Here is a 56,658-nt window from a genome sequence, read left to right as displayed (position 1 = left end):
GGAGAGGGCGCGCACTTCGCGCGCCAGGCCAAGCTGCTGGCCGATCGCCTTTGCGGTTGCGGCGTGGTCGCCGGTGATCATCTTGACGTGGATGCCGGCGGCAAGGCAGCTGGCCACCGCCTTGACGGCCTCGTCGCGCGGCGGATCCGTGATGCCGAGCACCGCCAGCAGCACGAAATTGCCGCACTCGACGTCGTCGAAACCCAGGCTCGCGTTGCGACCGGATTCGCGCCGCTCGGCCACCGCCAGCAGCCGCATGCCTTCGCCCGCGGCTTCGTCCATCGCCTGCTGCCAGGCATCGGCATCGAAGGGCTGTGGCACGCCGTCCAGGCCAAGACAGGTCGAGCACAACTCCAGCACGCGCTCCGGCGCGCCCTTGAGCAGGACGTGCGCGTCGCCCGCATGGTCGTGGTGCAGCGTGGCCATGAAGCGGTGCTCGGACTCGAACGGAATCACGTCGTCGCGCGGCAGCTCATCCCGCTGCAGGCGCGGATCGATGCCGGCCTTGAGAGCAAGCGTCACCAACGCGCCCTCGGTCGGATCGCCTACCACGCGCCAGTCCTGGTGCTCCAGCGTCAGCTCCGCGTCGTTGCACAGCAGGGCCACACGCCCGATCTCGGTCAGCAGCGGCGCCCGGTCGGGCGACAGCTCGTGCCCCTCGCGCTCGAAGCCGCCCCGCGGAGCGTAGCCGGCGCCGCTGACATCCAGCCGGCCATCTCCGGTGATCACACGCTGCACCGTCATCTCGTTGCGGGTGAGCGTGCCGGTCTTGTCCGAACAGATCACGGTGACCGAGCCGAGCGCCTCCACCGCGGGCAGCCGGCGGATGATGGCGCGTCGCCGCGCCATGCGCTGCACGCCGATGGCGAGCGTGATGGTCATGATCGCCGGCAAGCCTTCGGGAATCGCTGCCACGGCCAAGCCGACCGCAGCAAGGAACATGTCGCCCGGCGCATACCCGCGCACCAGCGTGCCAAAGGCGAAGGCCGCGACCGCCACGGCAAGGATGACCCAGGTCAGCAGCGCACTGAAGCCGGCCATCTGGCGCAGCAGCGGCGTGGTCATCGATTCGACGGCCGTCAGCATTGCGCTGATGCGACCGATCTCGGTCTCAGCCCCGGTCGCCACCACCACCCCGCTGCCCTGGCCATACGTGACGAGCGTCCCGGAATAAGCCATCGAGCGCCGGTCGCCGAGGCTCGCGTCGTCGGCCACAGCGTCCGCCGACTTTTCCACCGCCAGCGACTCGCCGGTCAGCACCGCCTCCTCGATGCGCAGGCTGCGCACGTCGAGCAGGCGCAGGTCGGCGGGCACCTTGTCGCCGGAAGCGAGAAAGACGATGTCGCCCGGCACCAGCCCGACCGCCTCGATCTCCTGCCGGCGGCCGTCGCGCAGCACCTGCGCCCGCGGCGACAGCATGTCGCGGATGGCGTCCAGCGCGCGCTCGGCCTTGCCCTCCTGCAGGAAGCCGATGATAGCGTTGATCACCACCACGCCGAAGATCACGCCCGAATCGACATGATGGCCGAGCAGCAAGGTGATCACGCCGGCTGCCAGCAGCACGTAGATCAGGACGTTATGAAACTGCAGCAGGAAGCGCTTGAGCGGCCCGGTGCGTGGCGGCGCCGGGAGGGCGTTGGGGCCGTGGCGGACGAGACGCGAGGCGACCTCGTCGGCGGCCAGACCTTCATGGCGGCGGACATCGAGGTCCGCCAGGCAGTCCTGCGCACTGAGGGCGTGATGGCGGAAACGACCATCGGCGGCGGGGCGGGAAGACGCATTCGTCATGGTATGGAGGACGCGCACGACGGTCGCGGCGACCGCCCCACCACGCCGCTTCAGTGGTTGTACTCCCTGATGCTACCGCCCCGCCATGACAAAAGTTCCCCTGCGCGGCCGCTTTCGCGCCCCCGCCGAAGCGGCTGCGCTGCTCAGGCCTTGGCGGCAGGCGGCAGCAGCACGATGCAGGTGCCGCTCAGGCGGTCGTGCAGGAACTGCCGGTCGCGATCGACCAGGGCCCACAGCAGACCGATGCCGAACAGCAGCACGGAGGGCCAGCACAGTGCGTAGCGCAGCCAGCAGCGTGCCGCTGTGGGATGGCACCCCTCCTGCGCATCGACCAGCTTGAGCCGCCAGGTCTGCATGGCAAGCGTCTGGCCATGGCGGCGCCAGTACCAGACGAAATAGGCGCCGAGTACGGCGAAGATGTGGAGCCAGGCGAACCAGCCCGGCGGCGCGATCTCGAAGCCGACGCCCAGCATCAGGTAGGGGACGAGAAAGGTCAGCGCCAGCACGCCCAGCAGCAGCATCGATTCGTACAACATGCTCGCCAGGCGCCGCCTGAGCCCGGCAAGCTCGACGGGCGTGCGTTCGCCGCGCGGCGCCACAGGGTCGGCCGGGGCGGCGACCGCCGCTGCTTTCGGGGAGTTGCGCTTCATGAAGGGATCCGAACGTGTTGCACCTGCAAAGCCCTCCTCCGCAAACGGCGGACCGACTTCGAGGCAGGAGAAATGGAAAAGGAAGGAAGACCGGGCGATCGACGCAACCCCCGATCGAGGCCACCGGGCCCGGCACGCTGTGCCTCACCGGCCGGAACTCGGTCAAACCACGTGGCTGCACGATCCGGCAGATGCAAAAAGGATGCCGACCGCGACGTAAGCTGCCATTCCCAAGGCGGCACCGAATTCGCCACAAGCCGCATCAGCCTTGACCAAACCCGATGTGGCCGGTAACGTTTCGCGTTTCTTCAAACGACTTGTCGAGCGAGCTTGCGATGGTGCTTACCGGAGCCGAAATTGTAATCAGGTGCCTGCAGGAAGAAAAGGTCGAGTATGTCTTCGGCTATCCAGGCGGCGCCGTGCTGTACATCTATGACGCTCTGTTCCAGCAGGAGGCCGTTCGTCATGTCCTGGTGCGCCACGAACAGGCGGCCGTGCATGCTGCCGACGGTTACGCGCGCAGCACCGAGAAGGTCGGCGTCGCACTGGTGACGTCCGGCCCCGGCGCCACCAATGCCGTCACCGGCATCGCCACCGCATTCTGCGACTCGATCCCGATGGTGATCATTTCCGGCCAGGTGCCCACCGCCGCCATCGGCCAGGACGCCTTCCAGGAAGTCGACACCGTCGGCATCACCCGCCCCTGTGTGAAGCACAACTTCCTGGTCAAGGACGTGCGCGACATCGCCACGACGATCAAGAAGGCCTTCTACCTGGCGAAGACGGGCCGCCCGGGCCCGGTGCTGGTCGACATTCCCAAGGACGTGTCGATGCACAAGTGCGAGTTCGAGTATCCGAAGGAGATCTCGATGCGCTCGTACAACCCGGTGGTCAAGGGTCACTCGGGCCAGATCAAGAAGGCCGTCCAGCTGCTGCTCGAAGCCAAGCGCCCGATGATCTACACCGGCGGCGGCGTCGTGCTGGCCAATGCGGCCGAACAGCTCACCAAGCTCACCCGCCTGCTCGGCTTCCCGATCACCAACACGCTGATGGGCCTGGGCGGCTACCCGGCCAGCGACCGCCAGTTCCTCGGCATGCCCGGCATGCACGGCACCTACGAAGCCAACATGTCGATGCACTACTCCGACGTGCTGCTGGCTGTCGGCGCCCGTTTCGACGACCGCGTCATCGGCCTGCCCTCGCATTTCGCCGAAGAGCCGCGCAAGATCATCCACATCGACATCGACCCGTCGTCGATCTCGAAGCGCGTCAAGGTCGACGTCCCCATCGTCGGCGACGTGAAGGAAGTGCTGGAAGAGATGATCCGCCAGCTCGAGTCCGGCGAAGCCCGCCCCAACCCCGAGGCCGTGGCCGCGTGGTGGAAGCAGGTCGAAGAGTGGCGCGGCCGCAACTGCATGGCGTACAAGAATTCGGACGAGATCATCAAGCCGCAGTTCGTGGTGCAGAAGCTGTGGGAAGTGACCGGTGGCGAGGCCATCGTCACCTCCGACGTCGGCCAGCACCAGATGTGGGCCGCGCAGTACTACCGCTTCGACAAGCCGCGCCGCTGGCTCAACTCCGGCGGCCTGGGCACGATGGGCGTGGGCATGCCCTACGCCATGGGCGCCAAGCTCGCCAACCCGGACATGCAGGTCGCCTGCATCACCGGCGAAGCCTCGATCCAGATGAATATCCAGGAACTGTCGACGTGCAAGCAGTTCCGCCTGCCGATCAAGATCTGCAACCTGAACAACCGCTACCTGGGCATGGTGCGCCAGTGGCAGCAGCTGTTCCACGGCCAGCGCTACTCCGAGTCCTACATGGATTCGCTGCCCGACTTCGCCAAGCTGGCCGAATCCTATGGCCATGTCGGCATCCGGGTGGACAAGCCGGGCGATGTCGAGGGCGCGCTCCGCGAGGCCTTCACCACGCACAAGAACGATCTCGTGTTCCTGGACTTCCAGATCGACCAGACGGAGAACGTCTATCCGATGGTGCAGGGCGGCAAGGGTCTCACCGAGATGATCCTGTCTGCCGAAGACCTGTAATCGCCCTCCTCCCGAACTCCGGACCGAATCCATCATGCGTCACGTCATTTCCCTCCTGATCGAAAACGAATCCGGCGCCCTGTCGCGCGTCTCGGGACTGTTCTCGGCGCGCGGCTACAACATCGAGTCGCTCACCGTGGCCCCGACCGAAGACGCCTCGATGTCGCGGATGACCATCGTCACCACCGGCTCGGACGACATCATCGAGCAGATCACCAAGCAGCTGAACAAGCTGATCGAGGTGGTCAAGGTCGTCGACATCTCCGAGGCGGCCCACATCGAGCGCGAGCTGATGCTGGTGAAGATCCGCGCCACCGGCAAGGACCGCGAGGAGATCAAGCGCACCGCCGACATCTTCCGCGCCCGCATCATCGACGTCACCGACGCGTCCTACGTCGTCGAGCTGACGGGCAACCAGAGCAAGCTCGATGCCTTCATCGGCGCCATCGACCCTGCGCTGATCCTCGAGACCGTGCGTTCGGGCGTGTGCGGCATCGGCCGCGGCGACCGCGTACTGAAGCTGTAAGCGCGTTTTCCGTCCGGCGGGCGGGGCATCCGCGCGCGCGCCGGCAGCAACACCCGTTCCACATCCCGACCCAGAAAGCGAAAAGGAAAGACATGAAGGTTTATTACGACAAGGACGCCGACCTCTCCCTCATCAAGGGCAAGAAGGTCACCATCGTCGGCTACGGCTCGCAGGGCCATGCCCACGCCCAGAACCTGTCCGACTCCGGCGTCAAGGTCACCGTCGGCCTGCGCAAGGACGGCTCGTCCTGGGACAAGGCGAAGGCTGCCGGCCTCAAGGTCGAAGAGATCGCCAAGGCCGTCAAGGGCGCCGACGTCGTCATGATCCTGCTGCCGGACGAGAACATCCCGCAGGTCTACAAGGAAGAAGTCGAGCCGAACATCAAGAAGGGCGGCGTGCTGGCCTTCGCGCACGGCTTCAACGTGCATTACAACCAGGTCGTGCCGCGCGAAGACCTGGACGTGATCATGGTCGCCCCGAAGGGCCCCGGCCACACCGTGCGTTCCGAGTACCTGCGCGGGGGCGGCGTGCCGTCGCTGATCGCGGTGTACCAGGACAAGTCCGGCAAGGCGCGTGACATCGCCCTGTCCTACGCTGCTGCCAACGGCGGCACCAAGGGCGGCGTGATCGAGACCAACTTCCGCGAAGAGACCGAGACCGACCTGTTCGGCGAACAGGCCGTGCTGTGCGGCGGCGCCGTGGAGCTGGTGAAGATGGGCTTCGAGACCCTGACCGAAGCCGGCTACGCGCCGGAAATGGCCTACTTCGAGTGCCTGCACGAGCTCAAGCTGATCGTCGACCTGATGTACGAAGGCGGCATCGCGACGATGAACTACTCGATCTCGAACAACGCCGAATACGGCGAGTACGTGACCGGCCCGGAAGTCATCAACGAGGAATCCCGCAAGGCCATGCGCAACGCCCTCAAGCGCATCCAGACCGGTGAGTACGCCAAGATGTTCATCCAGGAAGGCAAGACCAACTACCCGAGCATGACCGCCCGCCGCCGTCTGAACGCCGCCCACCCGATCGAACAGGTCGGCGCCCAGCTGCGCGAGATGATGCCGTGGATCAAGGCCAAGGCCCTGGTCGACAAGTCGAAGAACTGATCTTCGCTGCGTCCCCGTGACGCACAGGGGCCGGTGCCGCGCAACGCGGCCCCGGCCCTTTTCCATTGTGGCAGGCAACATCCGGAAATCCGGATAGCACGCCGCATGCGCTAGAATCGAAGCTCCTGAGTAGAAGAACGAGACACAGTGGCCCACCCCGACCGTACGCCCCTGCTGCCGCTGGAAAAGCGACGCCGCGGCATCTACATCCTGCCGAACCTGTTCACCACGGCGGCGCTGTTCGCCGGCTTCTACGCCATCGTGCAGGCCATGAACCAGCGCTTCGAGGTCGCCGCGGTCGCGATCTTCGTCGCCATGGTGCTCGACGGACTCGATGGACGGATCGCCCGTCTCACCCACACCCAGAGCGAATTCGGCGCCGAGTACGACTCGCTGTCCGACATGGTTTCCTTCGGCGCCGCCCCTGCGCTGGTCATGTACGAATGGGCGCTGCAGGATCTCGGCAAGCTCGGCTGGATCGCGGCCTTCATCTACTGCGCCGGCGCGGCTTTGCGGCTGGCGCGCTTCAACACCAACATCGACGTGGTCGACAAGCGCTATTTCCAGGGCCTCCCCAGCCCCGCTGCCGCCGCGCTGATCGCGGGCATGGTGTGGGTCGGCATCGACAACGGCTTCAGCGGTAACGAGCTGCGCGGCTACGCCTGCGCGCTGACGATCTTCGCCGGCGTATCCATGGTCAGCAACGTGCTGTTCTGGAGCGGCAAGAGCATCAACCTGCGCAAGAGCGTGCCCTTCATCGTCGTCATCGCGCTGGTGCTGGTCTTCGCGCTGGTCTCCAGCTATCCGCCGGGCATCCTGTTCGGCCTGTTCCTGATTTACGCCGCCTCCGGCTACGTGATGTGGCTGCTGCGCTGGAAACGCAAGCACGACCGGAACGAGACGGGCACCGCCCCGCAACCCGACAACACGGCACCGCCCGCAGCCGGCGACGATGCCGAGCCCCCGCAGAGGAGCTGACCATGAAAGACGCCCTGATCATCTTCGATACCACCCTGCGCGACGGCGAACAGAGCCCCGGCGCCTCGATGACGCGCGAGGAGAAGCTGCGCATCGCCCGCCAGCTCGAGCGCATGCGCGTCGACGTCATCGAAGCGGGTTTCCCCGCAGCCTCACCCGGCGACTTCGACGCGGTCCGCTCGATCGCCGAGGCGATCAAGGAATCCACCGTCTGTGGCCTCGCCCGCGCCAACGAGAACGACATCCGGCGCGCGGGCGAAGCCATCCGCCCCGCCGCGCGCGGCCGTATCCACACCTTCATCGCCACCAGCCCGATCCACATGGAGAAGAAGCTGCGCATGACGCCCGACCAGGTCGTCGAGCAGGCGGTCAAGGCGATCGGCTGGGCGCGCGAGTACACCGATGACGTCGAGTTCTCGGCCGAGGACGCAGGGCGCTCGGAGATCGATTTCCTGGTGCGCATCTTCGACGCGGTGATCCAGGCCGGCGCGAAGACCATCAACGTGCCCGACACCGTCGGCTACAACGTGCCGGAGCAGTACGCCGCAACGCTGCGCACACTGATCGAGCGCGTACCGAATTCGGACAAGGTGGTCTGGTCCGTGCATTGCCACAACGACCTCGGCCTCGCCGTCGCGAACTCGCTCGCCGCGGTGCGCGCCGGCGCCCGCCAGGTCGAATGCACCATCAACGGCCTGGGCGAACGCGCGGGCAACGCTTCGCTCGAGGAGATCGTGATGGCCGTGCGCACCCGCGCCGACGTCTTCCCGGTCGAGACGCGGATCGACACCACCCAGATCGTCCCGGCGTCCAAGCTGGTGTCGCAGGTCACCGGCTACCCGGTGCAGCCGAACAAGGCCATCGTCGGCGCCAACGCCTTCGCCCACGAGTCAGGCATCCACCAGGACGGCGTGCTCAAGCACCGCGAAACCTACGAGATCATGCGTGCCGAGGACGTGGGCTGGGGCGCCAACAAGCTGGTGCTGGGCAAGCATTCGGGCCGCAACGCCTTCCGTGCCCGCCTGCAGGACCTGGGCATCGAGATCGAGGGAGAGGAGCACCTGAACCACGCCTTCTCGCGCTTCAAGGAGCTCGCCGACAAGAAGCACGAGATTTTCGACGAGGATCTGCACGCGCTGATGCGCGACGAAACGGTCACGCCGGAAACCGAGCACTTCCGCCTAGTCTCCAGCCGCTTCCATTCCGAAACCGGGGAAACGCCGCGCGCCGAACTGACGCTGGTCATCGGCGGCGCCGAGCATCGCGCCCAGGCCGAAGGCTCGGGTCCGGTCGACGCCGCCTTCAAGGCGATCGAGACCGTCGCGAGCAGCGGCAGCGAATTGCTGCTGTATTCGGTCAACGCGATCACCACCGGCACCGACGCCCAGGGCGAGGTCACCGTGCGCCTGTCCAAGAACGGGCGCGTGATGGATGGCCAGGGCGCCGACACCGACATCATCGTCGCATCGGCCAAGGCCTACCTCAACGCCCTGAACAAGCTGCAGAGCAGCGCCCAGCGCCTGAATCCGCAAGTCTGAACGGGCGCCCCACACAACAACGCCCCGCGTGCCAGACCGGCCGCGGGGCGTTGTTCATGGGCGTTCGCCAGCGCCGGGCGACAACCACCGGGCTGCCCTACTCCGCAGCCGCCTAGTCCACGACCTTTTGCTGGCGCGACGGCGCCGTGTTGCGCGCATAAAGCATGGTGCTGAAGAAAAGCAGCACCGACAGCAGGATCTCGATGCCGGCCAGCGTGGCCGTCAGGCCGGGGTCGCTGACGCGCAGCGCGCCTTCAGTCAGGTACAGCAGGGACAGCATCGAGAGCCACTGATAGGTGTAACGCTTGCCGCGCAGCACACCGAACACCGCGGGCAGCAGCGGCACCGCTTTCAGCATCATCCACGAGCCACCGGGCCGCAACGGCGCCAGCCAGGCTTCCCACAGCACGCACAGGCCGATCAGCGCCAGCAGGCTGGCGCAGGCGACGAAATACAGCAGGCGCGGGCTCATCAGCGCGCTCCCGCGAGGCGCAAGGCCGTTTCAGCCAGGCGACGCCCCTGGGCGCGCGCCAGCTCGACTTCCTCTGCGGTCAGCGCGGGCGCCCCATCCGCCCCGGCGACATGGGTCGCACCATAGGGCGTGCCGCCACTGCGCGTAGCGTTGAGCGCCGGCTCCGAATAGGGAATGCCGAGCAGCAGCATGCCGTGGTGCAGCAGCGGCACCATCATCGTCAGCAGGGTGCTTTCCTGGCCGCCGTGCAGACTGGCGGAAGACGAGAACACGCTCGCCGGCTTGCCCGCCAGCGTGCCATTGACCCAGGCACCGGCCAGGCCATCGAGGAAATACTTCATTGGCGCCGCCATGTTGCCGAAGCGGGTCGGACTCCCCAGCGCCAGCCCGGCGCACTCCTCGAGATCGCGCACCTCGACGTAGGGCGGGCCGTCGGCCGGAATCTCGTCCTCCACCGCCTCGCACACCGTCGATACCCGCGGCACGGTCCGTACCCGCGCCGCCGCACCGGGCACCTGATGTATACCGACGGCAATCTGTTCGGCCAGTGCGCGAACCGAACCGCGATGGCTGTAGTAAAGGACGAGGATTTCCTGCATGACGGACCGTAATCGCTAGAATGCGGGAATTATACCGTCCGCGCCGCCCCTGCCCGGCGTCGCCTCATGAACCTGCACGCCCTGCGCGATTTCTTCCTGCTGCTGGCCGAACGCTTCGCTTCCACCCGCGGCCCCCAGGTCGCAGGCAGCCTGGCATTCACCACCCTGCTCGCGCTGGTACCGCTGATCACCGTCACCCTCACCGTTTTCGGCAACCTGCCCGGCATGGACCAGATCGGCGACTCGGTCCGCAGCTTCCTGCTGCAGAACCTGCTGCCTGACCGCGCAGGCCAAATCATCGCCACCTATGCCCTGCAGTTTTCAGAGCAGGCCGGACGCCTGACCCTGATCGGCATCGGCCTGCTGGTGCTGACCTCGCTGATGCTGCTCGGCACCATCGAGCAGGCCTTCAACCACATCTGGGGCGTCCGCCGTCCGCGGCGCATGCTGACGCGCATCACGGTCGGCTGGTTCGTGCTGACGCTCGGCCCGATCCTCTTCGGCGCCTCGGTCATCGGCACCGGCTACGTCATCAGCACCTCGATGACCTGGTCGAACCACCTGCCCTGGATCGGCGAATTCACCGCACGCCTGCTGCCGCCCTTGCTGCTGTGCGCACTGTTCGGCTTCCTGTACTACGCGGTGCCCAACCATCCGGTGCGAATCCCGCATGCCATCGTCGGCGCCCTGGTCGCAGCACTGGTGTTTTTCCTGATGCAGCGCGCCTTCGGCCTGTTCATCGCGCACTTCCCCTCCTACACGCTGATCTTCGGCACCTTCGCCGCGCTGCCGATCTTCCTCGTGTGGCTCTACCTGTCGTGGTCCGTGATCCTGCTCGGCGCACTGATCACCGCCACCTTGCCCGCCTACCTCGAGCGCCGCCGGCTCGCCGCCCCCTTTGCCGGCGACGAAGCCTGGGCCGCCACCGAGATCCTATGCCGGCTTGCACGCGCACAGCGGCACGGACAGTGCGTGGATGCGCAAGCGCTTGTGGAGTGCAGCGCACTGCCGCCCCATCGTACCGACGGCATCCTCGAGCGCCTGCAGGAGGCCGGCTGGGTCACGCGTACCGAAGAGGAAGGCTGGGTGCTGCGTAAGGCGCCGGACTCGATCAGGATGCGGGACGTCGTGACCCGCTTCGCGCTCGACCTGAATGACTGGCGCCAGGCTGCGCCGACGACACACGCCCATGCGTTCGCGCGCCGCCTCGATCGCTCGCTCGACGCGGGCGACCTGAGCCTCGCAGAGCTGCTGCAGCTGGCCGACCGCCCGGCCGACGCTCAGATCGGATAGGGGTCGATCTCGTACTGGAACAGCTCGACGCTGGCAGTCTGCATGTCCAGACCCAACGCACGCCCCTGGGCAACGTACAGCGGCGGCCCATCGCGCACGAACACGAAGCGCCGCGACACATAGGTGCCCGCGGGCGCGACGAACGCCGGGTGGCGGCGCTCAGGTTCCATCGCCGGCAAGGCCAGCGCAGGCGCCACGCCATTGACCGACCCGCTGCGAAACCCCAACTGCACCGAGTAGTATGACTGCGCGATGGTCTGCAACCCGATCTCGACCTGCTCAGGCGACTCGCTCCTGACCCAGCGCACGATGCAGACGGTCCATGGCTCCGTAGCACTCGTGCGCAGCCCCAGGACGATGCCCGGCGCGACCTCGCCCTGCACACCAGACACGTTCATGATTGCGTAACCGCCCGGGCTCTCGTTGCGCACCTGCCAGCCAACCACCCGGCCCGACTCACGTCGCCCGCGTCCCAGCTCCCACATGGCACGCAAGCCCGCGCACACCTGCACCTCGTAGTGCTGCTCGCGCCTCACCCCGAGACGAAGCTGGGGTGCGACCCAGTGTTCGCGCATCCCCCGCAACAAGGCGAGAATCTCCGATGGCGTCAGCCCCGGCGGCAAGGTCTCGCCGCCGGCCTCGAGCGTATCGACCTCCGCCAGATGTCCTTCGGCCTCGGCCGCTGACATCCACGCTTCCAGACGTTCGATACGCTCATCCACCGCGCGCGCGAGCGGCCGCGGATTCAGGAACCTCAATCCGGCCCGATCCAGCGGCGGAGGCTTGCGCGCCGACGGCAGCGGTCCGCCATCCGCATCCGGATCGATCCACCAGGTCGAACTGCCTTGGGGCGGCGCATCGGGCGACATCTCGACGCCCGCCAGTTCCCCTTCGAGGTAGTCCGCCGCCCAGACGAGCTCCCGCGCGGTCAGTCGTTCGGGCTGCGCCGCCGCAATTGCGAGCATGCTGCGATACGCCCCATGCGCGGGCCTGAGTGCCGACAGGCGATGCGCAAGCTTCCACAGCCCTGCGGGCGGCTCCGTTGCGGACATCGCTGAAACCAGATACGCCTCGCGCAGTGCGGTCAAGGCAAGCGCTGCCGGCGCGCTTCCCTCGCCAGCGCCCTCAATACCTGCGGCCGCCCGCTCGCCGAGCCGATCCGCCAGCTGCAGCAGCGCACCGCAGAACTGCGTCGAAGCCACATGCAGGATCCGCGGCAACGGCAGCCCTGCAGCGAGCAAGCGCGCCCGGATCCGGCCACTGATGTCGAGCGCTCGCTCGACGAAGGCCAGGACCATGTCCTCATCCCGGGCCTCCGCGCGCGCAACGGGCAGCCAGGCGACGAGCGCCGCCAGCACGCCGAGATCCGCAAGGGGATCGTCGGCCGGTTCACAGGCGAGCCACTCCAGAATCCGGTCGGCTCCCTCGGCAGTATCGGCAGGTGCAGACTCGATCATGGACAGGCGCATCAGTTTGGGGAGGTCGTATTCTAGTCAATCTCGGGCGCCCCGGCATGCGCCCCGCCGATTCTCAGCGACTCAAGAACCGATGAAGAGGCGCCTTACGTCGGCCTGCCTTGCCATCGACAATAAATCTTGCCCTGCCGGAAGACTTCCCTTAAAATCCACGGCTTTTCGCATCTACCGATCAGGAACATTACAGATGGTCGTCATTCGCCTTGCCCGTGGTGGCGCCAAAAAGCGCCCGTTCTTCAACATCGTTGCCGCCGACTCGCGTAATCGTCGCGACGGCCGCTTCATCGAGCGCGTTGGCTACTACAACCCGGTCGCTTCCGGCGCCGAGAAGGGTCTGGTCGTGAACGCCGAGCGTCTGGCCTACTGGCAGCAGAACGGCGCCCAGCTGTCGCCGACCGTTGCCCGTCTGGCCAAGCAGGCCGCCAAGGCGGCTGCCTGATCAGCGTCGGTCTGCTGCGGCGGATCTGCGAATGATCGTATTGGGGCGCATTGTCGCCCCTTTTGGCGTTCAGGGCTGGCTCAAGATCCACCCCTTCGGCGATGACCCGACGTCGTGGCGCAAGATGCCCCAATGGTGGCTGTGCGCCGACGACAACGCCCCTGTCGAACAGTGGAAACCCTACACGCTCAAGGCGTGCAGGGCGCACGGCAAGGGACTGGTCGCCGCCCTTGGCGAGGTGCAGGACCGCAACGGGGCCGAGGCCGTCGACGGCTGGTACATCGGCGCACCGCGCGAAGCCTTGCCGACGACCGCCGAGGATGAGTTCTACTGGGGCGACCTCGTCGGTCTTGACGTTGTCAACGAGGCCGGAGAGCCCCTGGGATCAGTCAAGGGCCTGCTCTCGACCGGCGCGCACGATGTGCTGCAGGTCAGCGAGGGCGAAACCGAGCGCCTGATCCCTTTCGTCGCGGCCTACGTGCTCGACGTCGATCTTGCCGCACGACGCATCCGCGTCGCCTGGGGCAAGGACTGGTAAGGGCGACGGTGAAGGCCCAGGCTGAAACCGGCGCCGAACGGAAAGACACGACGATCGCAGTACCCGGCGGCCTCCGCCGCTACGACGTGATCACGCTCTTTCCGGAGATGTTCGCAGCCCTGACGGGTAGCGGCATCACACGCAGGGCGATGGATCGCGGGCTGTATGCGCTGGGTTTCCACAACCCGCGCGACTTTACCCACGATCCGCACCGCACGGTGGACGACCGCCCCTATGGCGGCGGCCCTGGCATGGTGATGCTGGCGGAGCCGCTGATGCAGTCGATAGCCGCGGCACGCGCCGCGCAGCAGGCTGCGACGGGATCGACAGGCAGGGTGATCTACCTGTCGCCGCAGGGTCGCAGGCTTGACCAGGCGGCAGTGCTCGAACTGGCCGCACAGCCGGGCCTGGTCCTGTTGTGTGGACGCTACGAAGGTATCGACCAGCGCGTCATCGACCGCGCGGTAGATGAAGAAGTGTCGCTCGGCGACTTCGTGTTGTCCGGCGGCGAACTGCCCGCCATGGTGCTGCTCGATGCGATCGTGCGGCAACTGCCCGGCGCATTGAACACGGCGGATTCGGCGCTGGAAGACTCCTTCGCCGACGGTCTGCTGGACTGTCCGCATTACACGCGGCCAGAGATGTATGAAGACGAACGGGTGCCCGACGTGCTGTTATCGGGCAACCACGCGGCGATCCGCCGCTGGCGGCTGAAGCAGTCCCTCGGCCGCACCTGGTTGCGCCGGCCCGACCTGCTGGCCGCGCGGCAACTGAGCAAGACCGAATTGAAACTGCTTGAGGAATTCAGGCAGGAGCAAGCCGGGGCCGAAGGCGGCAGCATCGCCTGACAGCCCTTTCATAAACGGCGCGCATCAGGTGGCGACCTGCTCTGCGGCCAGGCCGATGCAATGACAGAGGCCGACAACATTGATGGAGTGTCCGCAATGAACCTGATTCAGCAACTCGAACAGGAAGAAATCGCCCGCCTGACCCAGGGCAAGACCATCCCGGAATTCGCCCCCGGCGACACCGTGATCGTCCAGGTCAAGGTTAAGGAAGGCAACCGCGAGCGTCTGCAGGCGTACGAAGGCGTGGTGATCGCGAAGCGCAACCGCGGTCTGAACTCGGCCTTCATCGTCCGCAAGATTTCGTCGGGCGAAGGCGTGGAGCGTACGTTCCAGACCTACTCGCCGCTGGTGGCCGGCATCGAAGTGAAGCGCCGCGGTGACGTCCGTCGCGCCAAGCTGTACTACCTGCGCCAGCGTTCGGGCAAGTCCGCACGTATCAAGGAAAAGCTGGACTACAAGGCTGCCGCCGCCAAGAAGGCTGCCCAGCAGCAGGCTTGATCGCCGCCGCGGTGACGCAAATGAAGAACGGGCCCTCGGGCCCGTTTTTCTTTGGCCCCGGCATCCGTCTCGCAGCGCCACGAAACGCAGCGGATCGGCCGGGACTGGAGAGCGCGCTACTCAGCGCCGTTCGACGTAGTGCAGCATGCCCGCCGCTGCCGCAAGGAAGATCAGACTCGGCGTCAGCGCGGCGAGGATGGGCGGCCAGGCGTTGATCATGCCGAGGTTTGAGAACAACCCGTTGAGCAGGTGGAAGCCCACACCCAGCATCACGCCGAGGAAGATCCGCGCGCTCGCGCCGCCCATGCGGTCATGGATGAAGCCGAACGGCAAGGCCAGCGCCATCATCACCAGCACCGCGAAGGGGTAGATGAGCTTTTTCCACAACGCGATCTCGAAGCGGTCTGCACTCTGCTGGTTGTCGCGCAAGTGCTGGATGTAGGTCCACAGCTTCGCCAGCGGCATGTGCTCCGGCCCGACCATCAGCACACTGAGCACCTCGGGCGAGAGTTCGGAGCGCCAGCCGATCTCGGGCAGGCGTTCGACCTCGGTCCGCCCGTCGAGAAAGCGGGTGCGCGAAACCTCCAGCAGACGCCAATTACCGTCACCGTCATGTACGCCGCGCTTCGCGTCGCTGATCGACACCAGCGCGTAATCGGCATCGAACTCGTACACCCGCGCGTCACGCATCGTGCGGTCCGGAAGCATCGTGCGCACATTGATCACCAGCGCCCCATCCTTGACCCACAGCCCCGAGCGCAACTGCTGCGACACCGTGGCCTGGGTCGCGGTCAGCTTCCACTGCTGGGCGGCATTCTCGGCCGGCGGCGCGACGTACTCGCCAATCAGGAAAGTGAGCACGACCAGCACGCTGCCGATCAGCCCGAGCATGCGCATCAGCATCGCATTCGACATGCCCGATGCGCGCATGACCGTAATCTCGGAGTGTCGTGCAAGTGTCGCGAGCGCATAGAGCGTACCGATCAGCACGGCGACCGGGAACAACTCGTAGATACGACCCGGCAAGGTCAGCGCGACGTACACCGCGGCATCGAACAGCCGATAGCCGCTCTTGCCCACGTCCTCGAGCTCGTTGATGAAATCGAAGAAGGCAAACAGCCCCAGGAAGGCGACCAGCACCAGCGCCGAGGCCGCATAGATCTCACGGGCAAGATAGCGGAACAGGATGCGCATCATGCCCTCGTCCGCCAGAACGGCGACACCGCCAGGCGCTTGTAGAACAGCACGGCCAGCAAGCACAGCACGATCACATGAGGCAGCAACAGCCCCACCGCGAACCCGAACTTACCCTGCGCAACCCAGCTCTGGAACACCGACACCGCGTTGCTGTACAGCAGGTAGGTCAGCAGGGCGATCAGCAGGTTGTTCCCGCGCCCCGCGCGCGGATTGACGAAGGAGAGCGGAATCGCAAGCAGGGCCAGCAGGAGGGCCGAGAGCGGCACGCCAATACGTCCGAGCAGCTCACCCATGCTGCGCGCGTCGCCCTGGGCGAGCAGGACCGCCGTCGGCAGCGCCCGCACGCGCGAGGGCTGGGTCACTGCCGGCTTCTGTTCCACCTGCACCTCGTAACGCTCGAATTCCATGACGCGATACTCGGGCGTTCCCGGCTGTCCGTCGTAGCGGCGCCCCTTCTCGAGCACGACGAAGCGACGCCCCTCCTCGTCCGTGCGCATGAAGCCTTCTGCCGAAGCGATCACGACGAGCTTGCCCGCCTCGGTTTCCTCACTGACGAAGACGTTGCGTACGCGCCCATCCTCACCGGCGCCCACTTCGACGAAGAACACCCGGCGCGCGCCGGAGGATTCGCGAAACACGCCCGGCGCCACACGATGGGTATCATCGCGGCTGTCGAGGCGCCCGCGGTATTCAGCACTCTTGGCCTGCGACCAGGGCGTGAGGTAAAGGGCCCCGGCGCCGACCACCACCACGAGTGGCACGGCGAACATCAGCACCGGCCGGATCCACGCCGTCAGCGGCACGCCCGCCGCAAACCACACCACCATCTCGGAATCCCGATAGCTGCGCGACAGCGACACCAGCACGGCGATGAAGAGCGTCAGCGTCAGGACGGTCGGAAGCTGGGCCAGCGCACCGAAGCCGATCAACGCCAGCACGGCCTCGGGCGGCACACGACCGCCGGCTGCCTGGCCGAGCAGACGGATCAGCACGGTCGAGATCAGGATCGCGAACAGTGCAACGAAGACCGCTGCGGCGGTTTGGGTAAATTCCCGCTGAAGGGCGCGGCGGAAGATCATCGCGCGATAGAAGTGAGCCTTATGGCGTTGGGAAGGGTTTTTGACGGGCTCGTCACGAAGGCGCCATAATCGGCGGCAGTCCGCAAGACGCGTCATTCCAAGGAAAAAGCTGATGGAATTTACCATAAAGACCGGTTCGCCGGCGAAGTCGAAGGCCGGCATCCTCGTGCTTGGGGCCTTTGCCGACGGCGTTCTCCCCGCCGCCACGGCCGCCGTCGATGCAGCCGCCCAGGGCCGCATCGCCCATCTGCTCAAGCGCGGCGACCTGGAGGACAAGGCCGGCGCCACGCTGTTGCTGCCCGAGCTTGCCGGCACCGCCGCAGACCGCGTGCTGCTGGTAAGCCTCGGCAAGCAGGACGAGTTCGGTGACAAGGCCTACCGCGATGCGCTCGGCGCCGCGGCCAAGGCGCTCGCCACCACGCCGGCGAAGGATGCGGTGGTCGCCCTCGCCGATGTGGAGCTGGACAAGCGCCCGCTCGCGTGGCGCCTGCAGCAGGCCGCCCGCATCCTCGCCGATGGCGCCTACCGCTTCGACGCCCTCAAGTCGGGCAAGGACAAGAAAGAGAAGAAGGAGCGCGGCGTCAGGAAGCTGGCCCTGCAGGTCGAGGCCGAGCTGACTGCCGAGCTCGACACCGCCGTGCGCCAGGGCCAGGCCATCGCGACCGGCATGGCACTGGCGAAGGACCTCGGCAACCTGCCGGGCAACATCTGCACGCCTACGCATCTGGCCGAGACCGCCGAGGCGCTCGGCAAGCAGTACAAGTTCGACGTCGAGGTGCTCGAGCGCGCGGACATGGAGAAGCTCGGCATGGGCTCCTTCCTCTCGGTGGCACGCGGCTCGCATCAGCCGCCCAAGTTCATCGTCATGAGCTACAAGGGTGGCAAGGCCAAGGCGAAGCCCATCGTGCTGGTGGGCAAGGGCATCACCTTCGACACCGGCGGCATCTCGCTGAAGCCCGCCGCCGAAATGGACGAGATGAAGTACGACATGTGCGGCGCGGCCAGCGTGCTCGGTACCTTCAAGGCGATCGCGCAGATGGGCCTGCCGCTCAACGTCGTCGGCCTGATCCCGACCACCGAGAACATGCCCGGCGGCGGTGCCACCAAGCCTGGTGACGTCGTGACCTCGATGTCGGGCCAGACCATCGAGGTGCTCAACACCGACGCCGAGGGCCGGCTGATCCTGTGCGACGCGCTGACCTACGCCGAGCGCTTCAAACCGGAGTGCGTGATCGACGTCGCCACGCTGACGGGTGCCTGCGTGGTTGCGCTGGGCAAGATCCCGAGCGGCCTGCTCGCCAACGACGACGAACTCGCCGCCGAGATTCTGCGGCGCGGCACGGACTCGGGCGATCGCGCCTGGCAGCTGCCGCTGTGGGACGAATACCAGGAACTGCTCAAGAGCAACTTCGCCGACATGGGCAACATCGGCGGTCGCTACGCCGGCACCATCACCGCGGCCTGCTTCCTGTCGCGCTTCACCAAGGCCTACAAGTGGGCGCACCTGGACATCGCTGGCACTGCCTGGGTGTCGGGCGACGCCAAGGGCGCCACCGGCCGACCGGTGCCGCTGCTGTCCGAGTTCCTCATCGGCCGCGCCCGCGCCGACTGAGCCGCGCCACGACGATGGACACCCGCGTCCAGTTCTACCACAACACGCCAGACCGGCTCGCGCTGGCCTGCGAACTGGTCGCGCGTGCCCACGGCAAGGGGCGCAAGGTCGCGGTGCGCCTGCCCGACACCACCAGCGCCCAGCAGCTCGATCGCCTGCTATGGACGAGCGAACCGCTCTCGTTCGTCCCGCACGTGATGCTCGATTCCCCGCTCGCTGCCGAAACCCCGGTGGTACTCGGCACCGCCGACGCCGATGCAGACTGGCCGCATGGCGACACCCTCTTCAACCTTGCGCCGGACCTGCCGCCCGCCTTCGACCGCTTCCGTCTCGTGATCGAGATCGTGGGCCAGTCCGAAGCCGAGAAGGTCCCTGCACGCGCCCGCTGGAGCGCCTATCGGCAGCGCGGCCTGGAAACCAAGGCCTTCGACGCCGAACGCAGGGTGGCCCTATGAAGGATTGGAAGCCCCTGCCGCACGACGAGGACCTGGAGCGCGCGGACGACCTGCTCGACCAGGCCGATGCATTGCTCAGGCGCCATCGCAGCACGATCGACTTCACGCCGAGCGGCCCGCTCCACGATGCGGGGCGGAATCCGGCGCCCGAAGTCGATCTCGAGCACCTCGACCTCGACGACGACGACCTGCCGATCCTGACCGAGGTGGTCGAAGACCTCGAGATCGCGGACGACTGGCATCCGCCGATCAACGCCATGCCGCTGGATTTCGGCCCGGTCGCCCCCGCATCGCCGCTGCCACCGGCTGCCACGGCCGGGGCGCAGGAGGCCGCCGGCTTGCATGCCGTGCCCAGCGCCCCCTTGCCCGACGCCAGCGCAACGGTGCCGGACATCTCTGCCGCCCGGGTGCGCGAGCAGCTGCACGAACAACTCTCGCACGCGTTCGCCGAACAGCTCATCGACCTCGACACCCGCATTGCACGCGAGGTCAGCAACTGGATGGCCAACGAGTTTCCGCAGGTCATGGGACGCGAGCTCGACCGCCTGGCCGAGCGCCTGCACACCGAGCTGCAGGCCCACCTTCGCGCCACGCTGCTGCCGAGCCTCTCGGGCCGGATCAGCGAGGTGCTCGAAGACATCCAGTCGCCCCTGAAGCGCTCCTGACCGCTCCGCAACGTGTTCCGGCGCCGGCACACGACCGCCCCACGCACACACCGGGGCGAGCGGGCGCATCCGCTATAATCCGCGCTTTGCCTTAAAGCGCGTAGAACACCATGGAACTGGCCAAGAGCTTCGAGCCCGCCGACATCGAACGTCGCTGGTACCCGGAATGGGAATCCCGCGGCTATTTCGACGCCGGACTCGACAAGTCGAACCCCAACGCCTTCTGCATCCTGCTGCCGCCGCCCAACGTCACCGGCACGCTGCACATGGGGCACGGCTTCAACCAGACGATCATGGACGCGCTCACGCGCTACCACCGCATGCGCGGCGACAACACGCTGTGGCAGCCGGGTACCGACCACGCCGGCATCGCCACGCAGATCGTCGTCGAACGCCAGCTCGACGCCCAGGGCATCTCGCGCCACGACCTCGGCCGCGAGAAGTTCCTCGAGAAGGTGTGGGAGTGGAAGGAGTACTCCGGCGGCACCATCACCCGCCAGATGCGTCGCCTCGGCACCAGTCCCGACTGGAAGCGCGAGCGCTTCACGATGGACGAGGGCCTGTCGAAGACCGTCACCGAGACCTTCGTGCGCCTGTACAACGAAGGCCTCATCTACCGCGGCAAGCGCCTGGTGAACTGGGACCCGAAGCTCGGCACCGCGGTGTCCGACCTGGAAGTGGTGTCCGAGGAAGAAGACGGCAAGCTCTACCACATCCTCTACCCCTTCTCCGAAGGCCCCATCGGTGATCTGAAGGGGCTGACCGTCGCCACCACCCGCCCCGAGACCCTGCTCGGCGACGTCGCGGTGATGGTGCATCCGGAAGACGAACGCTACGCCCACCTGATCGGCAAGACCGTCGCCCTGCCGCTCACCGGTCGCCACGTCCCGATCATCGCCGACGACTATGTCGACCGCGAGTTCGGCACCGGCTGCGTCAAGGTCACGCCGGCGCACGACTTCAACGACTACGCCGTCGGCCAGCGCCACAAGCTCGACATGATCGTGGTGCTCAAGCTCGACGGCAGCGTGCCGGCCGTGGCCGAGCGCTACACCACCGACGGCCAGGCGCTCGAAGGCGTGCCGATGCCCGGCAGCGTCGCCGGCCTCGACCGTTTCCCTGCGCGCGACCAGGTCGTCGCCGAACTCGAGACGCTCGGCCTGATGCTGGAGATCAAGGCGCACAAGCTGCAGGTGCCGCGCGGCGACCGCACCGGCGTCGTGATCGAGCCGATGCTCACCGACCAGTGGTTCGTCGCCATGTCCAAGGCCGGCGCGGATGGCAAGAGCATCACGCAGAAGGCGCTCGACGTCGTCGCCTCGGGCGAGATCAGGTTCTACCCCGAGAACTGGGTGAACACCTACAACCAGTGGCTCAACAACATCCAGGACTGGTGCATCTCGCGCCAGCTGTGGTGGGGCCACCGCATCCCCGCCTGGTATGACGACGAAGGCCGCATCTACGTCGCCCCCTGCGAGGAAGCCGCCATCACCGCCTGGAAGGCCGACCTCGAAGCCGAGATCGGCACGCTGCAGGCCGAGGTCGCCGCGCGCCAGAGCCAGGGCCAGACTGCCGAGCAGTATCCCGAACTGGCCGAGCGCCTGTCGACGCTGCACGCGCGCTACGAGGAAGGCAGGCTGCGCCAGGAAGAGGACGTGCTCGACACCTGGTACTCCTCCGCGCTGTGGCCGTTCTCGACGCTGGACTGGACACCGGAGTGGCCGGGCAAGAGCAACGACGCGCTCGACCTCTACCTGCCCTCGACCGTGCTCGTCACCGGCTTCGACATCATCTTCTTCTGGGTGGCGCGCATGGTGATGATGACCAAGCACATCACCGGCAGGATCCCCTTCAAGCACGTCTATGTGCACGGCCTGATCCGCGACGCGGAAGGCCAGAAGATGAGCAAGTCCAAGGGCAACGTACTCGACCCGATCGACCTCATCGATGGCATCTCGCTCGACGAGCTGGTCAAGAAGCGCACCTTCGGCCTGATGAACCCGAAGCAGGCACAGAGCATCGAGAAGAAGACACGCAAGGAATTCCCCGAAGGCATCCCCGCCTTCGGCACCGACGCGCTGCGTTTCACCTTCGCCTCGCTCGCCAGCCCGGGCCGCGACATCAAGTTCGACCTCGCGCGCTGCGAGGGTTATCGCAACTTCTGCAACAAGCTGTGGAACGCCACCCGCTTCGTGCTGATGAACTGCGAAGGGCAGGACTGCGGCGTCGGCGACAACGTCGCCTGCTCCACCGAGGTGCTCGACTTTTCCTTCGCCGACCGCTGGATCGTGTCGCGCCTGCAGCGCACCGAAGCCGAGGTCGCCGAGCAGTTCGAGGCCTACCGCTTCGACCTCGTCGCCCGTGCGGTGTATGAGTTCGTGTGGGACGAATACTGCGACTGGTACCTGGAACTCGCCAAGGTACAGATCCAGACCGGCACGCCCGCCCAGCAGCGCGCCACCCGCCGCACCCTGCTGCGCGTACTCGAGACCGTGCTGCGCCTCGCCCACCCGCTGCTCCCCTTCATCACCGAGGAGCTGTGGCAGACCGTGGCGCCGCTCGCCGGGCGCAAGGACGGCGACAGCATCATGCGCGTGCGCTACCCGCAGGCCGACCTGAGCCGCATCGACGAAGCTGCCGAGGCCAAGGTCGCCGAACTCAAGGCCATGATCTACGCCTGCCGCAACCTGCGCGGCGAGATGAACATCTCCCCGGCCCAGCGCCTGCCGCTGGTGGCCGCGGGCGACAAGGCGGCGCTGGCCGTGTATGCGCCCTACCTCGCCGGCCTGGCCAAGCTGTCGGACGTGCAGGTCGTCGCTGAGATCGGTGCCGACGAGCTCGCCCCGGTCGCCGTCGCCGGCGAAACCCGCCTGATGCTGAAGGTGGAAATCGACGTCGCTGCCGAGCGCGAGCGCCTGGGCAAGGAGATCGCCCGCCTCGAAGGCGAGATCACCAAGGCCGAAGGCAAGCTCGGCAACGCCAGCTTCGTCGACCGTGCACCGGCCGCGGTGGTCCAGCAGGAGCGGGACCGCCTGGCCGGCTTCAAGGCCACGGTCGAGAAGCTGAAGCCGCAGCTGGCGAAGCTGGGCGGATAAGGCAACGCCTGCTTGCTTTCGGCGTGCGCTGAGGCAAGCAGGCGGCGGCAGGGGTATTCGTGGCGCAGGCGAGGACTGTCTGAGCCCGGAGGGCGAGTTCCGCAGACTGCAGAACGAATACCCCTGTCGCCGCCTGCGATTGACCCGAGATCGCCGTAAACAAAACAAAAACGGGCTGCCCGACTTAACGTGGCAGCCCGTTTCACATCCAACGCAGAAAGCGCGAAGGTCTTACTTCCGCTTCAGGAAGAACTCGAACGCCTTGTCCGTGGTCTCGCCCTGCTTCAGCAATTCATTGCCGGTCTGCTTGGCGAACGCCTGAAAATCCTTCACCGAACCCGGATCGGTCGCCACGACGCGCAGCACCTGACCCGCCTGCATCTCTGCCAGCGCCTTCTTCGCACGCAGGATCGGCAGCGGGCAATTCAGGCCACGCGCGTCCACTTCCTTCTCGAAATTCATCCCTTGCTATCTCCGTTATCGGTATCTGGGAAAAGCCGGCATTCTAATGGATGCCCCCCGCAGCCGAAAGCCGCAACCGCCGCCAACGCCCCACGCCGGGGATCAGCCCTCACGGTCCTTGCGCTCGTCCAACAGACGCTGCTTCAGTTCGCGCAACCGCGCATCGACCGCCGACAACTCGTAGAAATCCCCGTCGCCCGCCTTGCGCGCGATCTCCAGCTGCTCGATCGCCGCCGGCAGGCTGCCGCGCAACAGATACACCTCGGCCTGCGCGCGATGCTGCGCGGTGCGCTTGCCCAGCGCCGCATAGCCCCGCGACAGCAAGGCCCACAGCCGCGAATCGCCCTGGCGGTTGTCCAGCGTGCGGCGCACACCCTCGACTGCCGCACCGGGCTGGCCGCCCAGGATGCGCGCATCGGCGAGGGAATAGACCAGGCTGCGGTTCGACGGGAAGTCGCGCACCGCGCCCTCCAGCGTGCGGATGGCACCGGCACCGTCCTTGCGCGCCAGACGGATTTCCGCCTCCAGCGTGACCAGCCATGGCGAGGGCGGCGTCTTCGCGCGCACCGCGTCGAGACGCTTCGCCGCTTCATCCAGACGCCCGGCGCGGAACAGCGCGCGTGCCAGCCCGTAGCCTGCCGCCGCATCACCCGGTGCCTGCGCGACCTGGTTTTCCATGTCCTTCACCGCATCCGCTGGCTGGCCGGCGTTGGCGCGCAGCTTTGCGCGCGCATAACCGAAGTCCGGCGAATCGACCACCTGGCGGTAGCGCATCGATGCCGCACGGTTCTCCATGTCGGCGATGCGCTCGGTCGTCAGCGGGTGGGTGCGCAGGTAGGCCGGGGCATTGTTCTCGTACATGCGCGTCGCACGCTGCAGGCGCTCGAAGAAGCCGGGCATGCCGCGCACGTCGAAGCCCGCGTTCTCCAGCGTCTCCAGCCCGGCACGGTCGGCCTCGCGCTCGAAGGCCCGGGTGTAGCCCAGCTGCGACTGGATCGCTCCCGCCTGGCCGGCCGCGATCGCCGCCTGGCTGACATCCGAATTGCTGCGCGCCGCCAGCACCGCCACCAGCAGCGACGCCAGCATCAGCATCGCCGACTGGCTCTGCTTGCCGACGATCTGCGCGATGTGGCGCTGGGTGACGTGCGCGATCTCGTGGCCCAGCACCGAGGCAAACTCGGACTCGGTCTGCGCCGCCAGCAGCAGGCCGGTATGCACGCCGATGAAGCCACCGGGCAGCGCGAAGGCGTTGAGCGTCGGATCATTGACGACGAAGAAATCGAAATCCAGCCCCGGATTGCTGCTCACCGCCGCCAGCTTGTGGCCGATGCGGTTGATGTAGTCCTCGATCTCGGGATCATCGAGGTAGGCTGCGTCGCGCCAGCGGATCTGGCTGATGATCTGCTCGCCGATGCGACGCTCGGTCGCCGGCGAAAGCTCGGACGCCGCCACGTCGCCCAGGTCGGGCAGATCGTAGGCGTTGACGGGAAAGGCCAGCGTAAGGCTGAGCAGCAGGGCAAGAGGTCGGCGCATCATCGGGTGCTATGATACCCGCCGTTTCCAAAGCGTTCCCGCGCGCATGTATCCGCCTGTAGCGGGCGCCGGGCACCGCCCTCCCCCAGCGCCTCCCAGCGAACGCCGACGCCCCATGACCGCATCCTCCCCCAATCCGCTGACCCATTTCGATGCCGACGGCCAGGCCCACATGGTGGACGTCGGCGGCAAGTCCGAGACGCGCCGCGTCGCTGTCGCCACCGGCCGCATCCTGATGTTGCCCGACACCTTCGCCATGGTCCGCTCGGGCTCGGCGAAGAAGGGCGACGTGCTCGGCATCGCCCGCATCGCCGCCATCCAGGCGTCCAAGCGCACCAGCGAGCTGATCCCGCTGTGCCACCCGATCCCGCTCACCCGCGTGGCCGTCGAATTCGAACTCGACGACGCCGAGCACGCCATCCGCTGCACCGTCACGGCGGAAACCGTCGGCCGCACCGGCGTCGAGATGGAGGCGCTGACCGCCGTCAACGTCGGCCTGCTCACCATCTACGACATGTGCAAGGCGGTCGATCGCGGCATGCGCATGGACGGCATCCAGTTGCTGGAAAAGCTCGGCGGCAAGTCGGGGCACTGGACCGCAGCCTGACGCTGCGGCATGAAACCGCTTCTCTCTGCGGCACGGGCAACGCGCCGCCCCGGTTTCGGGCGGCACATGCTGCGGCTGGTTCTCGCGCTCGCGGCCAGCCTGTCGCCCCTTGCGCTGCAGGCCACCGTACCGGTTCCTCCCGATCCACTGAAGCGCGTCGAACTGTCGGAGAGCGAACGGCTCTACGTCGCGCTCACCCAACGCATCACGATGTGCGTCGACCCGGACTGGGAGCCCTTCGAACGCATCAACGCGGCTGGTGAGCACGAAGGCATTGCGGCCGATCTGTTGCGGCTGGTTGCGCAGCGGGTCGGCCTCGAGCTCCAGCTCATCCCGGTTTCGTCCTGGGACGAAAGCCTCGAAGCGTCGAAGGCGGGCCGTTGCCAGATCCTGAGCTTCCTCAACCGGACCGACTCGCGGGAGCAGTGGCTGCGCTTCACAGCCCCGATCTTCCTCGACCCCAACGTTCTCATCACCCGGGAGGAGCACCCATTCATCGCTGACGCGCATGCGCTGAACAGCTGAATCGCCCCGGGTTTCCTAGACGGTCCCGTTCTTCAAAAAATACTGCCGCTCGAACTCTACCGGCGAGAGCTGGTTGGTGAAACCGTGGCGTCGCCGTGGGTTGTAGAAGAGCTCGATGTAATCGAAAACATCGGAGCGAGCCTGCGCCCGATCCGTGTAGATCTTTCGCTTGATCCGCTCGCGCTTGAGCAGCTGGAAGAAGCTTTCCGCTACCGCGTTATCGTGGCAGTTGCCACGCCGGCTCATGCTCGGCACCAGTCGGTGCGACTTCAGGAAGTCTTGCCAGTCGTGGCTGCTGAACTGGCTACCCTGATCTGAATGCACCAGCACCTGCTCAGTCGGTTTGCGCCGCCACACCGCCATCAGCAAGGCGTTCAACGCCAGTTCCTTGGTCATCCGTTCGCCCATCGACCAACCGACGACCTGACGGGAGAACAGATCGAGCACCGCGCACAGGTACAGCCACCCCTCGTGGGTTCGGATGTAAGTGATATCGGTCACCCAGCTCTTGTTCGGCGCTGTCGGGGCAAACTGGCGCTCGAGCAGATTCGGCGCAACCACCGCCGGCCGCCCACCGTAGCGACCGGGGCGGCGTCCATAGCCGGTGTGCGAGCGCAGGCCCGCCAAGCGCATCAGCCGCGCCACGCGATGCTTGCCACACGCTTCGCCCATGTCGTGCAGATCGTTACGGATCTTGCGATAGCCATAGATACGCCCGCTGGCCTCCCAGCATTGCGTAATCAGCGCTCCGATGCGCTGGTCATTAGCCGAGCGCTCGGAAACGGGTTGCTGCTTCCACGCGTAATAACCGCTCGGATGGACCGCCAGCGTCGAACACAGGCGACGCACCGGATACTGCACCACGTGGGCGTCGATGAAGGCGTACCTCACCCGGACTGCTTGGCAAAGTACGCGGCGGCCTTTTTTAGGATGTCGCGCTCCTCGGTCACGCGCCGCAACTCCGCCTTCAGGCGCCGAATCTCGTCCGCCTGGCTGTCGCGCTCGGCACGCTGCTCCGCCGGAACGCCGTAACGCTTGATCCAGGTGTAGAGACTGTGGGCGCTGACGCCAAGCCGCACGGCCACCTCAGCGACCGGATGTCCCCGGTCGGTCACCTGCTTGACCGCTTCGATCTTGAACTCTTCGGTGAAGCGCTGCTGCGCCTTCTTCGTTTCCATCGACACCTCCGTAACGCCTCATTGTGAGGCAAAAGGGTGTCTAGGAAACCCGGGGCGATTCACGCAGCGTTCCTGAGTAACGCGAACTCCAATGCACGCTCTGCCGGCGGGGCTGTCGACCGCATTGTGGACGCCGATCAACTCGGGAGCGCCACGAGAACTCAGAGCGAACTCGCGTACCGCCTCGCCATGCTCGACGCTGGCAGCCTTAAGGGCATGTTTACGGCACTGGCTGGAGAAGTCCATGGTGCGCTTGCCGCGGCGGCCCCGCTGCCGGGCCAGTGGGTCCAGGGCGCGGTTGGACGCCAGTTGCGCAGTGGCGGCCAGAGCGCCGCCGACAACAAGGAGATCGCCGGACGCAACGCGCTGTGGGTGGATGTCGGCGGAGACCATGCCACCTGGGATGCGGACGCGATGGCCTCCGGATTCTCGCTCAACCGCCGCATGCTCGCCTTGGGTAGCGATCTTCATGCCGGGCCCATCGGACGAGTCGGTGTCGGTCTGTCCAACGCAAAGTCCGATGTCTCGGCGAAAGGCGGCAGCGGCACCGTCGAGGAGAACATGATCTTCGTCTATGGACAGTACCGCGTCGGCGACTATTCGATCGACGGTGTCCTGGGCTACGGCATCAACGACTACAAGAGCCGCCGCAGCGATCCGCTTGGCGTCGCCGGCTCACTGCGTTCGGACCTGGATGGTCGTAACGTCTTGGCTGGTGCCACCCTCCGCCGGTCGATCGATTACGGCAGCTTCATCCTCGAGCCCAAGGTTCGCATCCTGCTGCAGCACAGTACGCGCGAAGCCGGCAGGGAGAGTGGTGAATCGCAAGCTGCGCTGAGCCTGTCACGCCATTCGGCCGACGGAGCCCGCGTCGTCCTCGGTGCCAACCTGGCTTCGCCGGAACGCGATCCGCTGCAGGCCGACCACACGTATCAGGCGGGCTTCGGTGTCGGCGTCGACAACGGCGAGGCTCTCCAACCGTCCCTGCAGTCCTCCCTTGCGGATTCGCGGCACACGATCCATGCACCCGATGCAGGTCGGGCCTTCGCCGAACTCGGAGGCTCTGCCACGATACGCATGTCGTCCGACACCTACGCCTTCATCGGCGTCAATGGGGAAGCGCGTTCCGGCAAGCGAAGCTACGGCGGAAACGTTGGTGTGCGGATATCGTTCTGACGGCTCGACAGCCAACCGCCATGACCTTCGTGGGCCGACATTCGTTGGCTCGCGAAGGTCAGGCCCGCAGCGCCCTTCTTGCCAAGGTCTTCACGCACGGGGCAATTACGCCGACCGCATACCGACAGATCAGCCCACGTCATCGTCCCGAGCCGCCAGCCGCACCATCACCAGCGGAAAAGCGCCCGCACCGGCCAGCGCCACGGCCGACACCAGGAAGGCCAGGCCGGCCATCGGGTCGGCCAGCGCCGGATGCAAGCGCGCACCCTCGCCGGCAAAGCAGACGACGGCGGCCAGCGCGCACAGTACAGCCAGCACGAACAGCATCAGCGCGGAAAGCGGCATCCGCCGCGGGGAAGCGTTCTGCATGGTCTAAAGATTCTCAGAGGTGTCGTCAGGCACGGTCATGCACCGTGAAAGCGCATCCGCCATGGCAACTCGCCCTGGATGAACAACCGCGCCTCGTCGGACTGCGGCCGGGCGAAAAAGCGCTGTACCGGCGTATGCTCGCGCACCCGTCCGCCGGACATGAAGACGATGTCGTCGCCCAGGCGGGTGGCCTGGCCGAGGTTGTGGGTGACCATCAGGATGCGGGTGCCGTCGGTACGGATCTCGCGGATGATGCGCTCGACCTCGCCGCTGGCCGAGGGGTCGAGGCTGGCGGTGGGCTCGTCGAGCAGCAGCAGGCGCGGCTTCGTCAGCCATGCACGGGCCAGTGCGAGGCGCTGTTGTTCGCCGCCGGAGAGTTGGCGCGCGCTGTCCTCGGCACGGTCGGCCAGACCGACACGCTCGAGCATCGCCAGCGCCCGCCGCCTGCGCTCGGCCGCGGACACACCGAGCGGCTTCAGGCCCAGCGCCACGTTGTGCCTCACCGAGGCGCGCAGCATCATCGGCCGCTGAAACACCATCATCACGCCCTGCTCGGGCCGGCGGATGCCCTCGTCGCCCCAGGTCATGCTGCCGGCATCCGGTTCGATCAGGCCGCAGATCGTGCGCAGCAGCACGCTCTTGCCCGCCCCGTTGGGGCCCAGCACCAGGGTAATGCCCTCGTCGCCCAGATCGAGATCGATACCGGCCAGCACCTCGCGGCCGTTGGGCTGGTAACGCAGGTCGCGGATGCGCAGGGGGAAGATCGCCATCGTCCGTCTCAGCCGTAGCGCCGCATCGCCCAGTAGCGCAGCACGAAGGCCAGCGCGTTGAGCACGAGGATGATGACGATGAGCACGATGCCGAGCGCGATCGCCAGCGCGAGGTCGCCCTTGCTGGTCTCGAGCGCGATTGCGGTGGTCATCACGCGCGTCGCGCGGTCGATGTTGCCGCCGACGATCATCACCGCCCCGACCTCGCTCATCGCCCGCCCCAGGCCGGCGAGCACGGCCACCAGCAGCGAGTGGCGGCAGTCGTACAGCAGCGTGGTGACGCTGTCCCACCATGAGAAGCGCATCAGTTGCAGTTCTTCCGCGTAGCGCTGCCACACGTCCTCCACCACCTGGCGCGTAATCGCCGCAATCAGGGGCACGACGAGCAAGGTTTGCGCGACGACCATCGCCAGCGGCGTGTACAAGACCCCGAAACTGCCGAACGGCCCCGATCGCGACAGCAGCAGGTAGACCACCACGCCGACGACCACCGAAGGCAGCCCCATCATGCCGTTGATGAGGACCGACAGCGTGCTCTTGCCCGGGAAGCGTCCGACCGCGATGCAGGCACCCAGCGGCAGCCCGATCAGCGTACCCAGCAGCACCGCGCCGCCGCTGACCTGCAGCGACAGCACCACGATCTCGGCCACGGTGTGGTCGAAGGTGGCGAGCAAGGCCAAGGCATCGGAGAAGGTGGCAGCGAAGGCGGACATCGGCGGGGAGCATACCCGAAACCCCCTGCCCGCCGGAACGCGCCGAGCGTTGATCGGGCAGACGCGCGGTCAGCCCCCACCCTTCTGCATCGCCCGGTCGAGACGGGCCAGCAGCGCGCGGCGCGCGGCTTCTTCACCGGGCCCGAAGCGGTAGCGTACGATCAACTGCGGCAGCTCGAACAGCCCCAGGCGACGCACGCCGGCCGGCTCCAGCTCGATGACGAGCGTCTGCGCCCCGTCCTGCACGCTCAGGCGCCGAGTTTCCGCGCTGCTCTGCACCGCGGGCCAGGCCTGGCGCAGGTCGCGTTCGAATTCGCGCGCGGTGGCGGTAACCTGGCGCTCGAAGGACTCGGGCACCGGGCCGTGGATGAAGGCCATGCCTCAGCCGCCGGCGATCGGCGGCCAGATGGCGAGCTCGTCGCCGTCCTGCAGGCGGCGCTTCGCGCGCTCGGCCGGCGGCACGAAGTGGCCGTTGATCAGCACCAGGTGGGCGCTGCGCTCGGGCACGCGGTAACGGTGGATCATGTCCGCCACGGTCGTGCCCTCGCCCACGTCCAGTTCCAGCCGGTTGCCGCGGTGGCCCTCGGGCAGATAGTCCGACAGCGAGGCAAAGAGCTTGAAGGCGATGCGGATCGTCACACGGGTCTCCATGCGCCGCCTCAGCGCGCCAGCGCCATCGGCTGCTGGCTGCGCGCGACATAGGCGTCGACAAAGGCCAGCGGGTTGGCGAGCAGACGGTCCTTCCAGTCGCCGAGCTTCACCTGGCCGTGGATCAGGCCGCGCAACGCGCCCACGTGCTGGGTCAGGCCGATGGCGGTGGCGCCGACCAGCACGTCGTCCTTGAACTGCAGGCTCAGGTAGCGGTAGCGCGCCTCGTCGACCAGCTCGACACCGCTGCCGCCGGCATCGGGCTTCTCACCCCACCACTGGCCGAAGGACGAGGAGATCAGGCCCAGCGTGTCGAGCACGTTGATCGCCAGCACGCCGTTGAGCTTCGTGTCCCTGGCGACGGCGCCGCGCGCCATGTTCATCGCCGCGATGCGCGCCTGGTCGGCGGCGTTGGGCTGGATGGCGGCGACGAGGTGCGCGCCGGTGAAGAGATCCGGCGCCTCGGCTACGTCACCGGCGGCGAAGATGCCGGGCACGGAGGTCTCCATGCGGTCATCGACGAGCACGCCCTTGGCCACATGCACCGGCGTCTCCTCCAGGAAGCCGACATTGGGCGCGACACCCGCGGCGACGATGACCAGATCGCAGTCCAGGCGGTCGCCGGTAGACAGGGTCACCGCCAGCGGTGCGTCGACACCCACTTCCCTGCCGCGGTCGATACGCTGCACGCCCGCCGAGGTAACGACCCGGATGCCCTTGTCCTCGACCCAGCGCTTGATCATGCCGCCGGCCTTGGGCGTCATCATGCGCGGCACCATGCGGTCGCCCATTTCCACCACGGTGAGCTGCACACCGCGTTTGGCCAGCGCCTCCATGATGATGCAGCCGATGAAGCCCGCGCCGAGCTGCAGCACGCGCGCGCCCGGCCTGGCATGGGCGGCGATCGCGCGCGCATCGGCCAGCGTCCAGCAGGTCTGCACCTCGGGCAGGTCCACGCCGGGAATCGGCGGGCGCACCGGATGCGAACCGGTGGCGATCAGCAGACGGTCGTAGCTTTCGAAATGACCGTCATCGAACAGCACGGTACGCTTGTCGGTGTTGAGCGCCACCGCGCGGCCACGCATCTGGCGGATGCGCAGGCGCTCGAAATGGTCGGCGCCCTTGCGCAGATACGTGCCCGCCTCGTCGATGTTGCCTTCGAGCAGGTAGGGAATGGCCATGCGCGAATATGGCGGTGCATCCTCGTGACCGACCATGACGATCTCGTCCTGCGGCGCGGCCTTGCGCAGGGTTTCGGCGGCCACGACGCCCGCCGGGCCGTTGCCGAGAATCAGGTGTTTCATTGGAGCATCCTCAAGCCAGACGCGCCCCGCGGCACAGGGCCGGGTGTGGCGCGCAGACCCGCTGGCCTGCGCGCCCGCGCGATTCGAACCCGCAGCGCGGACACCCCGGGGGCGCCCGCGCGCGCTCACACGCTCACAGCCCCAGACGCGCCCGCGTCTCGGCGGTCGGCTGGCCCTCGGGCGTCCAGCCACGCACCTGGTAGTACTCGGGCAGCATCTTCGCCAGGCCGTTGACCAGCCCCTTGGCGGGGCCCGTCTTGGCCGGTTCCTGCGTCAGGCGCGGCGGCAGGTTGTCGTCCCTGGCGGTGAAGCCGGCAGCGTTGTTGAACATGCGCTCCATGTTCCAGATGCGCTCGCCGACCGCGTTCAGCTTCTCCATGCTCCAGTCGCCCTCGCAGGCGGCAGCCACCTGCGGCTGCACGTCGGCCAGGGTCCACGCGAAGCTGGTGAACACGCAGATGCCGGCCGAATCGAACACCGCGGTGGCATCCTGGAAGGCCTTCACCAGCTCGGGCTTGCCGTCGGTGGTGAGCGGATCGGTCTTGACCGGGATGCCGAGCACTTCGGACGCCACGGTGTAGCCGCGCAGGTGGCAGGCGCCGCGGTTGGAGGTGGCGTAGGCCAGCCCCATGCCCTGGATGCCGCGCGAGTCGTAGGCGGGGAATTCCTGGCCCTTCACGCTCATCGACAGCTCGGGACGGCCGTACTTCTCGCACAGGCGCTTGCTGCCCATGCCGAGCTCCTTGCCGAAACCCTCGCCCACCGCGGTCATCTCGACCATCTTCGCCAGCGCCTCGGCCGAACCGAAAGGCGCCGGAATGCCGATCTTCTCGTCGTTGAGGATGCCCAGCTCGTAGAGCTCCATCGCCGCGCCGACGGTGGCGCCGAAGGAGATCGGGTCCATGCCCTGCTCGTTGCAGATCAGGTTGGCGTACTGCAGCGCCTCGAGGTCGCCCACGCCATTGGCCGCACCGAGCGCCCACGCGGCCTCGTACTCCAGGCCGCCCGAGGCCCCCCAGTACTTCGGGCTGTTCTTGACGGTGAAGTGCCCCTTGTCGATTTCCGAGATGCGACCGCAGGCGATGGTGCAGCCGAAGCAGGCGGCATTGGTGACGAGGTGGGTCTTGCCATCGGACTCGCGCTTCTCGTGCATCGCCTCGGCGGAAATCTTCGAGGCATCCTCGAACTGCACGTCGCGGTGGTTGCGGGTGGGCAGCGCGCCGATCTCGTTGATCACGTTCATCAGCACCTGGGTGCCGTACTTGGGCAGCCCCTGGCCGGTCACGGCGTTGTCGGCGAGCACCTTCTTGGCGTCGTTAGTCGCCTTGAGGAAGGCGCCGAAGTCCTTGATGCCCGACACGCCCTTGGTGCCGCGGATGGCCACCGCCTTCAGGTTCTTCGAGCCCATCACCGCGCCCACGCCGGAACGGCCAGCCGCGCGATGCAGGTCATTGACCACACAGGCATACAGCACCTGGTTCTCGCCCGCCTTGCCGATCGACGAGATGCGCACGAGCGGGTCCTGCAGCTCGTCCTTGATCTGCTCCTCGGTCTCCCAGCAGCTCTTGCCCCACAGCCCGGCGGCGTCGCGCAGTTCGGCCTTGTCGTTCTCGATGTAGAGCCACACCGGTTTCGCCGACTTGCCCTCGAAGATCACCATGTCCCAGCCGGCGAACTTCATTTCGGCGCCGAAGAAGCCGCCGGAGTTCGAACAGGCGATGGCGCCCGTCAGCGGCCCCTTGGTGACGACGGTGTAGCGGCCTCCGGTCGAGGCCATGGTGCCGGTGAGCGGTCCGGTGGCCATGATCATCTTGTTGTCGGGCGACAGCGGATCGACCTTGGGGTCGATCTCGGACACCAGGTACTTGGTGGCCAGGCCACGCGAGCCGAGGTAGTCGTCGGCCCACTGCATGTTCAGCGGTTCTTCCGTACAGGTGCCGGCCGTGAGGTTCACCCGCAGGATCTTGCGATTCCATCCCATGATCCGTCCTCCTCAGGCAGCGGCCGAAGCCGGAGTGTTGGCCTTGGCGGCCCAGGCGCGCATCCTGTCGATGCCGGTCCAGTCGGCATCGACATACGTGATGGCGCCGGTCGGACAGGCGCTGGCGCAGGCGGGGTTGCCCTCGCACAAGTCGCACTTCTGCACCTTACCGGTATCCTGGTTGTAATTGATGGTGCCGAACGGACAGGCGATCGTGCACACCTTGCAGCCCACACAGGTGTCCTCGAACACCATCTTGGCGCCGGTCGACAGGTCGATGCGGATCGCATCCACCGGACAGGAATTCAGGCACCAGGCCTCGGTGCACTGCGTACAGGTGTAGGGAACCTTGCGGCCCTCGTGTTCGAAGTTGAACACCTTGATGCGCGACTTGCTCGGATTGATGACCCCGGTGTGCTCGTAGGAACAGGCCATCTCGCATTGCAGACAGCCGGTGCACTTCGCGGGATCAATGTGCAGTGCTTTCCACATCGATCGTCTCCTCGTTCTTTCCTTGGTTTGCAGCCGCTTTTCGCATGCGGACGCCGCTGCCGGACAAACCGGTCTGCGCCGTTCGATCCGCACACAGGCAGTTCAGAGATCGAACTGCCTATGAAACTCAGAGCATATGTTGCGTCCATCAAAGGTCAACCCGGGAATACCCCCTTTTACGTAAAAGGAATCAGAAATCGCGACCGAGCTTGCGGTACAGCGTATTGCGCGCGATGCCCAGCGCACGTGCGGCGGCCGACACGTTGCCGTCGTACTCGGCCAGCACGCGCAGGATCGTGTCCTCCTGCACGTCCTTCAGCCGGCGACCGCGCGTCCTGGCCGCGTGCGCTGCGATCACCACCGGGGCACGGACGGGCGCGGGCAGCCCTTCGGTCGCACCGGCCTCCGAACTGAAGATTTCCTCGGGCAGATGGCGCGAGAGGATCACGTCCTCGTGGTCGTCCAGCAGCGCGAGCGCCACCCGCAGCACGTTATGCAGTTGGCGGATGTTGCCGGGCCAGGCATAGCGCTCGAAGAAGTGCATGACCTCCTCGCTCACCGTGACGCTGCCCGGCGCGCGGCCATCGAGATCCTCGTCGATCAGGCGCTCGACGATGCAACGGATGTCACTGCGCTCGCGCAGCGGCGGCAGATAGACCGTGAGGCCATTGACGCGGTAATACAGATCCTCGCGGAAGCTGCCGGCCTTGACCGACTCGCTCAGCACCCGGTGCGTGGCACAGACCAGGGCGATATCCACGGGAATCGCCTCGCTCGCGCCGATCGGCACCACCCGTCGCTCCTGCAGCACGCGCAGCAGTCGCGCCTGCATCGACAGCGGCATGTCGCCGATCTCGTCGAGGAACAGCGTGCCGCCATGCGCCTGCTGGATGCGGCCGACCGCGCCTTCACGCCGGGCACCGGTGAAGGCGCCGCCGACGTAGCCGAACAGCTCGGACTCGATCAGGTTTTCCGGGATGGCCGCACAGTTCAGCGCCACGAAGGGACCGCTCGCACGCGGCCCGCTGTTGTGGCAGGCCTGGGCCAGCAACTCCTTGCCCACGCCCGACTCCCCCTGGATCAGCAGCGGGATGTTGCGTCCGATGACCTTGCCGGCGCGGTCGAGGGCCAGTTGCAGCGCGGCATCGCCGGTGGCGAGGTGCTCGAGCGTGATGCGTCCCTCCGCCGCAACGGCGGCACTGCGGGCACGCGTGGCGGCCCGCGACGCGGTGCCCCGCGCGGGCGAGGACAGCGGCGAACGCGACAGGTGAAACGCCATGCTTGCCCGTGCGCGGGCAAACACCACGGCCCCGTTACGCAACTCGAGCTCCAGCAAGGCCTCGGGCGAGCGCGCCGCCCGATCGAGCATCGTCCCCAGCGCGGTGCGGAACAGGTTGGCGAAGCCGCCAAGGCTGGTGCAGGGGCGTTCGTCGATGCCCAGCAGCGCCCGCGCGAGACGGTCGGCGCCCATGATCTCGCCCTCGCCCGACACGGCCAGCAGGCCCTCCTGCAGGCCGCCCACGCCTTCTGGCCGGTCATGGAAGGCAATCAGGATGTGACGCGCGTGATCGGCTTCGAACAGTCGGCGCTCGAGCAATCCCGCGCCGACCCGTGCGAGCCCGAGCGTATGCGGCTGGTAAGCGCGATGGTCGCCGGAAATGTCCAGCACCCCCAGCATCTGTCCGCATGGGTCGAAGATGGGGGCTGCACTGCAGGTGAGGATGCTGTTGCGCTGCAGATAGTGCTCGCCGCCGAAGATCTCGACCGGACTGCGCTCGATCAGTGCCGACCCGACGGCATTGGTGCCGCGGTGCTCCTCGCTCCAGTCGGCGCCCGGCTGCAGCGCGACGCGGCTCGCGCTGTCGACGAAGCCGGGGTCGCCGATCGCGTGCAGGATCATGCCTTGGGCGTCGGACAGCACCACCAGGCTGCCGGACGAGCGGATCTGCTCGTACAGATGCTCCATGACGCCGCTCGCGTGGCTCAGCAGGCGACCGTTGCGTTCGCGTGCCATCGAGAATTCGCTCCGCGTCGCGTTGTCGACACGCCGCATGTCACGCTCGTCGAGTCCGTTCTTGCGGCAACGCTGCCACGAACGCATCACCGGCGCCGGCAGGCCGGCCTCCGGCACCCGTCCGAGCTCGAAGAACTGCCGCCGCAAGGACTCCAGCGTCGCAGCCTGCGCTGCGCGCGTGAGGGTCTGACCCATGTTCTTGTCTCCACCATCGGCCGCCGTACCGTGCGCAATCGCCGGCATTGCCACCTGTCTTTTGGACATTGTTCGGACCGGATCGCTTCACATTGGATGCTTCCGATTCTTTATAGGAGAGTAATGCAAGACCTTTGCCACCGGTTAACGCTTGCATTTTGGGCGCGCAATGGAGCACATGGAGCAGTTGGCGACCTGCTCCATGTGCTCCAGTTGCGCCATCTGACACTGCGCGAGGTCTGCAGGCGCTGGCTGTCGATACGGCTGCGGACCGGGGCCGGTCAACGGCCCCGCAACCGGTCCTCGTCCTCGATCGCCGCCATCTCGGCATCGTCGAACAGCCGCGACCGGGTATGAAAGGCCTTGCCGGTATTGCCTTCCAGCGAGAAGGTCCCGCCGTGGCCGTCGACGACGTCGATGATCAGTTGCGTGTGCTTCCAGTATTCATACTGCGAGGCACTGATGTAGAAGGGCACGCCGCCGATGGCGCCCAGATGCACGTCGTGGGGGCCGATCGTGAGGTCGGTGGGCAGGTAGCAGTTCGCCGCGCTGTTGTCGCAACAGCCGCCGGACTGGTGGAACATCAGCTCGGGGCCATACTCGGCCTTGAGCTGCGCGATCAGCTCCAGCGCCGCAGGCGTGGCAATGACACGTTCGACCATGGCTTCGTCCTCCGCAATGCAAAAAAGGGGGCGGTCGCCCGCCCCCGAGGAGATGCCCCGGACAGGGCATGGGGAGAGAGGACGGTCGCTCAGAAGAAGCCGAGCTTGTTCTCGCTGTAGCTCACCAGCAGGTTCTTGGTCTGCTGGTAGTGGTCGAGCATGACCTTATGCGTCTCGCGGCCGATGCCCGATTCCTTGTAGCCGCCGAAGGCCGCGTGCGCCGGGTAGGCGTGGTAGCAATTGGTCCACACGCGCCCTGCCTGGATGGCGCGACCCATGCGGTAGGCGACGTTGCCGTTGCGGCTCCACACGCCGGCGCCCAGGCCGTACAGGGTGTCGTTGGCGATCGACAGCGCCTCGGCCTCGTCCTTGAAGGTGGTCACCGCGAGCACCGGCCCGAAGATCTCCTCCTGGAAGATACGCATCTTGTTGTGGCCCTTGAACAGCGTCGGCTGGATGTAGAAGCCGTCGGCCAGCTCGCCGTCAAGCTGGGCGCGCGCGCCGCCGATCAGCACCTGGGCGCCCTCTTCCTTGCCGAGCTGCAGGTACGACTGGATCTTGCTCATCTGCTCGGCCGAGGCCTGCGCGCCCATCATGGTGTCGGTGTCGAGCGGGCTGCCCTGCTTGATGGCGGCGACGCGCTTGAGCGCGCGCTCCATGAAGCGGTCGTAGATCGATTCCTGGATCAGCGCGCGGCTCGGGCAGGTGCATACCTCGCCCTGGTTGAAGGCGAACAGCACCAGGCCCTCGATCGCCTTGTCGAGGAAGGCGTCGTCCTTGTCCATCACGTCCGCGAAGAAGATGTTGGGCGACTTGCCACCCAGTTCCAGCGTGGCCGGGATCAGGTTGTTGGCGGCGGCCTGGGCGATGACGCGGCCGGTGGAGGTCGAGCCGGTGAAGGCGATCTTGGCGATGCGCTTGCTGGTGGCGAGCGGCATGCCGGCCTCACGACCATAGCCATTGACGATGTTGAGCACGCCCGGCGGCAGCAGGTCGGCGATCAGCTCCATCAGCACCAGGATCGACACCGGGGTCGATTCGGCGGGCTTGAGCACCACGCAGTTGCCCGCCCCCAGCGCAGGCGCGAGCTTCCACGCCGCCATCAGGATCGGGAAGTTCCAAGGAATGATCTGGCCGACCACGCCCAGCGGCTCGTGGATGTGATAGGCCATGGTGTTCTCGTCGATCTCCGAGATACCGCCTTCCTGCGAACGCAGGCAGCCCGCGAAGTAACGGAAGTGGTCGACGGCGAGCGGGATGTCGGCATTGAGCGTCTCACGGATCGGCTTGCCGTTATCGACGGTTTCAGCGTAGGCAAGCAGTTCCAGGTTCTGCTCGAGGCGGTCGGCGATCTTGAGCAGGACGTTCGAACGGGTGGCGGCGTCGGTCTTGCCCCACTTCGGGAAGGCGGCGTGTGCGGCATCGAGGGCGAGCTCGATGTCCTCGGCCGTGGACCGTGCGGCCTGGGTGTACTTCTGGCCGGAGATCGGCGTGACCACGTCGAAGTACTGGCCCTTGACCGGGGCCACCCACTTGCCACCGATGAAGTTGTCGTAGCGGGACTTGTATTGAACCTTGGCACCAGCCTGGCCGGGCATTGCGTACAGCATGATCAGTCTCCTCGTGTGATGTGTCATCGGGCGTCGATCGCCACGGGCAGCATTCAGCATGGCTCGTGCCAGCCGCCTCGCCCCTCTACAAATCAAGCACTTAGAAACAATCCAGCGTTCCTTCGCCGCGTCACAGGCATTTGGAGCATGTCAGTCCTGAGCATCTGCTCCAGAAGGCCGGCGTCGCTGGAGCAATGGCGCGCCTGCTCCACGATGCTCCATCCCGCCCTGCGGTAGCAGGTGCTCCGGACGTGTTCGGAACGCATGGAGCAGAGCGCGCCTGCCAATGCCGGCTGCCGTACATCGGCCATCCGCAAGCGCACCACGCGCTGCAACCCGCGCCAGCGCAAGGCTTGCAGCGCGAACGTCCGGTCCCGGCCTTCGCTTGCGCCATCCGAGTGGCACAGCCATTGCACCCCTGCGGCAGGCCGGCCGCTGCGGGGTCGAGGCTTCGCTCCCGCGGCTGCTCCAGATCGACCAGTACAACAACGGAGGAAGACATGACCCATTCCCTCAACGGCTGCCGCAGCCTGCGAACGACCATCCTCGCGGCCACGCTGTCGGCCTGCGCTGCCCTTGCCCATGCGCACGGCGACGTCACGCCGCAGGCGGTCGACACTTCGGCGCTGAAGCAGATCGGCGGCGACTGGCTGGAACAGAACCCCTACCGCAAGAACCCCGACGCCATCCGCATCGGCGATTCCGCCTACAACCAGAACTGCGCCCGCTGCCACGGGCTGGGCGCGGTTTCCGGCGGCATCGCGCCGGACCTGCGCATGCTGCCGCTCGGCGACGAAGGCGACGAGTACTTCATCCAGCGCATCCGCAACGGCGTGACCCGCAACGGCGCGGTCTACATGCCGCCCTTCGAAGGCACGCTGACGCAGGAAGCGATGTGGGCGATCCGCGCCTGGCTGGAGACCGTCCATGAAGAATGACCGCCGCCGCCTCCTGCTGGCCGCCGGTGCCGTGCTCGCCCAGGCCGCCCTGCCCGGTGCCGCCCGTGCGCTCGCCGCGGACACCACGGTCGAAACGCAGCAGCCCGGCGCACTGCGCATCGCGGTGTATGCCGAATTCCCGCCCTACTCGGCGCGCGGCAAGGGCGTGGATGTGGCGCTCGGCAAGGCGCTGGCCGAGAAGCTCGGACTGCGCGCCGAATTCGTCGAGTTCCCCCCCGGCGAAGACATGGGCGACGACCTGCGCAACATGGTGTGGCGCGGCCACTATCTCGGCACGCGTCCGGGCGACTTGATGCTGCACGTGCCCGTCGATGCGCGCTTCGCCGCACAGCACGACAAGGTGAAGATTTTCGGCCCCTACCACCTCGAGACCATGGCCATCGCCCGCAACCCGGCACGTGTGCCGCCGGTCGCCGGATCGGCCGCGGTGGGGCTGGAGGTCTTCACCCGCGAAGCGATCGGCGCCGAGGTGGACACGCACGCCAGCGACTTCCTGCTGCACGTGCTCAACGGCCGCCTGCGCGAGCAGGTACGGCACTTCCGTTCGCTCGCCGAAGCCGTCGAGGCGATGCGGCGCGGGGAGGTCGCCGCCGTAATGGGCACGCACACCGAACTGCAGGGCGCGCTGGGTGGCGAGGGCAACTTCGCCCTCGACCGCCTAACGCTGCCCGAGATGCGCGCCAGCCAGTGGCCGATCGGCATGGCGGTGAAGGCCGATGCCGGACCGCTGGCCGATGCGCTGGCGGGCGCGCTCGCCGAGTTGCAGCGCTCCGGCGCGCTTGCCCGGCTCTATGCCGAACACGGCCTGAGCCTCAACACGCCCTGAGCTCGAGAACCTTTTCCACCCGCAGCAAAACGACAACACAAAGAGGAGACAACACGATGAATCCATCCAAGCGCCTGCGCACCGCCCTCGCCCGCAGCGCCCTCGCCGGCTGTGCGCTGGCCGCGTCCGGGGCCGCCTCGGCCCTCGACGTCGATGCCGGCGACTACACCGCGCTGCCCGAAGGCACGCAGCTCGCGCTGGTGTACTACCAGCATGCCGAGATCGACCATCTCTACGCCGACGGTCGCAAGGGGCCGGGCAAGCTCAGCACCGATGCGGCCTTGTTCCGCTACGTCTACTTCACCCGCATCGGCGACTACATCATCGACCCGCAGATCATCGTCCCCTACGTCGGCATCGACGCCAAGGGCGCGCTGGCCGATGCCGGTGTCAACAGCCCGAGCGGCTTCGGCGACACCCTGCTCGGCGCCACGCTGTGGCTGCACAACGACCCGAAGGCGGGCGACTACTTCGGCCTCACCTATTTCCTGTCGGTGCCCACCGGCGACTACGACCGCCACGACGCCCTCAACATCGGCGCCGACCGCTACAGCCACATCCTGCAGGCCGGCTACATCAAGCGCCTGAGCCCGAAGTGGACGATGGACCTGGTGCTGGACGCCACGATTCACGGCGACAACAAGAAGGCCAACGCCGCCGGCGACACGCTGGAGCAGGACACGACCTGGCAAGCCCAGGCCTGGCTGCGCTACCACGTGTCGGACACGCTCGACCTGCGCGCCAGCGTGTCGCGCTACTGGGGCGGCGAGACGAAACTGGGCGGCGTGTCGCAGGACGATGAAACGAATCGCTCGAAGTTCACGATCGGTACGGCCTGGTTCGTCGAACCCAGCCTGCAGCTGATCGCCAACGTCGGTCGCGACATCTCGGTGGACAACGGCGCCAAGGAAGACAGCCGGCTCAACCTGCGCCTGCTGAAGGTGTTCTGAGCATCCGCCGGCGGACCGTGCATCGGTCCGCCGGCCTGAGCGGGCTTTTGCGCCGGCGCGTTTTCAGTCGTCCGCGCGCATCCGCCCGACCACCGTCAGCGCATCGCCGTCGGCACGCAACACTACGATCTCGCCCGACGCCGGAACGATGCCGCTGAGCGCGGTGATGTTGACCTGATGCGTGACGAGCACCAGCGGCCCCTGCGCGGGCGCGCCCGACGCCAGCTCGCGCGCGATCAGCGCACGCACTTCGGCCGTCTGCACGGCTTCGCGCGCCCCGTCGCGGAAGAAGGAATTCAGCCCGGCGAATGGCGTGATCTCGCCCAGGTCCAGCAAGCGCGCGGTATCGAGGCAGCGGCACCACTGGCTGGCGTAGACGCGCGCGGCGGCGATACCCTGCGCCCGAAAACGCTCGCCGATGCGCCGCGCCTCGTCACGGCCCACCGCCGACAGGTTGCGCTGGGTAGCGCAGTCCTCGACCTTGAACCCGTCCGGGTCACCCACCCCCGGCGCGGTGGCATGGCGCATCAGCGCGACATGTCCGCCGCCGCGCAGCGCGGCCCACAAGGCATCCGCCGCCAGCACGGGGGCGGCGGCGAGGAGGCTGGCAAGGAGGAGCGTGGTGGCGACAAGGGCATTCATGTGCCCTCTGACACGCACCCTGGCGCCGAGTTTTCCGCCGGGCGCAGCACACCGCTTGCCTGCAGGCGGCTCGGGCTCCAGCCCGCGCCGAACAGGATCATGCGCGTGTTCAGGTCCTCGCGCAGGCGGGGATCGGCCTCGCTGCCGAGGTCGTGCAGGCGCTTGTCGAGGATCGCGACGTAGCGCAGGGGCTGCGGCTGCGGGAAAGCACCCGACGCCCGCGGGGAAATGGCCAGTGCGTTCACCTCCGACCCCTCCCTCAGCACAATGCCGGGCCGGCCCACCAGCCACTCATCAAGCCTGCGGGCTTCTCGGGGGCGCTGACGCGCGCACTGCTTTCCCACGACTCGACCTGCACATCCAGGCCGGCGAATACGCCGTAGCCCTTGCCCGCGCGGATGCCCTCCCCCGCTTGCAGGCTTTCGCCCGCACGGATCGCCGCTTCGGCGCTAATCAGTCCGCCGGCCTTGATGCCCCAGCCCGCCTCCAGGTGCATGGCGCCATGGACCGAGCCGCCGGCGGCAATGCCCTGACCGACGCGGACATTGGCTTCGGCGCGGATGTCACCGCCGACCTGCAGCCCCTTGCCACAGCGCAACTCGCCTTCGCTGTGCAGCTCGAGCCCGATGAAGGCATTACCGTCGATCCGCAAGCGGCCGCCGCAACGCAAGTCCCAGCCGATGCGCGCCTCGCCACCGCAGTGCAGGTCGCCAGCCGAGTCCACACCCCAGCCGGCACGCAGATCGCCATCGATGGTGACGCGGCCCTCGCCCCGGACATTGCCCTCGACGCGCAGGTCGCCACCGACGATCAGGTCGCCGCCGACGCGCACGCCGCCATCGACCTGCAGCCCGCCGCCGACATGCAGCTTGCCTTCGACGTCGACATTGCCGCGTACCTGCAGCGTGCCGGCAAACACGACGGCATCCGCCTCGATTGCATCGACCACGCGCACCTCGCCGGTCGGCCCGAACTGTTCGAGCAGCCAGCACGCATCGCCGACGCGGCCGGCGGCCACCATCGTGTCGAGCAACTCCTGATAATTTCCGCCTTCGTCGAACTGGCGCACGAACCAGCGGAATCCGTCGGTGCAGGGACGCTTCGCCCTGACGAAACTACGTGTGAGAACCATGAGACATCACCCAAGTGCAGATCGCCGCCGCGCATGCAGCGCGGCGATTCGGTTGCAGCCCGGGCGAGGAAAGGGTTCCGCCTGAAGAGGGTCTCATCCCTGAGTGGGTCAGGGAACTGGCCGGTCAAGGCCTTGAGGTATCGAGGAAAGCTTCAGGTTCCCGCGCTGGCTGCACGTTGATCAGGACACGAACGACATGTGTCCTGGCAAGGTGCCGTGCGGGGTGGCCTGGGATCAGTCCCGGTTCCGGCCCCGCACGGCCGAGAAAAGCACGGCCGGGGACCCTGTGACCTTGAATGCCTGCGCCAACCTGAGGGTGTCGCGGCACGATGCGGCGCTCAGCCGGCCGCCCACGCGCTGTCCCGCGGCGTCGAACGCGTGCGAGAACGGGGTGGCAGCGGAAAGCGGCATGGCAGATGGGAAGTGATGCGAAAACGAGTAGGCCGGAGTATACGCCAAAGTCCGCGCCCGGTCCGCCCGCGGAGGAAACCCGCTGCGGGCGGCGCTGGATGCGCGCCCGGAACGAAAACGGGGCACCCGAAGGTGCCCCATGCCGGCGTTCACCCGCCGTGCGCCAGTCAGCGCGACCCGGATGGCCGCCCCGACCGGCGCAGGCGCACCGCGATCACTTCAGGTCGAAACGGTCGGCGTTCATGACCTTCGTCCAGGCCGCGACGAAGTCCTTCACGAACTTTTCCTTGCTGTCGTCCTGGGCATACACCTCGGCGTAGGCGCGCAGGATCGAGTTCGAACCGAAAACCAGATCGACCCGGGTCGCGGTCCACTTGGTGGCGCCGCTCTTGCGATCGACGATGGCGTAGCTGTTGCGCCCGGTGGGCTTCCAGCTGTAGCGCATGTCGGTGAGATTGACGAAGAAGTCGTTCGTCAGCGCACCGACGCGATCGGTGAAGACGCCGTGCTGGCTGCCGCCGTGGTTGGCGCCGAGCACGCGCATGCCACCGATCAGCACCGTCATCTCCGGCGCGGTCAGGCCGAGCAACTGGGCGCGGTCGAGCAGCATCTCCTCGGGCTGGACCACGTAGTCCTTCTTCTGCCAGTTGCGGAAGCCGTCATGCAGCGGCTCGAGCACCTCGAAGGATTCGACGTCGGTCTGCGCTTGTGTCGCGTCGCCGCGGCCCGGGGCGAACGGCACCTCGACACTGAAGCCCGCGGCCTTGATCGCCTGCTCCAGACCGACGTTGCCGCCCAGCACGATCACGTCCGCCACGCTGGCACCGGTCTCGGCGGCGATCTTCTCGTACGCTGCCAGCACCTTGGCCAGGCGCGCCGGCTCGTTGCCCTCCCAGTCCTTCTGCGGGGCCAGGCGGATGCGCGCACCATTGGCGCCCCCCCGGTAGTCCGAGCCGCGGAAGGTGCGCGCGCTGTCCCACGCGGTGGCGACCATCTCGCTCACCGACAGGCTGGCCGCGGCGATCTTCGCTTTCACCGCGGCCACGTCATAGCCCCTGTTGCCGGCAGGCACGGGGTCCTGCCAGATCAGGTCCTCGGCAGGTACGTCCGGGCCGATGTAGCGCGACTTCGGCCCCATGTCGCGGTGCGTCAGCTTGAACCACGCCCGGGCGAAGACCTCCTCGAAGTAGGCCTGGTCGTTGCGGAAACGCTCGGCGATCTTGCGGTACTCGGAGTCGAAACGCAGCGCCATGTCGGCATCGGTCATGATCGGCTTGCGGCGGATCGACGGGTCTTCCACGTCCACCGGCATGTCCTCTTCCTTGATGTTGACCGGCTCCCACTGCCAGGCCCCGGCCGGCGACTTCTGCAGCCACCAGTCGTGCTTGAACAGCATGTCGAAGTAGCCGTTGTCCCACTTCGTCGGATGCGTGGTCCACGCACCTTCGATGCCGCTGGTCACGGCGTTGCGTCCGATGCCGCGGGTGGTATGGTTCATCCAGCCGAAGCCCTGCTCCTCGAGATCCGCCCCTTCGGGCGCCGGGCCGAGGTTGGCCGCGCTGCCGTTGCCGTGCGTCTTGCCGACGGTGTGGCCACCGGCGGTCAGCGCCACGGTTTCCTCGTCGTTCATCGCCATGCGGGCGAAGGTCACGCGCATGTCGTGCGCGGTCTTGATCGGGTCGGGCTTGCCATCGACGCCTTCCGGATTCACGTAGATCAGGCCCATCATCACCGCGGCGAGCGGGTTCTCGAGGTCGCGCTGACCGGAGTAGCGCGAGCCCTCGCTGCCGCTGGGCGCAAGCCATTCCCGCTCCGAACCCCAGTAGATGTCCTTCTCGGGGTGCCAGATGTCCTCGCGACCGAAGGCGAAGCCGAAGGTCTTGAATCCCATCGATTCGTAGGCCATGTTGCCCGCGAGGATGATCAGGTCGGCCCAGCTGATCTTGTTGCCGTACTTCTTCTTGATCGGCCACAGCAGGCGGCGCGCCTTGTCGAGGTTGCCGTTGTCCGGCCAGGAGTTGAGCGGGGCGAAGCGCTGGTTGCCGGTGCCGCCGCCACCGCGGCCGTCGGCGATGCGGTAGGTGCCCGCGGCATGCCAGGCCATGCGGATCATCAGGCCGCCGTAGTGGCCCCAGTCGGCCGGCCACCATTCCTGGCTGTCGGTCATCAGGGCCTTGAGGTCGTTCTTCAGCGCGTCGACGTCGAGCTTCTTCAGCTCCTCGCGGTAGTTGAAGTCCGCACCCAGCGGATTGGTCTTGGTGTCGTGCTGGTGGAGGATGTCGAGGTTAAGCGCCTTCGGCCACCATGCCATGACCGAATTGGCCGCGGCGGTGTTACCGCCGTGCATCACCGGGCACTTGCCCGCCGTGTTCATGCTGTTCTCACTCATTTCGTTCTCCTGTCGTCACGTCGTTGGCTGAAGTCCGCGAGTAACACGATCGCCCCGATATGTCCCCGGGCCAGGCACGATCGTTCCCGTCCGCACGCATTCCGTGGTCTTCGTCATCTGCTGCGCACGAATTCAATGTAGCAAAGCGCGTTGATCGCCACAGCAATGAGAGATATTGAGTGAAACTATTAAAATATTTCTATGAACAGCAAGATCAACTATCAGACATCAGGCGGTGCTGCGCCACACCTTCCCGCAGCAGGCGCGGGACGCCACCTGAGGCATCACGGCAGAAAGCCTGGGCTCGGGCACCGGATAGCGCGCCCCGACAGCGGAACATCGCGAGAGGCTTCGGTCGCGTATTCACATTTTGCGTCGCTGCTGACACAATCGCAGGCCTCGTAATTATGAATTCAAAATCACGAAATGCTGATCAACCCCACGTCACAGGTGCTGGGCAGCACGGACGCGCAGGCTGCGTGGCAGCGCCGCAGCATCGACAACGTGTGGCACCCCTGCACCCAGATGCAGCGCCTGGGCACCGTGCCGCCGCTGCCGATCGCGCGCGGCGAAGGCGTGTGGCTGCATGACTACGCCGGAACTCGCTACTTCGATGCCAACAGCTCGTGGTGGGTGAATCTGTTCGGCCACGCGGACGCGCGCATCAACGCGGCACTGCGCGAGCAGTTGGAGACCCTGCCGCACGTGATGCTGGCGGGCTGCACGCATGCATCCGCCGTCGAGCTGGCCGAGCGCCTGCGCGCCATGACCGGCGGCGTGCTCGGCCATGTCTTCTATGCCAGCGACGGGGCCTCGGCGGTGGAGATCGCGCTCAAGATGAGCTTCCACGCCTGGCGTAACCTGGGGCGCAGCGACAAGCGCGAGTTCGTCTGCCTGCGCCAAGGTTATCACGGTGAAACGCTCGGAGCCCTGGCCGTCACCGACGTCGCCGTGTTCCGCGACGCCTACGATCCGCTGCTGATGCGGGCCCATCTCGTGATGTCGCCCGACGCGCGCCAGGCCCTGCCCGGCGAGTCGGCTGCGGACGTGGCCGCCCGTGCGCTCGCCGACGTGCGGGCACTGTTCGAGGCGCGGCACGAACACATCGCCGCCGTCATCGTCGAGCCGCTGGTGCAGTGCGCGGCCGGCATGGCCCTGCACGACGCCGCCTACCTGCGCGGTCTGCGCGCCCTGTGCGACGCGTTCGACGTCCACCTGATCGCCGACGAGATTGCCGTGGGCTGCGGCCGCACCGGCAGCTTCTTCGCCTTCGAGCAGGCGGCGCTACCCGGCGAGGCGCCGCTGTGGCCCGACTTCGTCTGCCTGTCGAAGGGTATCAGCGGCGGCTATCTGCCCCTGTCGCTGGTGCTGACGCGCGATGCGATCTACGAGGTCTTCCTCGACGACGACGTGGCACGCGGCTTCCTGCACTCGCACTCCTACACCGGCAACGCGCTCGCCTGCCGCGCCGCGCTCGCCGTGCTCGACCGCTTTGCAGAGGACGACGTGCTGGCGCGCAACCGTGCCACCGCCCCGCTGCTGAGTGCCGCGCTGGCGCCGCTTGGCGACGACGCGCGCATCGAGCACCTGCGCCACACGGGCATGATCTGGGCCTTCGACGTACGCGCCGACGTGGCAGGCGAGCGCTTCGCCGAACGCTTCCATCTCGCCGGCCGCGACAACGGCCTGCTGATTCGTCCGATCGGTCGCACCGTCTACCTGATGCCGCCCTACCTGCTCGACGCAGAGCTTGCGCAGTGGCTCGCCACGCAGACCCTGACAACGCTCGAGCAGACGCTCGCCAACCGCCCGCGGAATTCGCGCCCCGATGCTGATCGCTCACCTGAACCAGCGACGGCTTGAGCGCGAGGCCGCGGCGCTGGGTCGCCGCCGGCGGATTGCCGAAACCCCCTGCGGCCCCCGACAACGACTGCAGGCAGCCGATGGCACGACGCGCGAATTGCTGGGCTTCTGCAGCAACGACTACCTCGGGCTGGCGCATCACCCCGAACTGGTCGCCGCGCTGGCGGAGGGCGCGGCACGCTGGGGCGCGGGCAGCGGGGCCTCGCACCTGGTAAGCGGCCACAGCCGCGCGCACGCCGAGCTCGAGGCCGCGCTCGCCGCCCTGCTCGCGCCCTGCATCCCGGGTGCCGAGGCGCTGCTCTTCTGCAGCGGCTACATGGCCAACCTCGCGCTGCTGACCACGCTCGGCGACGGCGAGGCCGCGATCTTCGCCGACAAGCTCAACCACGCCTCGCTGATCGACGGCGGCCTCTTGGCCGAGGCGCAGATGCGGCGCTATCCGCATGGCCGCCTCGACCTGCTCGACGCCATGCTGTGCAACTGCAGGGCAGCGATCAAGCTCATCGTCACCGACGCGGTGTTCAGCATGGATGGCGACCTCGCGCCGCTGCCCGCGCTGCTGGCGCTGGCCGAGCGCCACGACGCCTGGCTCATTGTCGACGACGCGCACGGGTTCGGCGTGCTGGGCGCGGAGGGCCGCGGCGCTCTGTCGCACTTCGGCCTGCGCAGCGAGCGCCTGATCAACATGGGCACGCTCGGCAAGGCCGCCGGGGTGGGCGGCGCCTTCGTCGCAGCGCACCCGGCGATCATCGATGCGCTCGTCCAGGGCGGACGCAGCTACATCTACACCACTGCAATGCCGCCAGCCCAGGCGCATGCGCTGGCGGCCAGCCTGCGGCTGATTGCCAGCGACGAAGGCCGACGCCGGCGGCAGCACCTCGAGGCCCTGGTGGCCGACCTGCGCACGCGCCTGCACGCGCTGATCGCACGCCGCCCCGCTTGCGGCTGGCGGCTGGCGGACTCGCAAACTGCCATCCAGCCGCTGATCGTCGGCGACAATACGACTGCGCTCGCCCTGTCGGCCGCGCTCGAGACGCGCGGCCTGTGGGTGCCGGCCATCCGCCCGCCCACCGTGCCGGCGCACACCGCACGCCTGCGCATCACGCTGAGCGCCGCCCATGCGGCGACCGACGTCGCCCGACTGTGCGATGCGCTCGAACAGCTTTCCGAGGAACCGCTCCAGCCATGAATGCCTTCCCCGCCACCCGGCCCGCTTCCGCGCTTGACGGCGTGTTCGTGACCGGCACCGACACCGAGATCGGCAAGACCGCGATCAGCGCCGCCCTGGTCGGCCTGCTCGCCCGCACGGGCCTACGTGTCGCCGGCCTCAAGCCCATCGCCGCCGGCACCGCATTGATCGACGGCGAACGCATCAACGAGGACGTGCACGCCCTGCGCGCGGCCAGTTCGGTCACGCTCGACGTACCGGAGATCTGCCCCTGCCAGCTCGACGCCGCCTGCGCGCCACACATCGCCGCGCGGCTGGAAGGCCGGACCATCGACCGTGACGTCGTGCTCGCCGCCGTGCATGCGGCCGCCGCACGTTGCGACCGCCTCGTCGTCGAGGGCGTCGGCGGCTTCAACGTGCCCTTCGACGACGACGGCCGCTGGAGCAGCGCCGACCTCGCGGTCGACCTCGGCCTGCCGGTCATCCTCGTCGTCGGCCTGCGCCTGGGCTGCATCAACCACGCGCTGCTGACCGCCGAAGCCGTGCGCGCCCGCGGCCTGCACCTGTGCGGCTGGGTCGCCAACGTCGTCGATCCGCAGATGCCCCATCTCGACGGCAACCTCGACGCCCTGGCCCGCGGCCTCGGGTCCGCGCCCTGCCTCGGCCTCGTGCCGCGCCTGCCGGTCGCGAGCCCCACGGCCATCGCGCCCTACCTCAACGTTCCGGCGATCCACGCCCTTTTCAGATCCAACTCACTATCGACGGAGACAGCATGACCACGCTCGCCAGCCTATCCCCCGAAGGCCTTCGCCGCACCGCGACGCCCGCCACCAGCCGCCCCGGGCGCTGGCGCGTCGAGGACGTCGAGGCGCTGTTCGCCCTGCCCTTCATGGACCTCGTGTTCCGCGCCCAGCAGGTCCATCGCGAACACTTCGACCCGAGTGAGATCCAGCTCTCCACCCTGCTGTCGATCAAGACCGGCGGCTGCGCCGAGGACTGCGGCTACTGCTCGCAGTCCGCGCACTTCGACACCGGCCTGAAGGCCGAGAAGCTGATGCCGGTCGATGAGGTGCTGGAGGCCGCCCGTGCCGCCAAGGCGCAGGGCGCCAGCCGCTTCTGCATGGGGGCAGCCTGGCGCTCGCCCAAGGCGCGCGACATGGAACGCGTGACGACGATGGTGCGCGAGGTGAAGGCGCTCGGCCTCGAGACCTGCATGACGCTGGGCATGCTCGACGCCGACCAGGCCAGCACGCTGAAGGACGCCGGCCTCGACTACTACAACCACAACCTCGACACCGCGCCCGAGTACTACGGCAAGGTCATCGGCACGCGGACCTACCAGGACCGCCTCGACACCCTCGACAACGTGCGCGCGGCCGGCATCAACGTGTGCAGCGGCGGCATCGTCGGCATGGGCGAGACGCGCGCACACCGCGCCGGCCTCATCGCGCAGCTCGCCAACCTCGAGCCCTACCCCGAGTCGGTGCCCATCAACAACCTCGTCCCCATCCCGGGCACGCCGCTGGCCGACGTCGAGCCCATCGACCCCTTCGAGTTCGTGCGCACCATCGCCGTCGCCCGCATCACCATGCCGCGCACCTACGTGCGCCTGTCGGCCGGGCGCGAGCAGATGGACGATGCGCTGCAGGCGCTGTGCCTGATGGCGGGCGCCAATTCGATCTTCTACGGCGACCACCTGCTGACGACCTCCAACCCCCGTACCGGGCGCGACCGCAGCCTGCTCGAGCGCCTCGACATGCGCATCCAGGGCCAGGCCGACTGATGCTGGCCGAAGCCATCGCGCGGGCGCCGGGCGTGCCCGCCCCGGGGCCCGACGTAGCGCTCGACGATGCGTTCCTGCAGAACCCCTACCCCGTCTATCGCCAGTGGCGGGAGGCGGGGCCGCTGCACTGGAACGACGGTTTCTTCCAGGGCGCCTGGGTGCTCAGCCGGCACGAGGACGTCGAGCGCGTGCTGCGCGACCCGCGCTTCTCGTCGCAACGCACCGGCGGCTGGGTCAAGCGCATCGAGGGCGTGGATGCCGGCTACGCCGGGCGCCGCGCCCACGCGGGGCTGGACCGCTTCCAGCATCTGTTCGCGCGCGCGATGGTCTTCCTCGACGCCCCGGACCACACTCGCCTGCGCCGCGTGATGGGTGCGGGCTTCCATCCGTCGCTGGTCCGCGGCCTGGCCCCCCGGATCGAAGACCTGGTCGATGAGCTGCTCGACGGGCTCGACGGACCCGGCGCCGCCGCCGGCTTCGACTTCATCGAGACGGTGGCGCGCCCGCTGCCCTCGCGCGTGATCGGCCTGATGCTGGGCGTTGACCGGGCCGACGAGGCGCGCTTTGCCGCGTGGACGGATGACCTCGCCGCCTTCATCGGTGCCCTGCGCCCGAACGAGGCGCAGTTGCGCCGGGCACAACGCAGCCTGCTCGAACTCGTGCGCTACTTCGAGGCCGTGCTGGCGCAGCGCCGCGGCGCGCCCGCCGACGACCTCGTCAGCCTGCTGCTGCGGGCGGAGGCCGAGGGCCTGATACGCGCCGACGGCGAGGTACTGGCGCAATGCGCCATGTTGCTGTTCGCCGGCCACGAGACCACCCGCAACCTGCTCGGCAACGGCCTGTACACACTGCTGCGCCATCCCGCGCAATGGGCCGCGATCCAGGCCGACCCGGACGCCCTGCCCGGCGCGGTGCGGGAGGTACTGCGCTTCGACAGCCCGGTGCAATATACCGGCCGACGCGTCGCCGCCGACCTCGACTGGCATGGCCACCGGCTGCGCCGGGGCGATCTCGTCATCGCGCTGATCGGCGCGGCCAACCGCGATCCCGCGCGCTACGCGGAGCCCGACCGCTTCGACATCAGCCGCCGTGAAGGCAGCCACCTCGCCTTCGGCAGCGGCCCGCATGTCTGCATCGGCGCCGGACTCTCGCTGCTGGAAGCGACGATCACGCTGCGCAAGGTGTCGCAGCGCTGGCCCACGCTGCGCCTGTGCGATACGCAGCCGCGCTGGAACACCAATGCAGCGCTGCGCGGCCTGCAACGGCTCGACGTCGTCTCCGGTCACGCTGCAGGCTGAGCGGCGCGGGCTGCCCCTTGGACGCGCGGGCCGCCCTCGGTTAGCATGCGCGGCCCTTCCCGCCCCGCGGCCCGCCGCCGCCCGCCCCCATGCACGCTCCCGCCCGCGCCTGCGGCATCGACTTCGGCACCTCCAACTCCACCGTTGGCTGGCTGCGCCCCGATGCGAGCACCCTGCTCATGCTCGAGGACGACAAGCCGACCCTGCCGTCCGCGGTGTTCTTCAACGCCGACGAGGACAGCACCCATTTCGGCCGCGACGCGCTGGCGCAGTACCTCGAGGGCTATGAAGGCCGGCTGATGCGCGCGCTGAAGAGCCTGCTCGGCTCCAGCCTCATCGACGGCCAGACCGAGGTCGGCGGGCGGGCGCTGCGCTTCCGCGACCTGCTGGCGAGCTTCATCGGCGAGCTCAAGCGCCGCGCAGAGCGGCAAGCCGGCCGCGCCTTCGACCAGGCGGTGTTCGGCCGCCCGGTGCACTTCGTCGACGACGACGCTGCCGCGGACGGCAAGGCGCAGGACACGCTCGAAGCGATTGCCCGCCAGGTCGGCTTCCGCGAGGTGAGCTTCCAGTTCGAGCCGATCGGCGCCGCGCTGCACTACGAGCGCTCGCTGGCCGCCGAGGAAGTTGTGCTGATCGCCGACATCGGCGGCGGCACGGCGGACTTCTCGCTGGTGCGCCTGTCGCCCGAGCGCGCACGGCGCGACGACCGTGCCGACGACCTGCTCGGCAACGCCGGCGTGCACATCGGCGGCACCGACTTCGACCGCGCGCTGAGCCTGGACTGCGTGATGCCGCTGCTGGGCTACCGCGGCCTGATGAAGAACGGCGCCCACATCCCGGCCAGCCTCTACTTCCAGCTCGCCACCTGGCACACCATCAACTTCGCCTACAGCCGCCAGGCCTGGGCCGACCTGCAGAACATCTACCGCGACGCTGCCGCCCGCACCGAGCTCGACCGCCTGGCACGCCTCGTGAGCCAGCGCGAAGGCCACTGGCTGGCGCTGCAGGTGGAGCAGGCCAAGATCGACCTGTCGACCGCGCCGGCAGCCCGCATGGACCTCGACCGGCTGGAAGACGGCCTGCAGCACACCATCACCACGGCCGACTTCGTCGCCGCCACCGCCACGCTGGTCGAGCGCGTCGGCGAATGCGTGGGCCAGCTGCTGCGGGACGCCGGCCTGCGCCGCGACCAGGTCGACACCGTGTACTTCACCGGCGGCGCCAGCGGCGTCGCCCAGCTGCGCGCGCGCATCGCCGCCGAACTGCCTGCGGCCCGCTGCGTGGAAGGCGACCTCTACGGCAGCATCGGCGCCGGCCTCGCGGTGGAAGCCGCGCGCCGCTACGGCTGACCGCCCCGCCCGTCCCTGTGGCGGGCCCTCGCCCGCTCTCCTCCTCGCCCGCTTTCCCCTCGGCCGCCGCTCCGCGTCGCCGCCCGCCTGCTCTACGGAGCGCTCCGCTCCAGCGTAGGCATCGCACGCTGGAGCATGTGGAGCAGCCCATGTAGCAGCGTCCGCGCGCGATTGCGGGCCTGCGGGCCGATGGCATGGTGCTTGCGCTGAGTGCTCCCAGGCCCGGACGCGCGCATCGCAACCGGGCTCCCGACTGGCAACCGCGCCACATCACAAGAGGAGACCACCATGCACACCCCACTGCGCAGCGCACGCCGTCCGCGGCTGCTCGCCAGCTTCGCCGCCACCGCCTTCGCCCTCGCCGCGCTCAACGCCCAGGCCAAAGGCGTGACCGACGACGATATCGTCAACGACGCCACCATCACCACCCAGGTCGTCACCCACGGTCTCGGCACCAAGGGGCAGCGCTACAGCCCGCTCGACCAGGTCAACACCGAGACGGTGAAGAACCTCGTGCCCGTCTGGTCCTTTTCCTTCGGCGGCGAGAAGCAGCGCGGCCAGCAGTCGCAGCCGCTGATCCACGACGGCAAGATGTACGTCACCGCGTCCTACAGCCGCATCTTCGCGCTCGACGCCACGACCGGGCAGAAGCTGTGGAAGTACGAGCACCGCCTGCCCGACGGCATCATGCCCTGCTGCGACGTGATCAACCGCGGCGCCGCGCTGTACGACGACCTGGTGATCTTCGGCACGCTCGACGCCCAGCTCGTCGCGCTGAACAAGGACACCGGCAAGGTCGTGTGGCGGCAGAAGATCGAGGACTACAAGGCGGGCTACTCCTTCACCGCCGCGCCGCAGATCGTCAAGGGCATGGTCATCACCGGCAACTCGGGCGGCGAGTTCGGCATCGTCGGCCGCGTCGATGCGCGCGACGCGAAGACCGGCAAGCTGATCTGGAGCCGCCCGACCGTCGAAGGCCACATGGGCTACACCTACGATGCCGAAGGCAAGCCGGTGGACAACGGCATCTCCGGCACCACCAACGCCACCTGGCCCGGCGACCTGTGGAAGACCGGCGGCGCGGCGCCCTGGCAGGCCGCCTACTACGACCCCGACGTCGACCTGATCTACATCGGCACCGGCAACCCTGCGCCGTGGAACAGCTGGCTGCGCCCGGGCGACAACCTGTACTCGTCATCCACGATCGCGATCGACCCCGACACCGGCAGGATCGTGTGGCACTACCAGAGCACGCCGCACGACGGCTGGGACTTCGACGGCGTCAACGAATTCATCTCCTTCGAGTACAACGACCCCGCCACCGGCAAGCTGGTGAAGGCCGGCGGCAAGGCCGACCGCAACGGCTTCTTCTTCGTCAATGACCGCACCGACGGCAAGCTGCTCAACGCCTTCCCCTTCGTGAACCGCATCGACTGGGCCAAGGGCATCGACCTCAAGACCGGGCGTCCGATCTACGACGAGGAGAAGCGGCCCGGCAATCCCTTCGTCGAAGGCGTGGGCGAGGACAAGAAGGGCAAGGTGGTGTTCAACGCGCCCTCCTTCCTCGGCGGCAAGAACCAGATGCCGATGGCCTTCAGCCCGAAGACCGGCTACTTCTACGTGCCCGCCAACGAATGGGGCATGGACATCTGGAACGAGCCCATCTCGTACAAGCGCGGCGCGGCCTACCTCGGCGCGGGCTTCACCATCAAGCCGCTGCACGAGGACTTCATCGGCGCGATGCGTGCGGTGGACCCGGTGAGCGGCAAGATCGTGTGGGAGGTGAAGAACAACGCGCCGCTGTGGGGTGGCGTGATGACCACCGGTGGCGACCTGGTGTTCTATGGCACGCCCGAGGGCTACCTGAAGGCGATCGACGCCCGCAACGGCAAGGAGCTGTGGCAGTTCCAGACCGGTTCGGGCGTGATCGCGCCGCCGGTGACCTGGGAGCAGGACGGCGAGCAGTACGTCGCCGTCGTCTCGGGCTGGGGCGGCGCCGTGCCGCTGTGGGGCGGCGACGTGGCCAAGCGGGTGAACATGCTCGAGCAGGGGGGCTCCGTCTGGGTGTTCAAGCTGCACAAGTCCTGAGCCTGCCGGCCGGGCCGCGCCCGCCGCGCGGCCCGGCGCCATTTCTTCCACGAAGGAGTCCCCCAATGAAGACCCGCATCCTCAACGGCGCACTCGCCGCAGTGCTCGCTGTAACGGTCGCCGGCAGCGCGCTGGCCGCTGACCGCGGCACGCCGGCCGAAGCCCGCGCCATGTTCGACCAGGCCGTGCAGTACATGGAGGCCAACGGCGCCGAACGCGCCTTCGCCGCCTTCAACAACCAGAAAGGCCAGTTCGTCCGCAAGGACCTGTACGTGTTCGTGATCGACGACCAGGGCGTCTACCACGCCAGCGGCGCGGCGCCCGAGGCCCTGGTCGGCCTGAAGGTGCTCGACACCACCGACGCCGCCGGCACGCCGCTGTTCCGCGAGATGATCGACGCCACGCGCAAGGCGCCCGAAGCCACGGTGCGCTACGTATGGCTGAACCGGACCACGAACAAGGTCGAGCCCAAGGCGAGCTACGTGCGCAAGATCGGCGACTACGTGCTCGGCGTGGGCCATTACCTCGAATGAGGCCCGCCGTCCCCGCGCGGCGGACCGTGTGCGCCGCGCTCGGCCTCGCCTGCGCGGCGGCACTGCCGTTGGTTGCCGCGGGGCGGGTGCTCGCCGCCGCGCCGGCACCGATATACTGCGCGAAAT

At 67.5% G+C, this 56,658-nt stretch carries 53 protein-coding genes (1 of these 53 only partly in view); 28 read left to right on the top strand and 25 right to left on the bottom strand.

All coding sequences use genetic code 11. The annotated features are described in order from the left end of the window. Positions 1–1,788, bottom strand: partial view of a cation-transporting P-type ATPase gene (locus C664_RS13595; RefSeq protein WP_038011866.1) — the 5' portion only. It extends 954 nt beyond the left edge of the window; 1,788 of the gene's 2,742 nt are visible here — the first part of the coding sequence; its start codon is at positions 1,786–1,788; its stop codon lies beyond the left edge, outside the window. A gap of 143 nt (positions 1,789–1,931) precedes the next feature. Then, positions 1,932–2,438, bottom strand: a complete 507-nt coding sequence (locus tag C664_RS13590; protein ID WP_004261602.1) for an RDD family protein — start codon at positions 2,436–2,438, stop codon at positions 1,932–1,934. 281 nt (positions 2,439–2,719) lie between these two features. On the opposite strand from C664_RS13590, the gene C664_RS13585 reads away from it, so the two are divergent. The 5 genes from C664_RS13585 (at position 2,720) to C664_RS13565 (ending at position 8,637) form a co-directional block, all read left to right on the top strand. Continuing rightward, positions 2,720–4,486: an acetolactate synthase 3 catalytic subunit gene (locus C664_RS13585; RefSeq protein WP_083483097.1), complete on the top strand. Its 1,767-nt coding sequence runs from the start codon at positions 2,720–2,722 to the stop codon at positions 4,484–4,486. 34 nt (positions 4,487–4,520) lie between these two features. Beyond that, a complete protein-coding gene (ilvN, locus tag C664_RS13580; RefSeq protein ID WP_004261596.1) occupies positions 4,521–5,012 on the top strand; it encodes an acetolactate synthase small subunit in 492 nt (163 codons plus the stop codon). A gap of 92 nt (positions 5,013–5,104) precedes the next feature. Next, complete coding sequence (gene ilvC, locus C664_RS13575; protein ID WP_004261593.1) at positions 5,105–6,121, top strand: ketol-acid reductoisomerase; 1,017 nt, start codon at positions 5,105–5,107, stop codon at positions 6,119–6,121. Between the two features lie 147 nt (positions 6,122–6,268). Beyond that, positions 6,269–7,099, top strand: coding sequence for a CDP-diacylglycerol--serine O-phosphatidyltransferase (gene pssA / locus C664_RS13570; RefSeq protein ID WP_004261590.1), 831 nt, complete (start codon positions 6,269–6,271; stop codon positions 7,097–7,099). Positions 7,100–7,101: 2 nt separating this feature from the next. After that, the gene (locus tag C664_RS13565; RefSeq protein WP_004261588.1) at positions 7,102–8,637 is read left to right on the top strand and encodes a 2-isopropylmalate synthase; all 1,536 of its coding nucleotides are present in this window, start codon (positions 7,102–7,104) and stop codon (positions 8,635–8,637) included. Between the two features lie 112 nt (positions 8,638–8,749). On the opposite strand, the gene C664_RS13560 is transcribed toward C664_RS13565, so the two are convergent. Together C664_RS13560 and wrbA are read right to left on the bottom strand one after the other, a co-directional pair. Further along, positions 8,750–9,109 carry a DUF2069 domain-containing protein gene (locus tag C664_RS13560; RefSeq protein WP_004261586.1) on the bottom strand — a complete coding sequence of 120 codons (360 nt, stop codon included), beginning with the start codon at positions 9,107–9,109 and terminating at the stop codon, positions 8,750–8,752. Then, positions 9,109–9,708: an NAD(P)H:quinone oxidoreductase gene (wrbA, locus tag C664_RS13555; protein ID WP_004261583.1), complete on the bottom strand. Its 600-nt coding sequence runs from the start codon at positions 9,706–9,708 to the stop codon at positions 9,109–9,111. Before wrbA ends, C664_RS13560 begins: the two co-directional genes overlap by 1 nt. Positions 9,709–9,774: 66 nt before the next feature. Here wrbA and C664_RS13550 point away from each other — a divergent pair, with 66 nt between their 5' ends. Beyond that, positions 9,775–11,001 carry a YihY family inner membrane protein gene (locus tag C664_RS13550; protein WP_004261580.1) on the top strand — a complete coding sequence of 409 codons (1,227 nt, stop codon included), beginning with the start codon at positions 9,775–9,777 and terminating at the stop codon, positions 10,999–11,001. On the opposite strand, the gene C664_RS13545 is transcribed toward C664_RS13550, so the two are convergent. Continuing rightward, positions 10,989–12,470, bottom strand: a complete 1,482-nt coding sequence (locus C664_RS13545; RefSeq protein WP_004261576.1) for a hypothetical protein — start codon at positions 12,468–12,470, stop codon at positions 10,989–10,991. The two genes, C664_RS13550 and C664_RS13545, sit on opposite strands and share 13 nt — an antisense overlap. Positions 12,471–12,663: 193 nt before the next feature. On the opposite strand from C664_RS13545, the gene rpsP reads away from it, so the two are divergent. The 4 genes from rpsP to rplS all read left to right on the top strand — a co-directional run bounded on the left by rpsP (position 12,664) and on the right by rplS (position 14,799). Then, on the top strand, positions 12,664–12,915 hold the full coding sequence (gene rpsP / locus C664_RS13540) for a 30S ribosomal protein S16 (protein ID WP_004261573.1): 252 nt from the start codon (positions 12,664–12,666) through the stop codon (positions 12,913–12,915). Between the two features lie 31 nt (positions 12,916–12,946). Further along, the gene (gene rimM / locus C664_RS13535) at positions 12,947–13,453 is read left to right on the top strand and encodes a ribosome maturation factor RimM (protein WP_004261571.1); all 507 of its coding nucleotides are present in this window, start codon (positions 12,947–12,949) and stop codon (positions 13,451–13,453) included. A gap of 8 nt (positions 13,454–13,461) precedes the next feature. Next, positions 13,462–14,301 (top strand): tRNA (guanosine(37)-N1)-methyltransferase TrmD, encoded by an 840-nt coding sequence (gene trmD, locus C664_RS13530; protein ID WP_004261569.1) that lies wholly within the window; start codon positions 13,462–13,464, stop codon positions 14,299–14,301. Positions 14,302–14,397: 96 nt separating this feature from the next. After that, positions 14,398–14,799, top strand: a complete 402-nt coding sequence (gene rplS, locus C664_RS13525) for a 50S ribosomal protein L19 (protein WP_004261564.1) — start codon at positions 14,398–14,400, stop codon at positions 14,797–14,799. Positions 14,800–14,919: 120 nt separating this feature from the next. Here the strand turns inward: rplS and lptG are convergent, their stop codons facing one another. Together lptG and lptF are read right to left on the bottom strand one after the other, a co-directional pair. Then, positions 14,920–15,996 carry an LPS export ABC transporter permease LptG gene (gene lptG / locus C664_RS13520; protein ID WP_038011844.1) on the bottom strand — a complete coding sequence of 359 codons (1,077 nt, stop codon included), beginning with the start codon at positions 15,994–15,996 and terminating at the stop codon, positions 14,920–14,922. Beyond that, positions 15,993–17,075 (bottom strand): LPS export ABC transporter permease LptF, encoded by a 1,083-nt coding sequence (lptF, locus tag C664_RS13515; RefSeq protein ID WP_004261558.1) that lies wholly within the window; start codon positions 17,073–17,075, stop codon positions 15,993–15,995. Before lptF ends, lptG begins: the two co-directional genes overlap by 4 nt. 112 nt (positions 17,076–17,187) lie before the next feature. On the opposite strand from lptF, the gene C664_RS13510 reads away from it, so the two are divergent. From C664_RS13510 to C664_RS13495, 4 genes are all read left to right on the top strand, one after another. Continuing rightward, a complete protein-coding gene (locus tag C664_RS13510) occupies positions 17,188–18,687 on the top strand; it encodes a leucyl aminopeptidase (RefSeq protein WP_004261556.1) in 1,500 nt (499 codons plus the stop codon). A 14-nt stretch (positions 18,688–18,701) separates the two neighbouring features. Further along, positions 18,702–19,142: a DNA polymerase III subunit chi gene (locus tag C664_RS13505; protein ID WP_004261554.1), complete on the top strand. Its 441-nt coding sequence runs from the start codon at positions 18,702–18,704 to the stop codon at positions 19,140–19,142. After that, the gene (locus tag C664_RS13500) at positions 19,139–19,807 is read left to right on the top strand and encodes a hypothetical protein (RefSeq protein WP_004261552.1); all 669 of its coding nucleotides are present in this window, start codon (positions 19,139–19,141) and stop codon (positions 19,805–19,807) included. The genes C664_RS13505 and C664_RS13500 overlap by 4 nt, the downstream gene beginning before the upstream one ends. Positions 19,808–19,917: 110 nt before the next feature. Continuing rightward, the gene (locus C664_RS13495) at positions 19,918–22,902 is read left to right on the top strand and encodes a valine--tRNA ligase (RefSeq protein WP_004261550.1); all 2,985 of its coding nucleotides are present in this window, start codon (positions 19,918–19,920) and stop codon (positions 22,900–22,902) included. 231 nt (positions 22,903–23,133) lie between these two features. Here the strand turns inward: C664_RS13495 and C664_RS13490 are convergent, their stop codons facing one another. Together C664_RS13490 and C664_RS13485 are read right to left on the bottom strand one after the other, a co-directional pair. After that, positions 23,134–23,364: a sulfurtransferase TusA family protein gene (locus C664_RS13490; protein WP_004261548.1), complete on the bottom strand. Its 231-nt coding sequence runs from the start codon at positions 23,362–23,364 to the stop codon at positions 23,134–23,136. A gap of 102 nt (positions 23,365–23,466) precedes the next feature. After that, positions 23,467–24,900 (bottom strand): beta-barrel assembly-enhancing protease, encoded by a 1,434-nt coding sequence (locus tag C664_RS13485; RefSeq protein WP_004261546.1) that lies wholly within the window; start codon positions 24,898–24,900, stop codon positions 23,467–23,469. A 112-nt stretch (positions 24,901–25,012) separates the two neighbouring features. On the opposite strand from C664_RS13485, the gene moaC reads away from it, so the two are divergent. Continuing rightward, positions 25,013–25,504, top strand: coding sequence for a cyclic pyranopterin monophosphate synthase MoaC (moaC, locus tag C664_RS13480; protein WP_004261544.1), 492 nt, complete (start codon positions 25,013–25,015; stop codon positions 25,502–25,504). Positions 25,505–25,513: 9 nt separating this feature from the next. Beyond that, a complete protein-coding gene (locus C664_RS13475; RefSeq protein WP_198291531.1) occupies positions 25,514–26,029 on the top strand; it encodes a transporter substrate-binding domain-containing protein in 516 nt (171 codons plus the stop codon). Between the two features lie 15 nt (positions 26,030–26,044). Here C664_RS13475 and C664_RS13470 read toward each other — a convergent pair. Beyond that, a protein-coding gene (locus tag C664_RS13470; protein WP_341647327.1) for an IS3 family transposase occupies positions 26,045–27,207 on the bottom strand; the annotation gives its coding sequence in 2 pieces (ribosomal slippage) (positions 26,045–26,949 and positions 26,949–27,207; 1,164 coding nt in all). 126 nt (positions 27,208–27,333) lie between these two features. Between C664_RS13470 and C664_RS13460 the strand changes: the two genes are divergently transcribed. Further along, on the top strand, positions 27,334–28,383 hold the full coding sequence (locus C664_RS13460; protein ID WP_157354156.1) for an autotransporter outer membrane beta-barrel domain-containing protein: 1,050 nt from the start codon (positions 27,334–27,336) through the stop codon (positions 28,381–28,383). 129 nt (positions 28,384–28,512) lie between these two features. On the opposite strand, the gene C664_RS13455 is transcribed toward C664_RS13460, so the two are convergent. From C664_RS13455 to adh, 11 genes are all read right to left on the bottom strand, one after another. Continuing rightward, the gene (locus tag C664_RS13455; RefSeq protein WP_038011840.1) at positions 28,513–28,752 is read right to left on the bottom strand and encodes a hypothetical protein; all 240 of its coding nucleotides are present in this window, start codon (positions 28,750–28,752) and stop codon (positions 28,513–28,515) included. Positions 28,753–28,787: 35 nt separating this feature from the next. Then, positions 28,788–29,522, bottom strand: a complete 735-nt coding sequence (locus tag C664_RS13450) for an ABC transporter ATP-binding protein (RefSeq protein ID WP_004261533.1) — start codon at positions 29,520–29,522, stop codon at positions 28,788–28,790. 8 nt (positions 29,523–29,530) lie between these two features. Beyond that, complete coding sequence (locus tag C664_RS13445) at positions 29,531–30,235, bottom strand: ABC transporter permease (RefSeq protein WP_004261530.1); 705 nt, start codon at positions 30,233–30,235, stop codon at positions 29,531–29,533. Positions 30,236–30,304: 69 nt separating this feature from the next. Next, positions 30,305–30,613, bottom strand: coding sequence for a hypothetical protein (locus C664_RS13440; protein WP_004261527.1), 309 nt, complete (start codon positions 30,611–30,613; stop codon positions 30,305–30,307). Positions 30,614–30,616: 3 nt separating this feature from the next. Then, positions 30,617–30,886, bottom strand: a complete 270-nt coding sequence (gene thiS, locus C664_RS13435) for a sulfur carrier protein ThiS (protein ID WP_004261512.1) — start codon at positions 30,884–30,886, stop codon at positions 30,617–30,619. Positions 30,887–30,894: 8 nt separating this feature from the next. Continuing rightward, entirely contained in the window at positions 30,895–32,187 is a 1,293-nt protein-coding gene (locus C664_RS13430) for an NAD(P)/FAD-dependent oxidoreductase (protein ID WP_004261509.1), read from the bottom strand. 133 nt (positions 32,188–32,320) lie between these two features. After that, complete coding sequence (locus tag C664_RS13425; protein WP_004261506.1) at positions 32,321–34,168, bottom strand: aldehyde ferredoxin oxidoreductase family protein; 1,848 nt, start codon at positions 34,166–34,168, stop codon at positions 32,321–32,323. A 12-nt stretch (positions 34,169–34,180) separates the two neighbouring features. After that, positions 34,181–34,660 (bottom strand): 4Fe-4S dicluster domain-containing protein, encoded by a 480-nt coding sequence (locus C664_RS13420; RefSeq protein ID WP_004261505.1) that lies wholly within the window; start codon positions 34,658–34,660, stop codon positions 34,181–34,183. Between the two features lie 190 nt (positions 34,661–34,850). After that, the gene (locus C664_RS13415; protein ID WP_038011858.1) at positions 34,851–36,869 is read right to left on the bottom strand and encodes a sigma-54-dependent Fis family transcriptional regulator; all 2,019 of its coding nucleotides are present in this window, start codon (positions 36,867–36,869) and stop codon (positions 34,851–34,853) included. 281 nt (positions 36,870–37,150) lie between these two features. Continuing rightward, positions 37,151–37,531 (bottom strand): DUF779 domain-containing protein, encoded by a 381-nt coding sequence (locus C664_RS13410; protein ID WP_004261500.1) that lies wholly within the window; start codon positions 37,529–37,531, stop codon positions 37,151–37,153. An 89-nt stretch (positions 37,532–37,620) separates the two neighbouring features. Continuing rightward, positions 37,621–39,141 (bottom strand): aldehyde dehydrogenase, encoded by a 1,521-nt coding sequence (gene adh / locus C664_RS13405; protein WP_004261496.1) that lies wholly within the window; start codon positions 39,139–39,141, stop codon positions 37,621–37,623. 500 nt (positions 39,142–39,641) lie between these two features. Here adh and pedF point away from each other — a divergent pair, with 500 nt between their 5' ends. The 3 genes from pedF to C664_RS13385 are packed head-to-tail and all read left to right on the top strand — an operon-like array spanning position 39,642 to position 41,876. Then, positions 39,642–40,079, top strand: coding sequence for a cytochrome c-550 PedF (gene pedF / locus C664_RS13395; RefSeq protein WP_004261492.1), 438 nt, complete (start codon positions 39,642–39,644; stop codon positions 40,077–40,079). Then, positions 40,069–40,926: a substrate-binding periplasmic protein gene (locus tag C664_RS13390; protein ID WP_004261488.1), complete on the top strand. Its 858-nt coding sequence runs from the start codon at positions 40,069–40,071 to the stop codon at positions 40,924–40,926. Before pedF ends, C664_RS13390 begins: the two co-directional genes overlap by 11 nt. Positions 40,927–40,982: 56 nt before the next feature. Beyond that, complete coding sequence (locus C664_RS13385; protein ID WP_004261486.1) at positions 40,983–41,876, top strand: transporter; 894 nt, start codon at positions 40,983–40,985, stop codon at positions 41,874–41,876. 63 nt (positions 41,877–41,939) lie between these two features. Here the strand turns inward: C664_RS13385 and C664_RS13380 are convergent, their stop codons facing one another. The 4 genes from C664_RS13380 to katG all read right to left on the bottom strand — a co-directional run bounded on the left by C664_RS13380 (position 41,940) and on the right by katG (position 46,450). Continuing rightward, positions 41,940–42,518, bottom strand: a complete 579-nt coding sequence (locus tag C664_RS13380; protein ID WP_004261482.1) for a histidine phosphatase family protein — start codon at positions 42,516–42,518, stop codon at positions 41,940–41,942. Continuing rightward, the gene (locus tag C664_RS13375; RefSeq protein WP_054963737.1) at positions 42,515–42,763 is read right to left on the bottom strand and encodes a hypothetical protein; all 249 of its coding nucleotides are present in this window, start codon (positions 42,761–42,763) and stop codon (positions 42,515–42,517) included. The genes C664_RS13380 and C664_RS13375 overlap by 4 nt, the downstream gene beginning before the upstream one ends. 14 nt (positions 42,764–42,777) lie before the next feature. After that, complete coding sequence (locus C664_RS13370) at positions 42,778–43,650, bottom strand: hypothetical protein (protein ID WP_004261476.1); 873 nt, start codon at positions 43,648–43,650, stop codon at positions 42,778–42,780. Between the two features lie 625 nt (positions 43,651–44,275). After that, entirely contained in the window at positions 44,276–46,450 is a 2,175-nt protein-coding gene (gene katG / locus C664_RS13365) for a catalase/peroxidase HPI (protein WP_004261474.1), read from the bottom strand. Positions 46,451–46,876: 426 nt separating this feature from the next. On the opposite strand from katG, the gene bioA reads away from it, so the two are divergent. From bioA to C664_RS13325, 8 genes are all read left to right on the top strand, one after another. After that, positions 46,877–48,313: an adenosylmethionine--8-amino-7-oxononanoate transaminase gene (bioA, locus tag C664_RS13360; RefSeq protein ID WP_004261472.1), complete on the top strand. Its 1,437-nt coding sequence runs from the start codon at positions 46,877–46,879 to the stop codon at positions 48,311–48,313. Continuing rightward, on the top strand, positions 48,279–49,502 hold the full coding sequence (gene bioF, locus C664_RS13355; RefSeq protein ID WP_004261470.1) for an 8-amino-7-oxononanoate synthase: 1,224 nt from the start codon (positions 48,279–48,281) through the stop codon (positions 49,500–49,502). The genes bioA and bioF overlap by 35 nt, the downstream gene beginning before the upstream one ends. After that, the gene (bioD, locus tag C664_RS13350; RefSeq protein WP_004261468.1) at positions 49,499–50,257 is read left to right on the top strand and encodes a dethiobiotin synthase; all 759 of its coding nucleotides are present in this window, start codon (positions 49,499–49,501) and stop codon (positions 50,255–50,257) included. The genes bioF and bioD overlap by 4 nt, the downstream gene beginning before the upstream one ends. Further along, positions 50,254–51,264: a biotin synthase BioB gene (bioB, locus tag C664_RS13345; protein WP_004261464.1), complete on the top strand. Its 1,011-nt coding sequence runs from the start codon at positions 50,254–50,256 to the stop codon at positions 51,262–51,264. Before bioD ends, bioB begins: the two co-directional genes overlap by 4 nt. After that, positions 51,264–52,562 (top strand): cytochrome P450, encoded by a 1,299-nt coding sequence (locus C664_RS13340; protein WP_004261463.1) that lies wholly within the window; start codon positions 51,264–51,266, stop codon positions 52,560–52,562. The genes bioB and C664_RS13340 overlap by 1 nt, the downstream gene beginning before the upstream one ends. Positions 52,563–52,651: 89 nt before the next feature. Beyond that, complete coding sequence (locus tag C664_RS13335; protein WP_004261460.1) at positions 52,652–53,911, top strand: Hsp70 family protein; 1,260 nt, start codon at positions 52,652–52,654, stop codon at positions 53,909–53,911. A 288-nt stretch (positions 53,912–54,199) separates the two neighbouring features. Continuing rightward, the gene (locus C664_RS13330) at positions 54,200–55,999 is read left to right on the top strand and encodes a methanol/ethanol family PQQ-dependent dehydrogenase (protein ID WP_004261457.1); all 1,800 of its coding nucleotides are present in this window, start codon (positions 54,200–54,202) and stop codon (positions 55,997–55,999) included. Positions 56,000–56,064: 65 nt separating this feature from the next. Next, positions 56,065–56,532, top strand: a complete 468-nt coding sequence (locus tag C664_RS13325; protein WP_004261454.1) for a cache domain-containing protein — start codon at positions 56,065–56,067, stop codon at positions 56,530–56,532. The last annotated feature ends 126 nt before the right edge of the window (positions 56,533–56,658 follow it).

It is taken from the genome of Thauera sp. 63 (genome assembly GCF_000310165.2).
GTDB lineage: Bacteria > Pseudomonadota > Gammaproteobacteria > Burkholderiales > Rhodocyclaceae > Thauera > Thauera humireducens.
This window is presented reverse-complemented; position numbering and strand designations above follow the sequence as displayed.

What these genes read in the sequence shown, in the direction of transcription:
- ilvN (WP_004261596.1), top strand. Translation starts at nt 4,521, where the DNA reads ATGCGTCACGTCATTTCCCTCCTGATCGAAAACGAATCCGGCGCCCTG.
- C664_RS13500 (WP_004261552.1), top strand. Translation starts at nt 19,139, where the DNA reads ATGAAGGATTGGAAGCCCCTGCCGCACGACGAGGACCTGGAGCGCGCG.
- C664_RS13330 (WP_004261457.1), top strand. Translation starts at nt 54,200, where the DNA reads ATGCACACCCCACTGCGCAGCGCACGCCGTCCGCGGCTGCTCGCCAGC.
- C664_RS13560 (WP_004261586.1), bottom strand. Translation starts at nt 9,109, where the DNA reads ATGAGCCCGCGCCTGCTGTATTTCGTCGCCTGCGCCAGCCTGCTGGCG.
- C664_RS13445 (WP_004261530.1), bottom strand. Translation starts at nt 30,235, where the DNA reads ATGTCCGCCTTCGCTGCCACCTTCTCCGATGCCTTGGCCTTGCTCGCC.
- C664_RS13475 (WP_198291531.1), top strand. Translation starts at nt 25,514, where the DNA reads ATGAAACCGCTTCTCTCTGCGGCACGGGCAACGCGCCGCCCCGGTTTC.
- lptG (WP_038011844.1), bottom strand. Translation starts at nt 15,996, where the DNA reads ATGATGCGCATCCTGTTCCGCTATCTTGCCCGTGAGATCTATGCGGCC.
- katG (WP_004261474.1), bottom strand. Translation starts at nt 46,450, where the DNA reads ATGAGTGAGAACAGCATGAACACGGCGGGCAAGTGCCCGGTGATGCAC.
- C664_RS13385 (WP_004261486.1), top strand. Translation starts at nt 40,983, where the DNA reads ATGAATCCATCCAAGCGCCTGCGCACCGCCCTCGCCCGCAGCGCCCTC.
- C664_RS13485 (WP_004261546.1), bottom strand. Translation starts at nt 24,900, where the DNA reads ATGATGCGCCGACCTCTTGCCCTGCTGCTCAGCCTTACGCTGGCCTTT.
- pedF (WP_004261492.1), top strand. Translation starts at nt 39,642, where the DNA reads ATGACCCATTCCCTCAACGGCTGCCGCAGCCTGCGAACGACCATCCTC.
- rpsP (WP_004261573.1), top strand. Translation starts at nt 12,664, where the DNA reads ATGGTCGTCATTCGCCTTGCCCGTGGTGGCGCCAAAAAGCGCCCGTTC.
- C664_RS13590 (WP_004261602.1), bottom strand. Translation starts at nt 2,438, where the DNA reads ATGAAGCGCAACTCCCCGAAAGCAGCGGCGGTCGCCGCCCCGGCCGAC.
- C664_RS13565 (WP_004261588.1), top strand. Translation starts at nt 7,102, where the DNA reads ATGAAAGACGCCCTGATCATCTTCGATACCACCCTGCGCGACGGCGAA.
- C664_RS13410 (WP_004261500.1), bottom strand. Translation starts at nt 37,531, where the DNA reads ATGGTCGAACGTGTCATTGCCACGCCTGCGGCGCTGGAGCTGATCGCG.
- wrbA (WP_004261583.1), bottom strand. Translation starts at nt 9,708, where the DNA reads ATGCAGGAAATCCTCGTCCTTTACTACAGCCATCGCGGTTCGGTTCGC.
- bioD (WP_004261468.1), top strand. Translation starts at nt 49,499, where the DNA reads ATGAATGCCTTCCCCGCCACCCGGCCCGCTTCCGCGCTTGACGGCGTG.
- bioA (WP_004261472.1), top strand. Translation starts at nt 46,877, where the DNA reads ATGCTGATCAACCCCACGTCACAGGTGCTGGGCAGCACGGACGCGCAG.
- C664_RS13415 (WP_038011858.1), bottom strand. Translation starts at nt 36,869, where the DNA reads ATGGGTCAGACCCTCACGCGCGCAGCGCAGGCTGCGACGCTGGAGTCC.
- C664_RS13495 (WP_004261550.1), top strand. Translation starts at nt 19,918, where the DNA reads ATGGAACTGGCCAAGAGCTTCGAGCCCGCCGACATCGAACGTCGCTGG.
- C664_RS13380 (WP_004261482.1), bottom strand. Translation starts at nt 42,518, where the DNA reads ATGAATGCCCTTGTCGCCACCACGCTCCTCCTTGCCAGCCTCCTCGCC.
- lptF (WP_004261558.1), bottom strand. Translation starts at nt 17,075, where the DNA reads ATGATCTTCCGCCGCGCCCTTCAGCGGGAATTTACCCAAACCGCCGCA.
- C664_RS13430 (WP_004261509.1), bottom strand. Translation starts at nt 32,187, where the DNA reads ATGAAACACCTGATTCTCGGCAACGGCCCGGCGGGCGTCGTGGCCGCC.
- ilvC (WP_004261593.1), top strand. Translation starts at nt 5,105, where the DNA reads ATGAAGGTTTATTACGACAAGGACGCCGACCTCTCCCTCATCAAGGGC.
- thiS (WP_004261512.1), bottom strand. Translation starts at nt 30,886, where the DNA reads ATGGAGACCCGTGTGACGATCCGCATCGCCTTCAAGCTCTTTGCCTCG.
- C664_RS13420 (WP_004261505.1), bottom strand. Translation starts at nt 34,660, where the DNA reads ATGTGGAAAGCACTGCACATTGATCCCGCGAAGTGCACCGGCTGTCTG.
- adh (WP_004261496.1), bottom strand. Translation starts at nt 39,141, where the DNA reads ATGCTGTACGCAATGCCCGGCCAGGCTGGTGCCAAGGTTCAATACAAG.
- C664_RS13425 (WP_004261506.1), bottom strand. Translation starts at nt 34,168, where the DNA reads ATGGGATGGAATCGCAAGATCCTGCGGGTGAACCTCACGGCCGGCACC.
- C664_RS13505 (WP_004261554.1), top strand. Translation starts at nt 18,702, where the DNA reads ATGGACACCCGCGTCCAGTTCTACCACAACACGCCAGACCGGCTCGCG.
- C664_RS13455 (WP_038011840.1), bottom strand. Translation starts at nt 28,752, where the DNA reads ATGCAGAACGCTTCCCCGCGGCGGATGCCGCTTTCCGCGCTGATGCTG.
- C664_RS13325 (WP_004261454.1), top strand. Translation starts at nt 56,065, where the DNA reads ATGAAGACCCGCATCCTCAACGGCGCACTCGCCGCAGTGCTCGCTGTA.
- C664_RS13390 (WP_004261488.1), top strand. Translation starts at nt 40,069, where the DNA reads ATGAAGAATGACCGCCGCCGCCTCCTGCTGGCCGCCGGTGCCGTGCTC.
- moaC (WP_004261544.1), top strand. Translation starts at nt 25,013, where the DNA reads ATGACCGCATCCTCCCCCAATCCGCTGACCCATTTCGATGCCGACGGC.
- bioF (WP_004261470.1), top strand. Translation starts at nt 48,279, where the DNA reads ATGCTGATCGCTCACCTGAACCAGCGACGGCTTGAGCGCGAGGCCGCG.
- C664_RS13510 (WP_004261556.1), top strand. Translation starts at nt 17,188, where the DNA reads ATGGAATTTACCATAAAGACCGGTTCGCCGGCGAAGTCGAAGGCCGGC.
- C664_RS13370 (WP_004261476.1), bottom strand. Translation starts at nt 43,650, where the DNA reads ATGGTTCTCACACGTAGTTTCGTCAGGGCGAAGCGTCCCTGCACCGAC.
- C664_RS13440 (WP_004261527.1), bottom strand. Translation starts at nt 30,613, where the DNA reads ATGGCCTTCATCCACGGCCCGGTGCCCGAGTCCTTCGAGCGCCAGGTT.
- C664_RS13335 (WP_004261460.1), top strand. Translation starts at nt 52,652, where the DNA reads ATGCACGCTCCCGCCCGCGCCTGCGGCATCGACTTCGGCACCTCCAAC.
- C664_RS13585 (WP_083483097.1), top strand. Translation starts at nt 2,720, where the DNA reads ATGTGGCCGGTAACGTTTCGCGTTTCTTCAAACGACTTGTCGAGCGAG.
- bioB (WP_004261464.1), top strand. Translation starts at nt 50,254, where the DNA reads ATGACCACGCTCGCCAGCCTATCCCCCGAAGGCCTTCGCCGCACCGCG.
- C664_RS13550 (WP_004261580.1), top strand. Translation starts at nt 9,775, where the DNA reads ATGAACCTGCACGCCCTGCGCGATTTCTTCCTGCTGCTGGCCGAACGC.
- C664_RS13340 (WP_004261463.1), top strand. Translation starts at nt 51,264, where the DNA reads ATGCTGGCCGAAGCCATCGCGCGGGCGCCGGGCGTGCCCGCCCCGGGG.
- rplS (WP_004261564.1), top strand. Translation starts at nt 14,398, where the DNA reads ATGAACCTGATTCAGCAACTCGAACAGGAAGAAATCGCCCGCCTGACC.
- C664_RS13490 (WP_004261548.1), bottom strand. Translation starts at nt 23,364, where the DNA reads ATGAATTTCGAGAAGGAAGTGGACGCGCGTGGCCTGAATTGCCCGCTG.
- C664_RS13450 (WP_004261533.1), bottom strand. Translation starts at nt 29,522, where the DNA reads ATGGCGATCTTCCCCCTGCGCATCCGCGACCTGCGTTACCAGCCCAAC.
- C664_RS13545 (WP_004261576.1), bottom strand. Translation starts at nt 12,470, where the DNA reads ATGCGCCTGTCCATGATCGAGTCTGCACCTGCCGATACTGCCGAGGGA.
- rimM (WP_004261571.1), top strand. Translation starts at nt 12,947, where the DNA reads ATGATCGTATTGGGGCGCATTGTCGCCCCTTTTGGCGTTCAGGGCTGG.